The sequence below is a fragment of the Ligilactobacillus equi DSM 15833 = JCM 10991 genome (assembly GCF_001435735.1).
Taxonomy (GTDB): Bacteria; Bacillota; Bacilli; order Lactobacillales; family Lactobacillaceae; genus Ligilactobacillus; species Ligilactobacillus equi.
Genome location: NZ_AZFH01000031.1, coordinates 9,568 through 57,407, shown reverse-complemented (window position 1 = coordinate 57,407; position 47,840 = coordinate 9,568). Strand labels below are relative to the sequence as shown.

62 protein-coding genes and 5 pseudogenes are annotated in these 47,840 nt (G+C 40.4%); 7 read left to right on the top strand and 60 right to left on the bottom strand.

The window, feature by feature from the left end; all coding sequences use genetic code 11:
• Positions 1-81: 81 nt before the first annotated feature.
• The 4 genes and pseudogenes from FC36_RS04160 to FC36_RS04150 form a co-directional block, all read left to right on the top strand.
• Positions 82-619, top strand: a pseudogene (locus tag FC36_RS04160) (hypothetical protein); the annotation flags it as partial.
• 271 nt (positions 620-890) lie between these two features.
• Positions 891-1,211 (top strand): annotated as a pseudogene (locus FC36_RS11600) (cell division protein FtsK); the annotation flags it as partial.
• Positions 1,208-1,775 (top strand): annotated as a pseudogene (locus tag FC36_RS04155) (hypothetical protein). The pseudogenes FC36_RS11600 and FC36_RS04155, both read left to right, overlap by 4 nt.
• A 230-nt stretch (positions 1,776-2,005) precedes the next feature.
• Positions 2,006-2,623 (top strand): replication protein, encoded by a 618-nt coding sequence (locus tag FC36_RS04150; protein ID WP_025021113.1) that lies wholly within the window; start codon positions 2,006-2,008, stop codon positions 2,621-2,623.
• Positions 2,624-2,785: 162 nt separating this feature from the next.
• Here the strand turns inward: FC36_RS04150 and FC36_RS04145 are convergent, their stop codons facing one another.
• The 7 genes and pseudogenes from FC36_RS04145 to FC36_RS11595 all read right to left on the bottom strand — a co-directional run bounded on the left by FC36_RS04145 (position 2,786) and on the right by FC36_RS11595 (position 8,716).
• The gene (locus tag FC36_RS04145) at positions 2,786-3,826 is read right to left on the bottom strand and encodes an alcohol dehydrogenase catalytic domain-containing protein (RefSeq protein WP_025021114.1); all 1,041 of its coding nucleotides are present in this window, start codon (positions 3,824-3,826) and stop codon (positions 2,786-2,788) included.
• 638 nt (positions 3,827-4,464) lie between these two features.
• Positions 4,465-4,551, bottom strand: a complete 87-nt coding sequence (locus FC36_RS11850; RefSeq protein ID WP_155889611.1) for a putative holin-like toxin — start codon at positions 4,549-4,551, stop codon at positions 4,465-4,467.
• A 136-nt stretch (positions 4,552-4,687) separates the two neighbouring features.
• Positions 4,688-5,608: a DMT family transporter gene (locus FC36_RS04140; protein WP_025021115.1), complete on the bottom strand. Its 921-nt coding sequence runs from the start codon at positions 5,606-5,608 to the stop codon at positions 4,688-4,690.
• A gap of 205 nt (positions 5,609-5,813) precedes the next feature.
• Positions 5,814-7,721 carry a copper-translocating P-type ATPase gene (locus tag FC36_RS04135; RefSeq protein WP_035188505.1) on the bottom strand — a complete coding sequence of 636 codons (1,908 nt, stop codon included), beginning with the start codon at positions 7,719-7,721 and terminating at the stop codon, positions 5,814-5,816.
• Between the two features lies 1 nt (position 7,722).
• Positions 7,723-8,001 (bottom strand): cupredoxin domain-containing protein, encoded by a 279-nt coding sequence (locus FC36_RS04130; RefSeq protein WP_025021116.1) that lies wholly within the window; start codon positions 7,999-8,001, stop codon positions 7,723-7,725.
• 12 nt (positions 8,002-8,013) lie between these two features.
• Positions 8,014-8,391: a cupredoxin domain-containing protein gene (locus FC36_RS04125; RefSeq protein ID WP_025021117.1), complete on the bottom strand. Its 378-nt coding sequence runs from the start codon at positions 8,389-8,391 to the stop codon at positions 8,014-8,016.
• A gap of 12 nt (positions 8,392-8,403) precedes the next feature.
• Positions 8,404-8,716: pseudogene (locus FC36_RS11595) on the bottom strand (BlaI/MecI/CopY family transcriptional regulator).
• A gap of 132 nt (positions 8,717-8,848) precedes the next feature.
• On the opposite strand from FC36_RS11595, the gene FC36_RS04120 reads away from it, so the two are divergent.
• Genes FC36_RS04120 through FC36_RS04110 form a run of 3 tightly spaced genes read left to right on the top strand, consistent with a single transcriptional unit; the run spans position 8,849 to position 11,232 of the window.
• A complete protein-coding gene (locus tag FC36_RS04120) occupies positions 8,849-9,586 on the top strand; it encodes a sulfite exporter TauE/SafE family protein (RefSeq protein WP_025021118.1) in 738 nt (245 codons plus the stop codon).
• Between the two features lie 35 nt (positions 9,587-9,621).
• Positions 9,622-10,485 (top strand): NAD(P)-dependent oxidoreductase, encoded by an 864-nt coding sequence (locus tag FC36_RS04115; protein ID WP_056986728.1) that lies wholly within the window; start codon positions 9,622-9,624, stop codon positions 10,483-10,485.
• Positions 10,486-10,494: 9 nt separating this feature from the next.
• The gene (locus tag FC36_RS04110) at positions 10,495-11,232 is read left to right on the top strand and encodes a glycerol-3-phosphate acyltransferase (RefSeq protein WP_056986727.1); all 738 of its coding nucleotides are present in this window, start codon (positions 10,495-10,497) and stop codon (positions 11,230-11,232) included.
• A gap of 66 nt (positions 11,233-11,298) precedes the next feature.
• On the opposite strand, the pseudogene FC36_RS04105 reads toward FC36_RS04110, so the two are convergent.
• The 53 genes and pseudogenes from FC36_RS04105 to FC36_RS03850 all read right to left on the bottom strand — a co-directional run.
• Positions 11,299-11,925 (bottom strand): annotated as a pseudogene (locus FC36_RS04105) (ABC transporter permease); the annotation flags it as partial.
• A 422-nt stretch (positions 11,926-12,347) separates the two neighbouring features.
• Positions 12,348-13,256 (bottom strand): GH25 family lysozyme, encoded by a 909-nt coding sequence (locus tag FC36_RS04100; protein WP_025021121.1) that lies wholly within the window; start codon positions 13,254-13,256, stop codon positions 12,348-12,350.
• Between the two features lies 1 nt (position 13,257).
• Entirely contained in the window at positions 13,258-13,536 is a 279-nt protein-coding gene (locus FC36_RS04095) for a phage holin family protein (RefSeq protein WP_025021122.1), read from the bottom strand.
• Complete coding sequence (locus FC36_RS04090) at positions 13,533-13,823, bottom strand: hypothetical protein (protein WP_025021123.1); 291 nt, start codon at positions 13,821-13,823, stop codon at positions 13,533-13,535. The genes FC36_RS04095 and FC36_RS04090 overlap by 4 nt, the downstream gene beginning before the upstream one ends.
• Before the next feature lie 88 nt (positions 13,824-13,911).
• The gene (locus FC36_RS04085; protein ID WP_056986726.1) at positions 13,912-16,449 is read right to left on the bottom strand and encodes an alanine-zipper protein; all 2,538 of its coding nucleotides are present in this window, start codon (positions 16,447-16,449) and stop codon (positions 13,912-13,914) included.
• 16 nt (positions 16,450-16,465) lie between these two features.
• Positions 16,466-16,903, bottom strand: a complete 438-nt coding sequence (locus tag FC36_RS04080; RefSeq protein ID WP_225349949.1) for a hypothetical protein — start codon at positions 16,901-16,903, stop codon at positions 16,466-16,468.
• Between the two features lie 122 nt (positions 16,904-17,025).
• Positions 17,026-18,231: a baseplate J/gp47 family protein gene (locus tag FC36_RS04075; RefSeq protein ID WP_025021127.1), complete on the bottom strand. Its 1,206-nt coding sequence runs from the start codon at positions 18,229-18,231 to the stop codon at positions 17,026-17,028.
• Positions 18,231-18,578 (bottom strand): DUF2634 domain-containing protein, encoded by a 348-nt coding sequence (locus FC36_RS04070; protein ID WP_025021128.1) that lies wholly within the window; start codon positions 18,576-18,578, stop codon positions 18,231-18,233. The genes FC36_RS04075 and FC36_RS04070 overlap by 1 nt, the downstream gene beginning before the upstream one ends.
• Positions 18,575-18,925 (bottom strand): hypothetical protein, encoded by a 351-nt coding sequence (locus FC36_RS04065; RefSeq protein ID WP_025021129.1) that lies wholly within the window; start codon positions 18,923-18,925, stop codon positions 18,575-18,577. The genes FC36_RS04070 and FC36_RS04065 overlap by 4 nt, the downstream gene beginning before the upstream one ends.
• Positions 18,925-19,785 (bottom strand): phage protein, encoded by an 861-nt coding sequence (locus FC36_RS04060; protein WP_025021130.1) that lies wholly within the window; start codon positions 19,783-19,785, stop codon positions 18,925-18,927. The genes FC36_RS04065 and FC36_RS04060 overlap by 1 nt, the downstream gene beginning before the upstream one ends.
• The gene (locus FC36_RS04055) at positions 19,778-20,119 is read right to left on the bottom strand and encodes a phage baseplate plug family protein (protein ID WP_056986725.1); all 342 of its coding nucleotides are present in this window, start codon (positions 20,117-20,119) and stop codon (positions 19,778-19,780) included. The genes FC36_RS04060 and FC36_RS04055 overlap by 8 nt, the downstream gene beginning before the upstream one ends.
• A complete protein-coding gene (locus FC36_RS04050; protein ID WP_056986724.1) occupies positions 20,119-20,685 on the bottom strand; it encodes a LysM peptidoglycan-binding domain-containing protein in 567 nt (188 codons plus the stop codon). The genes FC36_RS04055 and FC36_RS04050 overlap by 1 nt, the downstream gene beginning before the upstream one ends.
• A gap of 11 nt (positions 20,686-20,696) precedes the next feature.
• Positions 20,697-25,658, bottom strand: a complete 4,962-nt coding sequence (locus tag FC36_RS04045; RefSeq protein ID WP_056986723.1) for a hypothetical protein — start codon at positions 25,656-25,658, stop codon at positions 20,697-20,699.
• Positions 25,655-25,858: a hypothetical protein gene (locus FC36_RS11590; RefSeq protein WP_025021005.1), complete on the bottom strand. Its 204-nt coding sequence runs from the start codon at positions 25,856-25,858 to the stop codon at positions 25,655-25,657. Before FC36_RS11590 ends, FC36_RS04045 begins: the two co-directional genes overlap by 4 nt.
• Complete coding sequence (locus tag FC36_RS04040; RefSeq protein ID WP_025021006.1) at positions 25,836-26,192, bottom strand: hypothetical protein; 357 nt, start codon at positions 26,190-26,192, stop codon at positions 25,836-25,838. The genes FC36_RS11590 and FC36_RS04040 overlap by 23 nt, the downstream gene beginning before the upstream one ends.
• A gap of 87 nt (positions 26,193-26,279) precedes the next feature.
• Complete coding sequence (locus FC36_RS04035; protein WP_025021007.1) at positions 26,280-26,678, bottom strand: phage structural protein; 399 nt, start codon at positions 26,676-26,678, stop codon at positions 26,280-26,282.
• A gap of 14 nt (positions 26,679-26,692) precedes the next feature.
• Positions 26,693-27,730, bottom strand: coding sequence for a DUF3383 family protein (locus FC36_RS04030; RefSeq protein WP_025021008.1), 1,038 nt, complete (start codon positions 27,728-27,730; stop codon positions 26,693-26,695).
• 1 nt (position 27,731) lies between these two features.
• The gene (locus tag FC36_RS04025; protein ID WP_025021009.1) at positions 27,732-28,187 is read right to left on the bottom strand and encodes a phage neck terminator protein; all 456 of its coding nucleotides are present in this window, start codon (positions 28,185-28,187) and stop codon (positions 27,732-27,734) included.
• Positions 28,174-28,545 carry a hypothetical protein gene (locus FC36_RS04020; RefSeq protein WP_025021010.1) on the bottom strand — a complete coding sequence of 124 codons (372 nt, stop codon included), beginning with the start codon at positions 28,543-28,545 and terminating at the stop codon, positions 28,174-28,176. Before FC36_RS04020 ends, FC36_RS04025 begins: the two co-directional genes overlap by 14 nt.
• Positions 28,545-28,979 carry a hypothetical protein gene (locus tag FC36_RS04015; RefSeq protein WP_025021011.1) on the bottom strand — a complete coding sequence of 145 codons (435 nt, stop codon included), beginning with the start codon at positions 28,977-28,979 and terminating at the stop codon, positions 28,545-28,547. Before FC36_RS04015 ends, FC36_RS04020 begins: the two co-directional genes overlap by 1 nt.
• Positions 28,980-28,992: 13 nt before the next feature.
• Positions 28,993-29,355, bottom strand: coding sequence for a hypothetical protein (locus FC36_RS04010; RefSeq protein WP_025021012.1), 363 nt, complete (start codon positions 29,353-29,355; stop codon positions 28,993-28,995).
• Positions 29,336-29,902, bottom strand: coding sequence for a LysM peptidoglycan-binding domain-containing protein (locus tag FC36_RS04005; RefSeq protein WP_056986722.1), 567 nt, complete (start codon positions 29,900-29,902; stop codon positions 29,336-29,338). Before FC36_RS04005 ends, FC36_RS04010 begins: the two co-directional genes overlap by 20 nt.
• Positions 29,903-29,925: 23 nt before the next feature.
• Entirely contained in the window at positions 29,926-30,861 is a 936-nt protein-coding gene (locus FC36_RS04000; protein ID WP_025021014.1) for a N4-gp56 family major capsid protein, read from the bottom strand.
• Positions 30,862-30,881: 20 nt separating this feature from the next.
• Entirely contained in the window at positions 30,882-31,535 is a 654-nt protein-coding gene (locus FC36_RS03995) for a DUF4355 domain-containing protein (RefSeq protein ID WP_025021015.1), read from the bottom strand.
• A gap of 107 nt (positions 31,536-31,642) precedes the next feature.
• Positions 31,643-31,867, bottom strand: a complete 225-nt coding sequence (locus tag FC36_RS12680; RefSeq protein WP_263640299.1) for a YjcQ family protein — start codon at positions 31,865-31,867, stop codon at positions 31,643-31,645.
• 9 nt (positions 31,868-31,876) lie between these two features.
• Positions 31,877-32,146, bottom strand: coding sequence for a hypothetical protein (locus tag FC36_RS03990; RefSeq protein ID WP_025021016.1), 270 nt, complete (start codon positions 32,144-32,146; stop codon positions 31,877-31,879).
• Positions 32,147-32,169: 23 nt separating this feature from the next.
• A complete protein-coding gene (locus FC36_RS03985; RefSeq protein ID WP_035188372.1) occupies positions 32,170-32,373 on the bottom strand; it encodes a CPCC family cysteine-rich protein in 204 nt (67 codons plus the stop codon).
• The gene (locus tag FC36_RS03980) at positions 32,342-33,724 is read right to left on the bottom strand and encodes a structural protein (RefSeq protein ID WP_025021018.1); all 1,383 of its coding nucleotides are present in this window, start codon (positions 33,722-33,724) and stop codon (positions 32,342-32,344) included. Before FC36_RS03980 ends, FC36_RS03985 begins: the two co-directional genes overlap by 32 nt.
• Complete coding sequence (locus FC36_RS03975) at positions 33,690-35,111, bottom strand: phage portal protein (RefSeq protein ID WP_025021019.1); 1,422 nt, start codon at positions 35,109-35,111, stop codon at positions 33,690-33,692. Before FC36_RS03975 ends, FC36_RS03980 begins: the two co-directional genes overlap by 35 nt.
• Complete coding sequence (locus tag FC36_RS03970; RefSeq protein ID WP_025021020.1) at positions 35,112-36,416, bottom strand: PBSX family phage terminase large subunit; 1,305 nt, start codon at positions 36,414-36,416, stop codon at positions 35,112-35,114.
• On the bottom strand, positions 36,394-36,936 hold the full coding sequence (locus tag FC36_RS03965; protein WP_025021021.1) for a phBC6A51 family helix-turn-helix protein: 543 nt from the start codon (positions 36,934-36,936) through the stop codon (positions 36,394-36,396). Before FC36_RS03965 ends, FC36_RS03970 begins: the two co-directional genes overlap by 23 nt.
• 262 nt (positions 36,937-37,198) lie before the next feature.
• Entirely contained in the window at positions 37,199-37,633 is a 435-nt protein-coding gene (locus FC36_RS03960) for an ArpU family phage packaging/lysis transcriptional regulator (protein ID WP_025021022.1), read from the bottom strand.
• A gap of 139 nt (positions 37,634-37,772) precedes the next feature.
• The gene (locus tag FC36_RS03955) at positions 37,773-37,967 is read right to left on the bottom strand and encodes a hypothetical protein (protein ID WP_025021023.1); all 195 of its coding nucleotides are present in this window, start codon (positions 37,965-37,967) and stop codon (positions 37,773-37,775) included.
• A gap of 109 nt (positions 37,968-38,076) precedes the next feature.
• Complete coding sequence (locus FC36_RS03950) at positions 38,077-38,265, bottom strand: hypothetical protein (protein ID WP_025021024.1); 189 nt, start codon at positions 38,263-38,265, stop codon at positions 38,077-38,079.
• Positions 38,266-38,459: 194 nt separating this feature from the next.
• Entirely contained in the window at positions 38,460-38,687 is a 228-nt protein-coding gene (locus tag FC36_RS03945; protein WP_056986721.1) for a hypothetical protein, read from the bottom strand.
• A gap of 242 nt (positions 38,688-38,929) precedes the next feature.
• Entirely contained in the window at positions 38,930-39,205 is a 276-nt protein-coding gene (locus tag FC36_RS03935) for a hypothetical protein (protein WP_025021027.1), read from the bottom strand.
• Positions 39,206-39,332: 127 nt separating this feature from the next.
• Positions 39,333-39,854 carry a hypothetical protein gene (locus FC36_RS12425; protein ID WP_025021028.1) on the bottom strand — a complete coding sequence of 174 codons (522 nt, stop codon included), beginning with the start codon at positions 39,852-39,854 and terminating at the stop codon, positions 39,333-39,335.
• On the bottom strand, positions 39,854-40,084 hold the full coding sequence (locus FC36_RS03925) for a hypothetical protein (RefSeq protein WP_025021029.1): 231 nt from the start codon (positions 40,082-40,084) through the stop codon (positions 39,854-39,856). Before FC36_RS03925 ends, FC36_RS12425 begins: the two co-directional genes overlap by 1 nt.
• 2 nt (positions 40,085-40,086) lie before the next feature.
• A complete protein-coding gene (locus tag FC36_RS03920; RefSeq protein ID WP_025021030.1) occupies positions 40,087-40,335 on the bottom strand; it encodes a hypothetical protein in 249 nt (82 codons plus the stop codon).
• Positions 40,336-40,337: 2 nt separating this feature from the next.
• The gene (locus FC36_RS03915; RefSeq protein ID WP_025021031.1) at positions 40,338-40,622 is read right to left on the bottom strand and encodes a hypothetical protein; all 285 of its coding nucleotides are present in this window, start codon (positions 40,620-40,622) and stop codon (positions 40,338-40,340) included.
• Positions 40,623-40,634: 12 nt separating this feature from the next.
• Positions 40,635-40,877: a hypothetical protein gene (locus FC36_RS03910; RefSeq protein WP_025021032.1), complete on the bottom strand. Its 243-nt coding sequence runs from the start codon at positions 40,875-40,877 to the stop codon at positions 40,635-40,637.
• Positions 40,878-40,889: 12 nt separating this feature from the next.
• Positions 40,890-41,291: a beta-sandwich lipoprotein gene (locus FC36_RS03905; RefSeq protein ID WP_025021033.1), complete on the bottom strand. Its 402-nt coding sequence runs from the start codon at positions 41,289-41,291 to the stop codon at positions 40,890-40,892.
• A gap of 687 nt (positions 41,292-41,978) precedes the next feature.
• Positions 41,979-42,164 (bottom strand): helix-turn-helix domain-containing protein, encoded by a 186-nt coding sequence (locus FC36_RS03900; protein ID WP_338086175.1) that lies wholly within the window; start codon positions 42,162-42,164, stop codon positions 41,979-41,981.
• A 4-nt stretch (positions 42,165-42,168) separates the two neighbouring features.
• Complete coding sequence (locus tag FC36_RS03895; RefSeq protein ID WP_025021035.1) at positions 42,169-42,645, bottom strand: DUF1064 domain-containing protein; 477 nt, start codon at positions 42,643-42,645, stop codon at positions 42,169-42,171.
• A complete protein-coding gene (locus tag FC36_RS03890) occupies positions 42,629-42,844 on the bottom strand; it encodes a hypothetical protein (RefSeq protein WP_056986720.1) in 216 nt (71 codons plus the stop codon). The genes FC36_RS03895 and FC36_RS03890 overlap by 17 nt, the downstream gene beginning before the upstream one ends.
• A 24-nt stretch (positions 42,845-42,868) precedes the next feature.
• Positions 42,869-43,105, bottom strand: a complete 237-nt coding sequence (locus FC36_RS03885; RefSeq protein ID WP_056986719.1) for a hypothetical protein — start codon at positions 43,103-43,105, stop codon at positions 42,869-42,871.
• A gap of 119 nt (positions 43,106-43,224) precedes the next feature.
• Entirely contained in the window at positions 43,225-44,049 is an 825-nt protein-coding gene (locus tag FC36_RS03880; protein WP_162257647.1) for an ATP-binding protein, read from the bottom strand.
• Complete coding sequence (locus FC36_RS03875) at positions 44,009-44,761, bottom strand: LvrA C-terminal domain-related protein (protein ID WP_056986718.1); 753 nt, start codon at positions 44,759-44,761, stop codon at positions 44,009-44,011. Before FC36_RS03875 ends, FC36_RS03880 begins: the two co-directional genes overlap by 41 nt.
• Before the next feature lie 68 nt (positions 44,762-44,829).
• Entirely contained in the window at positions 44,830-45,483 is a 654-nt protein-coding gene (locus FC36_RS03870; RefSeq protein WP_025021322.1) for a DUF669 domain-containing protein, read from the bottom strand.
• Between the two features lie 10 nt (positions 45,484-45,493).
• A complete protein-coding gene (locus FC36_RS03865) occupies positions 45,494-46,204 on the bottom strand; it encodes an AAA family ATPase (RefSeq protein WP_025021323.1) in 711 nt (236 codons plus the stop codon).
• The gene (locus FC36_RS03860) at positions 46,201-47,097 is read right to left on the bottom strand and encodes a DUF1351 domain-containing protein (protein ID WP_025021324.1); all 897 of its coding nucleotides are present in this window, start codon (positions 47,095-47,097) and stop codon (positions 46,201-46,203) included. Before FC36_RS03860 ends, FC36_RS03865 begins: the two co-directional genes overlap by 4 nt.
• Positions 47,098-47,118: 21 nt before the next feature.
• Positions 47,119-47,571 (bottom strand): hypothetical protein, encoded by a 453-nt coding sequence (locus FC36_RS03855; protein ID WP_025021325.1) that lies wholly within the window; start codon positions 47,569-47,571, stop codon positions 47,119-47,121.
• Positions 47,572-47,581: 10 nt separating this feature from the next.
• Positions 47,582-47,770 carry a hypothetical protein gene (locus FC36_RS03850; RefSeq protein WP_023860325.1) on the bottom strand — a complete coding sequence of 63 codons (189 nt, stop codon included), beginning with the start codon at positions 47,768-47,770 and terminating at the stop codon, positions 47,582-47,584.
• Positions 47,771-47,840: the final 70 nt, after the last annotated feature.

The following is a 47,840-nucleotide window of genomic DNA, read 5'->3' as shown; positions in this document are numbered from 1 at the left end:
TGATTAGTCGTTAAAAATCTCATTTTAACTTGTCCGTTTTCTTGACGCAAGACCAAGGTCAACTTTTCGTTGAATGTGATTGGAAGTCAAAAAATAGATGAATTAAAATCTTTACAGATAAATAATGACTTTATGAAGTTAGTAAGTCAAGGTAAAGACATCACAGACTTGTACCAAAAATATTCTGAAGAAGAGCTAACAAATATAGGTATTCGCATTCATAAATCCAGTGATAGAAAGGATTGAGGAAAGAACTTTTGATGAAATAATCGGTTGGGTCTCTAACCCTTATGCAACAAGACCAATTCAGGAAAGATCTGCTATTCAAATAGAGCCAACAAGATTTTCACTAGAGGATAGGATAAAAAAAGAATAGAAGAAACTGCATCTCAGGGAATAAATGACATCGAACTTATTTATTTAGTTGACCTCTATGACATTAATTTAGACAATACAAGTGTCTCTCGCCATATTGAAGGTTTATTAACGAACAATACACAAGTAACACACTATTTCCAAGAGAAATTAAACGAAGAATTACTTGAAACGGCTTACTCTCTGGATAAGGTTCAGCAAGCCTTTATTAAATGAGGACGAGATAAGAAAATTTGCACTCTAATGACTAGGCTTTAATGCTTAGTCTTTTTTTTACACTCATTTATACAAATTTGGATTTCATAGAAAAACGGAGAGTAAAAAATTTCGATAGTTTTTGCACTATACTGAACGTATCAAGAAAACATCTTGATAACTAAAATTTAATTACAGTCCAAATTGATACGCATCAAAAGGACGGAACTAAACAGATATGAAGATATGACAGTAGTGGTCATATTCTGCACTGTATTGTTCCGCCATATTTTTGGTGTGCCTTTTGTCATACTTGGCGTATCAAAGAAGCCTTTTTCTCATTACTCTCACAGATTGCTTTATTGGGACGTGCTACGAATCTCCATCTCTTTTTGGTAAGCCAGCGTTTTGACCACAATACCATTCCCATTTCAGTAAGGGAACAGCTAAACGTATTATTACAAATCGGAAATATCAATCAGAAGACCACTCAATCCTTGTTTCCAGACCTAGACCCAGAGGGGATTGTGATTCCAACAGGACATGGGACAGGAATCATTCAGGTTATTGACAATGAACACCCGTATCAAGTCCTACCCTTACTATGTCCAACCTATTACACCAAGCGAGGTATCCTATGACCACTAAAACCTACTTCATGAGAAGTTTCAATCTCATATTATACTTACTACTTATTGCCCCAATCTGTTCTATGTTCGGTTGGTTGTTCAATTTTCTTTCCGTTCAATTAACCAATATCTCATTTGTCAATCTGGATACGGTTAAAAACGTTACCGATACCATTAGTTCTGCTTGTCACGGATTTGCTCTTGTTTCTCTACTACTAGCCTTATTATTGGCTGGGATAGAGATGATACAACGATTAAAAACAGACAGTCTTTGGAATTACTGCCAATCTGTCTATCGTACCTTTTTATTAAGACACTTCCTTTTCCAGCATGAACGAGTACAGAAGATAAGTAACCTTGAACACCAGACCGTTACCACTATCAATCCAATCCATAACGGATTTAACCGTGCTGTCCGTAAATGTATCGTAGATATACGAAAAGATACCATCGTTATATTTCTAAAAGTCCCTAGAGACCAAAATCCTAAAAGAGATGGACGCACAACTGAAAGAAGAGATTGTTAGCCAACACGGCGAATATTATTTCTCTTCTCCTATTCGAGTTCGTAACTAATTATGCTTCACTGGGCAAAAACGTTAATCCCTTGGGGCTGTGGCTTGCGTTAAGCAAAAGCCAAACAGTCCCCTTTTCCTTTTCTATACTCTATTCTATCATGACCTATTGGGGTTACTACGACCCCCAATAGGTTAATAATCAATAATCACAAAATTTTCAAAAAAGCTTTACATTTGACCTGTCATTTCTCCTTAGTAATAGAACCAAAAGAAATGAGGTAACTGCCTATGGTAAAAGAACAACGCTCAACCAAATGGACATTTCTCTTCTATGAGGAAAGCGCACCAGAAGACTACTTGAATATCTTAGAGGAACTTCATATCCCCTTTATTCTTGGTCCGTGGCACGATAAGGATATCAATAGACAAACAGGAGAGTTCAAAAAATCACACAAACATGGTGCATTCTTCTTTGATTCATTAAAAAGTTATTCCCAAGTATCAAATATCATCAGCGATAAACTAAACGGTCCAGCACATGTCGAGGTTGTTATGTCTCCAACAGGTTTATTTGACTATTTTACACATACAGAAAGCCCTGACAAGACCCCTTACAATATCGAAGATATTGAAGTTGGTTGTGGCTTTGATTTGAATAAATTCTTAATGGAAGTGAAAACCTCAGATTTTATTCATGAAGTGGTTGATATTATCGAAGAGAACGACTTTACAGAATTTGAAGAACTGGTCTGGTATGCACGAGCAAACAATATCAATCTACTAGGTCTCATTATTGAACGTACCTATTTCTTTGCTAAGTATTTAGATTCACGACGGCATAATCCAAATCGAAAGCTAGAAGCGGTTGATATTTATTTAGATAAGCTTGCTGAATTAACTCAATAACTACTCTACCCTTTTTAGCGTGAAAGTCCCTAAACGTTGATATATAAACGTTTCTAACAGCTAAAATAGATAATACTTAACCTTTACTGATACCACGTTAATTTTCGATATCTTATCTTCAAGAATAGCTAGGGAGGAACTTTTAATTACCCAAATATTACATTAGTCACTAACTTTTATATATGACTTAATAGTCTTACGAGTAGCCATATCCTGATATGCATCGTTAATTTCATCCAAGCTATATTCTTTGGTAAACACCTTACCAGGGTTGATTACACCATCAAGGACTGCCTTAAGCAGGATTTCTTTATCATAAGTAGTTACTGATGCTGGACCGCCAGCTAAAATTTTATTTTGATAGAAAGTTGCAGCAGGGTTAATCTTACTACCGTGAGGAAGACCAACTCTCCCAATGATTGAACCGGGACGACCAACCTTCATTGCTTCATCACTAGACATCTCTGTACCAACGCATTCAAGAACAGCATCAGCACCACCATTCGTTATTTCAAGTAATTTTTTAATACCTTCTTCGCCACGTTCAGCAACATTTTCAGTCGCACCAAACTCTTTAGCTAAAGTTGCACGGTCCGCATGACGTGAAGTTGAGATAATTCTCTTTGCTCCACGCATTTTTGCAGCGATAATTGCACATTGACCCACAGCACCATCACCTAAAACAATAACAGTATCACCTTTTTTCACATTAGCTACACGAGCTGCGTGATAGCCGGTTGCCATAACATCGGCTAAAGTAAGGAATGACTTAAGCATACCTTCGCTATAATCACTTGGCTTACCAGGAATTTTCACCAATGCCCATTGACCATGTTGAAAACGAATATATTCGGCTTGATTACCATCACTAAAGTTATCAGTATGATTCATACAGACGCCATCAAAGCCAGCTAAACATGCTGCACAGTGTCCACAACCATGAGTAAACGGTGCGATTACAAAATCACCAGGCTTAACAGTGGTAATATCCTTACCTACTTCTTCAACAATGCCAATTGCTTCATGACCTGAGTTTTCTGAGTTAGGTGTCCCGTGATCAAAATCACGATATGCCCATAAATCTGAGCCACAAACGCACGCTCTAACAGTCCGGATAATTACATCATCATTATTTTGGATAGTTGGCTTAGGAATATCCTCAATTACCATTTGACCAGCTTTTTCAAATCTTGCATCCTTCATAAAATTTTCTTCCTTTCATTTTCTACATCTTACCTTAATTATAAGATGAAAAAGAATATAACTGAAATACTTATTATTAAGCTAGTTCCATTCCTTTTAGTTATGATATCAGCAGATACGCTTTAAAATATCATCACAAGTGAGATGTAAAGTAACATTTCCTACTATCATAAATTACTAAATAGATATTTGATTGGAAGCAACGTAGGTTAAGAGAAATATTTTCTGAAAAGACAATCCGGTCTAAAAATGGATCAGAAGCTTTACTTTCGGTTACTGGGAAAACAGGAGTTGTTTTAACAGATTCATTAGGCAGAAAAGATAATTCTAGTTCCGATAAATCTAGGTACAAACTTGTAGATGTCGGGGACATTGCATATAATTCTATGCGTATGTGGCAAGGAGCTTTAGGTGTATCATCATATGAAGATATTGTTCGCCCTGCTTATACAGTATTATCCGTTAAAAATATGTTCATTTAAGTTTCTTTTATTTATTGGTTATGTTAGAATGCAGGTAAATAAAAAAGCACTTGTTGGCGCAAGTGCTTTCGGACCGTTTCAAAGACGGTGGTCAAATTACTTAAACAAATTAAAAAACCTGTCCATTCACTCTTCCAAAAGTTTGGGACGGGCTTTTTATTTGTGTTTATCAATATATTCGAGCAATATTAATAAGAATGTACCGAACGCAAACATCAAAGTGAGTGTTTCAAAAACACTCATATGTCGTCTAGTTCCTTTCTGTTTCTTCCAGTATACAGAGGGATTGCCCGAGAAGCAAAGACGCTATGTTGTGCTTGCACACTAGTGAGCTGCTCTCACTTTTTTTAAACTTAATTATTTAAATACGGCTTTTCATTTACAGTTTCTCAGCTTCCTTAGTTTTCCGCCGACCCCATTGTAGGATATAGATGGCGGCAATTACCACCAAAATACCTGCAATTTCAAAAACATTTAATTTTAAGTGGAAGAAAAATACACTTAAAACACTTGTTACAATGGGCTGTAAGGCGTCCATAATACTAATCACATCTGACGGAGCTAAGCGAGATGCATAAAGTAACATCGCGAAAGGAATGATTGTCCCAAATAAAATTACCGTCGATACAGATAAAACTAATGTCGTTGAGATTTCAGGAGTGTTCGTCCAAAAAGGATGAATCAAATTAAAGCAAATCCCAGCAATCATCGTTCCCCAACCAAGTACCACTAACGGTGGATTTTTAGCCGCTGCTTTCTTTGGTAACACCACATACAAAGCAGCGGTAATTCCTGAACCTAACCCCCAAAGTAGTGATACTGTGGGAACCGCTAAGTGAGCAATATCACCACGGGTAATACATAACATCACCCCAATTAAAGCGACGACAAAGGCGATAATATCTGTACGCATTGGCCATTTATGTTGGAAAACAACCGCACCTAAAACGATAAAGAGTGGCGAAAGGTACTGTAAAATTGTTGCCGTAGATGCGTTTCCTGTTTGTACAGCATAGTAAAAGGTTAAGAGATTAAGACCCAAACCAAAGATGGCATAAGTTAAAACAGAAAAGAGGCTTTCCTTAGTTTTAAAAACATCAAAAATTTGTCCCCGATAAATACCGGCACAAACCAATAATAAGATTGCTCCAGTGAAGAAAGTCCGCGTTGACAACATCCAAGTCGCTGGAATAGCTAAATTTTGTGAAATCAACTGTAGGACTGTCCCTGAAATCCCCCAACTAAGTGAAGCAAAGCCTGCTACAATAATCCCCTTAGTAACATTTGAATGTGATTCCATTCTAAAATTGTCTCCTTAAAAAAATCAATATAAGTCTATTCTATCATACTATGTTACTAAAGTTGACATTAATTTAGTTGATTTTTAAAAATTCCAAAATTTAAGAAAGCACACTTATAAATAATAATTCTGAGCTAACAACAAAAAGCCGATAGCATACCAAAAAGGACTAACATTTACGCTAGTCCTAATGTATTCATTATAATTAAGCAATTTTAGCACGATTTAGTAACAATGAAGAACCAACCACACTAATCGAGGACAGCGCCATTGCCAAACCAGCAAATTCAGGACTTAAAACTAGCCCTAAAGTACTGAAAAGCCCCGCCGCTAACGGTATACCTATCACATTGTAAATCAATGCCCAAAATAAATTAAGCTTAATACGTTTAAAAGTTTTTTGGCTCAAATCTAAGGCCCGCACAACACCCATTAGTTGGTTATTAGTCAGAATAATTCCCCCTGCTTCCAAGGCAATATCAGTTCCAGATCCCATAGCAATCCCAACCTCGGCCGTCGACAATGACGGCGCATCATTGATGCCATCACCTACAAACGCTACCGGGCCTTCGTGTTGTAATTCTCGAATCTTCTCTGCTTTTTGCGCAGGTAAAACGGAGGAAATTACTTGGTCAATCCCAACTTCTTGGGCGATTGCTTGGGCAGCAGCTTGATTATCCCCAGTTAACATCACAGTCTTTAAACCGCGTTTTTTTAGGGCCTTAATTGCCTGGCGGGCATCCGGTTTAACTTGGTCTTTAATGGCAATTAAACCTAAAACTTTTTGATTTGCAACTAAAGTTACCACGGTTTTTCCTTCCGCCTGTAATCGCGCTAGACTTTGTGCTTGGTTTGCATCAAGCGGATAGGCTGCATTTAATTTTTCGTTACCAAGGTAAACTTCTTGCCCCCCAATTTTACCAGTTATTCCTTGACCTTCAAGAACCTGGAAATCAGTCACATTTTGAGGCTGGATTTTCTCAGCTTTAGCCTTGGCTAAAATGGCATTAGCTAAAGGGTGTTCAGAGGACGCTTCTAGACTAGCAGCAAGACGTAAAATTTCCGGTTGGTTTCCAATGATTTCTGTTACCACTGGTTGCCCTTGTGTAATGGTTCCCGTCTTATCCATGACAACAGTTTGCACTTGGTCGACCGCTTCAAGAATTTCGCCATTTTTGATAAGCACGCCAAGTCGCGCCGCCCGGCCAGTCCCAACCATAATGGCCGTTGGGGTAGCCAAACCTAAAGCACATGGACAGGCAATCACTATGACTGCCACTGCGTATAACATCGCTTGCACCGCCGTCGCACCAAAGAAGACATACCAAGCCGCATAGGTTAAAAGTGCCACAATCAAAACTGCTGGAACAAAAATATTCGAAATTCGGTCAGTCAGCTTTTGAATTGGAGCACGACTCGTTTGCGCCATTTTAACTAAGTCCACAATTTGCGCCAGCATCGTTGCTTGTCCTGTCTTTTCTACTCGAAAGACAAAGGTTCCATTTTGATTTAAGGTTGCACCGATTACTTTTTGCCCCACGGTTTTGCTGACGGGAAGACTTTCTCCGGTCAACATGGCTTCATCAATGTTGCTTGCTCCAGCCACGATTTCACCATCGAGGGGAATCTTTTGACCAGGCAGAACTTTAACTAAATCACCGACTCGAATTTGATCTACTGGCAAGGTTACAAAGTCCCCAGCCCGCTTTACTAGAGCTTCCTTAGCTTGAAGTTTTTGGAGCTTTTCAACGGCAGCTGAAGCGTTATGCCGCATTCTTTCTTCTAAAACCTGCCCTAAAAGGACAAACACCGTTACAAAAGCTGCACTTTCAAAGTAGACTTCTCGGCCAGTCGCCATCGCATACACGCTATAAAAATAAGCCACTGCTGTTCCAATAGCCACTAAGGTGTCCATATTGGCATGATGATTTTTAAAAGCTGCATAGGCACTACGCCAAAAAGGCCAAGCTGACAAAGCCATAATTAGTGTCGTGGTAATTAAAGCCACCCAGTTGTAATAAGGTAACATCCAACCAAATAACATCCCCACCATATCTACCAGCATAGGAAGTGAGAGGATAAAAGCGTAGATAAAACGCTTCGTGTATGACATATTATTTCACGACAACCTTTCCTTTAAACATATCCATCCCACAAGCAAATTCAAATTCCCCCACTTGACTGGTATCAATGTCAACGGTTACCTTTTCATTTAAGGGTAAGACTTTATCGAAGTTTAAACTATCAGAGTGTACTCTCTCTAAACATGATGAAGGAGTTGTACGATTAAAGATGATTTGAGCGGGTTTACCTTGTTTGAAAGTTACCGTACTTGGTTGGTAACCTTTATCAACTTTAATTTTATTAGTTTGTGTTTTTGAAAATAATCCCATGAGAAATTCCTCCTATTTAATAATGACTTGGCCGTGGAACATATCCATCCCACAGGCGTAGGTGTATTGACCTGGCTTACTGGTATCGAGGTCAATTTTGGTAATCGCTTTTTCGGTTAAAAATTGGTTGATCCCAAAATCAGGGAAAACCACTTGTTCTAAGCATGACGAAGGATCACGTCGGTCAAATTGAATTTGTGCCGGAATCCCTTGTTTGAGTACAACAGTTTCTGGTTGGTAACCACCATCGACTGTTACTTGTACGACCTGTTTTCCTCCTTGGATTGTCGCTTGTACTTGTCCGCGATCGTGAGGTAAGAAAAACCACCAAACAATCAAGACAATCAAAACAGCAACTATCACTAAGGTAAGCCCTTGACTAACTAACATTTTCTTCACTTCCTAACATTGGTGTGGTAAGCAATTGCAAGGCACCTTAAGTGGCGCTTTTTTTTGCTTTTTATTTAAAATTTCTTGTAACGCAGAAATATCTGTTTGGCTTAAAGGAGCCTCGGCTACTAACTGGGTTAAAATTTGGCCTTTATGACTATCGCAAACTTTTTTCGGTTAAGCGCCGTAATAAGGTCTTGACAGTTGACGGACTCCAGTTCATCTTAGTTTGAAGCTGGTCGATAATTTGGCGCGATGAGGCCGAGTTCAAAGTCCAAATTACTCGCATTACTTCCCACTCCGCACTCGAAATATTTTCTGGCATGTTATCCCCCCTTTTTGTTTACGTTTGTAAACTTTATTTTTAGTTTAACACCTCTGTCTACATTTGTAAACTTTAAAAAAACTTTTCTTCTCATATTTTTTATGTATACTAAATAAAAGAAAGGTTGATTTTATGTTATTTTTTCTTGTATTAATTATCGTTGGTATCCTTGCTGGCATTACTTCAACGGCAGCGGGATTAGCCTCGCTTGTCTCTTATCCCGCCTTAACAGCGTTAGGATTAAGCCCCATCATGGCCAACGTAACCAACACATTTGGTTCAATTACTAGTTCTTTTTCCTCTTTAGCGGTTTCTTTACCTGAATTAAAGGGACACTCCCCTAAACTTAAAGCCATTTTACCGATAACTTTTATTGGGGCTGTTCTAGGTTCATTTTTGCTTTTTATGATTCCGAGCGAAATTTTTCAAAAACTGGTTCCTTTCTTTATGCTACTGGCTGCCTATATGATGTTACATCCTACTAAAAAGACTCAGAAAACAGCTTCTAAAAGCAAAATTTCTTCATTTATCGGTCTCTTTTTAATTAGTATTTATATGGGCTACTTTGGTGCTGGCTCAGGGATTCTCATTTTAGCTTGCCTGCTTAACCTTTATCCTCAAAGCTCTTTCGCTGAAAATAATGCTTTAAAAAACGCGGCTGGGGGCTTAACCAATTTGATTTCAATGGTTATTTATGCTTACAAGGTTACCATCCCCTGGAACTATGTAATCCCCATGGCTCTAGGATTTTTTGTAGGAGGATTGCTCGGCCCCATCATCGCCCGCCAGATTCCTGCTCTCATCATGAAGCGGATTGTGGCCCTCGGAGCGGTTATTTTAGCCATCGTACTCTTTGTTCGCTATTATTAAAGGTGTATAATTAGAAAATACGAGGAGGAATTTTTATGGCAAAAATTGGTTTTATTGGCACCGGCCTTATGGGCCAAGGGATGGTAACTAATCTCTTAAAAGCCGGCCATCAAGTCCAAGTTTGGAATCGGACCAAGGAAAAGGCCTTGAGCTTAGTAGAAAAAGGCGCCATCTGGACCACTTCTGCACAAGCTTGTAGTCAGGATGTTGACTATGTTATCACCATTGTTGGCTATCCTAAGGATGTTGAAGAAGTTTACTTTGGCACGCAAGGTATCTTTGCTGGTGTGAGTGCCAACACGGTACTCATCGACATGACAACCACCAGCCCAGCCTTAGCTACCAAAATCTATTCAACGGCTAAAGACCGCGGATTACAAGCTTTAGATGCACCAGTTTCCGGCGGACAGGCCGGCGCGCAAAGTGGACAATTAGCAATTATGGTCGGTGGTGAGGAAGAGGTTTTCCAAAAGGCGCTCCCAATTTTGGAAGCACTGGGTACCAATATTGTCTATGAAGGTCCCGCGGGTAGTGGTCAACACACTAAGATGGCTAACCAAATTGCTATCGCGGGAGCTTTAGCTGGCGTCTGCGAAGCCCTTTACTATGCTAAACAAACTGGGCTTGATCCAGAAAAAACCTATCAAACCATTCGCACTGGTGCCGCCGGAAGTTTCCAAATGGAGGCTTTCATGCCTAAAATAATTGCGCAAGATTTTGACGCTACTTTCTACATGAAGCACTTCATTAAGGATTTAACAATCGCCAGTGAAGAAAGCCAACAGCGCAATTTCAAGCTTGAAATCATGGAAGCCATTCGCCAGGAATGTCAACAGGTCCAAGCGATGGGCTATGGTGATCAAGGAACACAAGCCCTTTATCACTACTATCAAGCATAAGGAGAAAGAATGATTCTTAGTTTTAATTTTTGGGAACCGCGACTTATTATCTTAAGTCTCGCTTACCTTTGTGGCATGTTTTTAACTGCGGAAGTTGTTACCCGTAAATTAACAGGAAAACCTTGCAGTCAACTCGGAACTACTGGTAATCCCGGGATGGCTAATGTGATGGCTCATTTAGGCTTTAAAGCCGGGATAACTGTACTTATCGGAGACATTGTTAAAAGTTTAATAGCTGTTGTTTTAGCCGTTTATTTCTTTTATGGTCAGGCTAACGGCCATCCTTTTTGGTCTTATCTTGGCCATTTTCAAGGCCAACATTCTTACTCATTAGGCCAAATTTCCCTCTACTATGCTATTTTAGGTGTAACTTTGGGGCACAACTACCCACTTTGGCTTAAATTTAAGGGAGGAAAAGGTGTTGTTACCTCTTGTGTGGGATACTTTATCCTTAGCCCTTTTTACGGTCTAATAGCCATGCTAATCGGAATGGTGACAGTCTTTATCAGCCAATATCTTGCTTTAGGGGCCGTCGTTATTACCTTAGTTTTTACTGGCTACGCCTTTGTAGCTTTAGGTAGTGAAGCCGGAGTGATTGCGTTGCTTCTAGCTTTAATTATGGTCAGCCGTAATCTTAAAGCGCTCAAGCAAATTCCTCAAGGTACAGCGGAAAAAAATGATGTTCTAGGCGCAATCCGGCAAAAATTGATAGCCCTAACCGCGACAAACCGGACCAAGAAATCTTAAAATTCAAAAAAGTGCTAGAAATTAACGCTTTCAGAACGTGATTTCTAGCACTTTTTACTATTTCATTTAAACTTTACGGTACCGTTTGAGACCCAAAATATTAGCAATTAAAAGAACTATTAGGAAAATCAGTAAGGCCATAATATCGCCCGAAACATCCGCCAAATTATAACCTTGCATAATGATTCCTGAAACGGCATTCCCGGCATATGTCAGTGGTAAAATTTTACCGATGATTTGAACCCAGGTTGCCATCGAGTCTAGTGGGATAATCCCCGAAAAGAAGGTCTGAGGAACAATAACCAATGGTAACATCTGCATCATCTGAAATTCCGATGATGCAAATGTTGACATCAGTAGTCCAAATGCTAAGGCCACAAAACCAAAGAGGACGCTGATAACCATAACATCAAATAAGTTACCCACAACATCTAAATGTAGAATCCAGATTCCGACCGTAGAAATTAAAGTAGACTGTAACAAAGCTAAAACTCCATAGCCTAACATATAACCAAAAACAATGTCGCTTCGCTTAACTGGCGTTGCCAATAAACGATCCAACGTGCCAGAGGTTCTTTCCTTTAATAGTGCCATTCCAGAAATTAGGAAAACAAAGAAAAAAGTAAAGAAACTCATCAGAATGGGAGCAATTTTATCGAAAAATCCCGTATCGCTATCCCCATAATAACTTTCCCAATTCTCATACAAAATCATAGCGCCTCATACGCTCTGAAACAAGCGGGTTTTAACTACCCAAATCTTCATAAAACCTCACTAATCTTCATTTATCCGTTGTCAGTTTTGAGTGAAAATAAAAAAACTCGGAAAATCCGAGACCTTATTTTTAGAAGTTTTCTGTAACTAGGTGTTCTGATTTAGCGAACGATTTTTCATCAAAAAATTTTCTAAGAAGATAGACTAACTTTGATATATCAAGGCTTATCCGCTCTTTGTATTTTTCTCGGAAGATAAAAGTATCGCTTGAAATTATCTTTTCACACAAAAAAGCCCACCTCCCAAACGGGAAGTGAGCTAAAAACGTATATTTTTTTGTGCCACTTTTAAAGGTTAGTGATTTTTACTAACTATCGAAAGTGGCCAACTTTTTTTGTTCGCTATTTGAACGTACCGAAAGCTTGGCCGTTGCCGTCACGGCATACGAGATAACCAAACTGACCGTTGCCTCGTGGCTGTCTAATCCAGATATAACCTCCCGATTTGGCCCAAGCATCGTATTCAACTTCAGAGCCAGCGGGTAAGGTTGCGATCAAAGCAGACTTAGTTGTTGCCCCCCACCGTAGATTAATGGCGGTGTTAAGCGTGAAAGTGGCCTTTTCTTCGTGCCAAACAACGCCTAAATCATCCGTCCAAGTTTTAGGTGCTGATACCGGCTTAGATTGTGGCTTAGGTTGCACTTGAGGCGCCGGGTTAACGGTGTTAGCCTTAGCAAACTTATCCCACCCGGTTTCATCGATATACCAGATTGACCGGTCCATGTCGCCACCGGTATACTGCCAGCCGGTGATTGCAGCAAACGCACCAGAGGAAACCGGCATGTTGGGCACTGTCCAAGAATTCCAGTTCATGCTTGCATACTTGGCCACCCACAAACCGCAATCCTTAGCGCAGTTTGCGACTTGCCAAATTGCAGACTCTTGCACATAAATAACCGGCCATACGCCGGTTTTATCGTGCACACGGTCAACAAACCGCCGAACCCACGTTGTGTCACCCCAAGCTGAATTTTGGTAGCTCTCCCAGTCAACAACTAGCATGCCGGTGCCGATGTAATTCTTGATGTTTACCAAGAAGTAATCAGCTTCCGCTACCGGGTCGCCTCCGCCCGCATAGTGATAATAGCCCAATTTCTTACCAAGCGACTTAGCCAAATCTACTTGATGATTGCACTTAGGATTGACATAGCCAGTCCCTTGTGTAGCTTTGACGATAACACCTTGAGCATGACTATCTCTAATAATCGAGTCGTCTGAACCGCTATAAACGTCTACTGTGTACATTGTCATATTATTTCACATCCTTTTTTGGTTGAACATATTCAAGTGCTTGCTTGCTATCCGATAATCCATGTGTAGTCGGGTCGTTAAGAGCATTCCATAAGCTTACAGCGACTAGCGATAAAACATAAGGGTTGCCGATTGCTTCCATCAGGACCGTCCCTAACGTTTGCCAGCTAGTGAGTTCTTGTGCGCTAATCCCAGCATATCCTAGGATTGGCGTTAAAATTGATAGAATTAATTGCACAACAAAAACCGGATTCTTCATCCGGACCTTTAAATTCATCATTTGATGTGTTCCTCCAGTCTAATCACCCGTTCAACCAAATCAGAGTGGCTTTCTTCAAGCTTCCCAAGTCGTGTGGTCACTCTCTTAAGCTGATTAATCGAGTTTTGTAAATCTTTAATATCGTAAGTGAACTGTACTAATCTTTGCGACAATTCCTTAATTTCATCGTCTGTAGCTTTTCGTGCTGAGTCTTTAATTACTCCTCTTAGCCAGGCAAAACCTATGCCAAATAGGGTAAAAATCGCCACCCAATCCGAAAATCCAAGACCTAAAATGCTGTGTGGCATTGCATCACCTCCCTAATACCATTTTTAAAATTATTGCACGAATTTAATAGTACTATTGAATTGAGTGAAATTTATAGAATCCTCCTTGTTAGTCTTTCCATTGTACAGAGTATACAAGACTGGCTAGTCGATCGGATATCACTTTATAGTCACCTACTCTATTTGGAGCTGAAATAAATCCCCGATGATACTCTGTTACCCTCTCCCGATTTTCGCGCCAGTCTTTTCCATATTCTTTTTGTAAATCTATCCAGTGGTCTTGCCCATCAAAGTCGCAAATGACATTTTCGTTAATTTCTGCAAAATCTATAGTAATTTTGTCAAGATTGTCCTCTTTAATTTCATAAAAGATATCATAATCAGTTTGAAAAGCTTTATATTGTTCATTAAAGGAAACCGCTGGAACACTGACCTTTTTAATATTTTCCAAATTTACCTTTTTAATTTTTGGTTGATTATTCTCATCCTCATAATATAAAGTCATACTCCTCAATTCTTCAGATTCAGTACGATATGCTGAAACATATGCATGAAGCGTGCTTTCTTCACGTATTTCGTTAATCAATGATGAAAGTTTATCCTCTAAAGACTTAAGTCGATCGTTGAGTGTATTGATTGGCACCGCATGCCCAGCTTGACTAGTATCTGTAACCGTCTTAATTAACTGTTGTGGTGTGGTCTTGTTTTGTAGGTCGGTAATCTGTTCTGATTGGTCACTTGGATTAGGTAGATATTTAGTGGCAACTGTTCCCTCTTCAAGTTGTGGAAGAATAAACCACACATTTTTAGTCGTATTCAATACACCAAAATATACTGAATTATTTACACCACCCCAACGTGTAGTCCAACTTATTCTTGTCCAATCACTACTTGCCTTCACAGTAAAATCTTTTCGATTATTAATACCTAATCTCATTGTAATAGTTACATCTTCACTAGGCATTACATAGATACTCAATGTGTAGTCTTTATTAGGAACTAAAGGCACATTATCTTGCACAAATAAATGTCCATCAGCGCCTATTGTAGGGTTGTTTGCTATTTCAATCTTTTTGGAAGCTACAAAACCATTAACACTAACCGATGTGTCTTGCAATGTTATATTGGTGATAGACCCTTGTCCGCCAGTCCGCCACTCACCTTGGTCCCATGAACCGCCTTTTTGATATTCTTTAAGGCTCCCGCCAAAATTTAAAGTGTTTCGTAAAATATTTTTACCCGAAACAGATAAATTATCTATTTTACTATTAGCAGTATTGGCAGTATTCTGTGCGTTGTTAGCTTTACTTACCGCACCATCAGCCGTACTTTGGGCAGTATTAGCTTTATTAACCCCAGTGTTGGCGGTGTTTTGTACAATATTAATCTTTTTATCAATCTCACTTTTTTCTCTTGAGATTTCACTTGACATCTCAGATATTGAACCAGATAAATCCTCTACAACTTGCCTAAGTTCACTATAGGTTACATTCTCAACCCACTCAGACCAACCGTTATTACCAAAATATTGTCGGATGTAAATTTTCTTTGTATCGGTATTAATTACTACCTGACACGATACTACGTCACTGGTTTTAATGCTTAACATTAATCCGTTAGTTAAACCTTGAGGATTATGTCTTATCTCATTTATCGACTCGTTCCCATAAATGATTCTGGTACCATTTTCTCTAAAATTGTTTAGGTCTCCACTGTAAACAGGATAATTGACTAACGGGTTTAGAGTAGTTTGAATTTTTCCTATTAATGTGCTCAACTCGTTTTCTTTATTAGTTGCACGCGTTTTTTCGGAATCGATATCAGTTTTATTTGATTGTTCGGCTTGTTTAGCTCTATTGATTTCACCGGTTAGTGATTGTTGTAAGCTAGAGTGACTACTTTCTGCATCAGCTTTAATTTTATTAATGGCATCATTCGTGTCGTTATCTGTTTTTGTAGACCTAGCAATTTCGCTGTCAAGTTTTTGTTGTAAAGCACCCTCTTTTTCCTTAGCACGAGTAATTTCGGTGCTAATAGCAGATTTGTTGTCTTGTTCGGATTGTTTCGCTCTTGAAATTTCACCAGTTAAAGCTGTTTGTAACTTCTTTTCTACATTATCTGCTCGAGCAATTTCTTTATCTAATTTGTCCGTTAAATCTGTAACGTCTTGCTGTGTGGCTAAAGCAGCATGGTCAACTACGATTTCGATTTCATTATCGTTAATGTTAGCCAGCTTAACTCCGACATTAATTTGCAAATTGGTCAACCCGGATTCGCTATAAGCATTAATATATTGAGGCTGATTAGCCTTGATTACAGCAAATAAAAAAGGCTCGTTTTCTTCAACTTGCCCATAAATAAAAATTGTATTTAAAGTATAGTCATTTTTTACATTTCGACCATCAAATAATAGTTCTAGGCTCATTGCTTGCCCATTAATTTTCTTGCTGGTAAGTTTTCCAGTTTGAATTTGACTAGCTTGACTAATGACTTCTGTATAAGTTAATCTTTCTAATTGCGCGTCTGAATACGCCGTGTTAGATGCGATAGGATCTAGTAAGGAAATTTTAGGTTTATCATCCGATTTTACTAACTCGGTATAGCGAAAGCCTTCATTTGTGATAACCGTTTTAAATTTTTCACTCATTAACAATTTACCTCCTTTATTTTGGACCATTAACCGAAATAATAGCACTGCGTGTACCATAGACGACTTTAACAGTATTCCACGATGTATCCACGAACCGAATTTGGTCTACCCTAATTCCTGCCGCAGATGTTTCTTCAACCCGTTTTAGCAAATACTTTTGTTGCCATGGAGTCTTTGCTAACTCAATTGGAATATCAACAATTCTGATTGCTAGTGGTTCGTTTTCTAAAGGTTCAACGCGAATATTTTTAGGTTCAATATTAAATGCATTTTGAATCGTTCTAATAATTCCGTTCACAGTTGCATCTCCACGACGCGAAGCAATTTTGGACTTAAGCATAATACGATAAAAATCATCATCGGCTTGTCCTCGACTTTGCCCATACTTTTCGCCTAATCGGTCTAAAACCTCACCTTTTGCGTTGTTGATGTCTCTGTAAGACTCAATCAAATTAAAAATTCCTTGTATATTTGCAAGCTCCGTTGCCAAAAACTGGATAAGTTTATTTACATTTCTTCCATAGTCAGCATTAATCGAGGCCGGTATTCGCGTTTTTATTTCATCAAAGAAATTCACGATATTGTAAGCCCCCCGTCTGCAAGCGCAGCTGTTTCTAAAGTAGATAGGACGATGTCTTGAGCCTTAACCTCTTCTTTGGATAAGCCAATTTTGATATCAGCTACATCAACGCCTTTAACATTACTATAAATTAACTGGTAAAATTTAGTGTATCTAACCACTTCACCCATATCCACCGAGTTTAAATACTGCTTAACTATATTTAAAATTTGATTATCTCCATCGCTAGGATACATGCTATTTTTTTCCAAATGAATATCAACATAAATACCTTTATTGGTCGGGAAATCAAATTTAATCACATGGTTAATCCCAGCAATGTCCGTTACTTTCGTTACCTGTTGACCAGCGGTATTAATTCCGGCTGCTACAGATTTGAAAATAGCTTCAGCAATATCGTCTTTGTATCCTCCGTTTACATAGATGTGGATTGCTTTAGCGGGTGTGTTAGTTTTAGGGTCATTTTCCATAGTATCATTACTAATAATTTTTACTGTTTTAACACCATTAACTTTTCTAATGGCTGTAATTACCCCGTTATACGGACTAGAGCTGTCCATATTATTAGCTAGAGTAATTCGATTCCTTAAATTATCGTCTGTTTCAATACCTGTACCACCTATAACATCAGTCAACGTCGCATACAATATCTGTTCTACGGGTGTTACTTGTTCAGCAGTGTATTCCCCGGATTTGTTGTAATCAGCACCTAATTTATCTGCATATAACAAGTGGCTAACTCCCGTTCCTAAGTTACCTTCATTTGCACTGATAGTCCCATATCCAGGGATACTCATAGATTTTTCTCCACTATCCTCTAGAGTAATATCTTCGGTAGTGACGTACATTAAATCATCTTTTGTCTTGAAAAGCGTACCAGAAGAAACAGTGTACCCCGCTTTTCCGTAGATAGTGATAGTTCCTATGCCGACCTGTGCAGGCAGTCTGTGCAATCCTACGTTAGCTGCTAACTGATCTAGAGTGGCTCCACTAGCGCTATCAACGAATTGTGAGTTATAGACCTTTTCAGCCAACATGTAAATTTGATTTAGACAAAAGGCTAAAATCCTAATGATAATTCCGCCTACAGACCTTGTATGCGTCTGGGCAGTTTCACCAAAAAGTTCTCGCCATTTCAAACATAAATCGTCAACGATTTCGTCATAATTTGGTCGTGTAAATCCTTTTTCATCAAGCATTAAACGCTAACCTCGCTTTCTATCATCTGACCATCATTTAGATTCACCGTAAAAGCAATTGTTAAATCACGATTATTGCGCTCAATTTTAGTGACATTCGCATTGATAACCCGTTCTTCCTGACTTAGCGCGTCAGTAATGCAACTAGCTATATACGTATCTGTTGCACCTTTTTCGGTTAAAAATGATTGGTCCATTCCTAGGTTTTCATCGGCAAAAAATTCACCTTTTCGGGTCTTTACCACCAAACTTACAGTTTGTTCAATTTCTTCTAGGTCAGAAACGACTTGAATGTCATTATCAGCAAATGTGAAATCCCCGTCACTATTCAACTTAATATCTTTCATGGTAAAACCTCCGTAATCACTGCATCGTTCAAGTCGTGCATTCTTTTGCTATCTAACTTAAAATCCTTATTCGTTCCATCCCAATTACTGATTGAGCGGTCTAAAAAAGTAACTAGCACTACTGAATTAATGCCTATGAAGTTCTGGCAAGTTTTGCCAACCGGAACATTAATTAAAAGGCTTCGTTTGCTATCATCTTTGTAATTAAGCGCCATCGGTTGAACATTTGCCTGCGTTTTATTTTCGTTCAGATATGTTACTCGCGCTAATTGAGCCACGTTGACGGACCATTGTATGCGTTCAATTAATTCTTTGACAAATCTCGTGTCATTATTTCTTATTGCCATTAATTTTCTATCCCTTCAAACTTTGTACGAGCTTCTTCTCCATCAAAGCTGTGCTCACCATTAATCACATACATGCCATGATTAAGGTATTTACTTTTAAGTTCAACTCTGGTAAAAGTTGTCAAACGATAGTTAAGAATGCTTTCAACCTCAAAACTCCAGTTACCTAAACCGTCGTTGTCGTCATAATCTTGCCAGTCATCATCCCGACTAGCTGAGGTCGGGCTGCCAATCAAACCAGTTCCTGTATTAAGATTGAAAACCTCTGTATTTCTTCCGTTAAAAATAAAGGCGAAAGTCAGTTGGCCACGCAAGTAAAACAAGCTGGTTTTAGTTTCTTCTGCAACGGTTTCTAAGACTTCTAAAGGGTGACCGTCAGCCGTGTAGCCGTCGTTATAAGCTTTATCATGATTGATATTCATATAATTCAAGCTAATGTTAGCGCGACGGGCGACATCTTTAATGATCGTAGAAGCCATTGTACCTTTGGCGTAAGTTACATTAATTTTTGGTAACTTAGTGTAATCTGTCCCTTCAAGAACCCGCAAAGTATAAGCAGTATCTACATCATCCAAGACAGGATTAGTAGTCCTAAAGACAGTTCCTTTCATCAGCAAACCAACATCACCGTTATATCCAGCATAAAGCTCAACTTTATCTCCTTGTTTGATAGAGTTGAAGTGGCCGGGATTGATGTTATATAACGTGATTTCGGTAATCTGCTTTTCTGTATCCGTAGAAAATGGGACCGTGAAATGTATCTCAATAGCTTTGCTACCTTTGTTGTATTCGTAAGTTAACCTTGAATTCTTGGTAGTAACGACCACCTTGCATTCAAAACCATATTGCGCTTTAGCCATCGTTTTCCACCCCCACCAAAGTATCGATATACAGAAATACTGTTTCCCCAAACGTTGCTTTGTTGCATACATTGGTTAGTCCACTTTCATCGAGAGGGATTAAATCCACGGCTGGAAGCTCAAACATGACATATCCTGACCACAGCCGTTTTCCGTAAACAAGTTTCTCACCTAAAATTAAAGGTTCGTTGTTCGCATTATATAAATCGGCAGTGTAAAAATCACCAACCGAATTATAGTTTAGCTGGATAGTGAACGTTTCGTTACCAAAGGTCGTTTCAAACTTTAGTGGTACTTGACTGATGTCTAGTTCATATTTCCTTCGATTACTCATTACTTAACCCTCGCTCTCGCACCCACCGGGATAAACCTATCTGGCCAGTGGTTCCAGTTTCTAAGTGTTTGGATAGGTGTTCCATACTTTCTCCACCAGCCCCAATAAGTGTTACCTGGAACAACCGTCACATAAACAGCTGGATTGGCCTTAGGTTTCGGTGGATTAACTGGCCCAACATGTTTAACTGCTGCATATGATGCAGAGACGGTCTTAACCTCTCTTAGTTCTAAATCAACCTTAAGAGCGTTTTTAAACCCGCCATCCTCATACGTCTTAGTAATGTTAGTTAACATCAAGTTCCCATGAATAATAGCCCCATGCCAAGTCAAACTGGCCCCAGCATACTGCCAATTCATAAGCTGAGACCATTTATCATTAATTTCATTATGATCCTTACCTTTAATCCACCCGCTGAAAGTCTCAGTAAAACTTTCGCGTTGTGTGTGGTCGGTAATCGGATTTCCAGATTGCACGGGGTATTGAGAAACTTTATTTTCTATGCTTTCTTCTTCGCTTAAAGCAAAGATTTCAACGGTTTTCTTTCCGTCTGTTAATTTGGCCATGCTTCCACCTCCTAAATTTCAACCTGCGGGAATTGTTGACGGAACTTTTCACCAATAGCATTCGAGATTTTGTCTATGACTGATTGCCAATCTGTTTGACCGTTTCCTTGAGCATTGATGGTGAAATTGTTTGTCATATTAACAACAACGTTCCGAGATTTGCTTGAGCTCTTGGCACTTCGAGATACATTATTAACCGTCTTATTTGAAGTCTTGAAGTTATTTTCAATCGTTCCCATGTCAAAGGTAGGTGTACCCGTTTCTAAACGCTCTAAGCGCAATTCTGGCGTGTTATATGCCATAGCCTTTGGTTGTGGCAATACCTTACCAAATTTAGGTGTCCCTTCGGCTAAGCGAGGGAACAATCTTTTGGTTTCCTTACCATTAAGCACCTGGGTTCCTTCGGGCAACGGAACTACGATGTTTCTTTGCTTAGGGAATAGACCGATAAGGCCATTTTTAAGCTTGAAAGCTTCAACGTAATTAGGCCCCGGAGCGTCATTCACTAGGTAGGTACCGGCTTTGGCGCCACCGTTAGAACTCCATTTAGTAGTTGTTGAAGCCGGTGTACCACTTGCTAAAGCACCTCTGAAAGCTGATGTGGCTCCAGGTGTACCAGTTGCCAAACCACCAGATTTAACCATGTGCGCTGAAATCGTCACACTCTTAGAGTGCACGGAAGCAATCGCAGACACCAAAGACCGAACTTGGCCAAGTCCATTAACATTAGCAGTAACATTGACAGATTTTCCTTTCAAAGCGTTAATTGCTGCGGTTAATGCCTTGACTTTGGCCGTTCCTGTAACACTAGCGGTCACTTGAACGGTTTTACTCTTAACCGCATTAATTGCACTTGATAGTGATTTAACCTTACCTGTACCCGATACGTTAGCACCCGCCTTAACGGTTTTGCCTCTTAACGAACGAATCGCAGAGTTTAAGCTCTTAATTTTCCCAGTTGATCCTGATACGTGGGCAGTCACTTTAACAGACTTTGACTTTAGTTTCTTGATTGCGCTAGCTAATGATTTAGCCTTGCTTTGGCCACTAACACCAGCTCTAACCTTAACGTTCTTATTTTTGAGCTTTTTAGTTTCTTTTGACAGACTCTTAACTTTCTTGTCGCCTGAAACTCTAGCTTTAACCTTGACGTTCTTGTTTTTAAGCTTCTTGGTGTTTTTGGAAAGTGTTTTGACTTTCTTGTCACCAGAGACTTTAGCTTTAACTTTGAGATTTTTGTTCTTAAGTTTCTTGGTTTCTTTTGATAATTTTTTGACTTTCTTATCTCCGGAAACCTTAGCCTTAACCTTAACGTTTTTATTCTTAAGTTTCTTGGCACTCTTAGATAAGTTCTTGACCTTCTTGTCGCCCGAAACTTTAGCTTTAACTTTAACGTTGTTTTTGCCTTTAGAAGCCTTCTTTACATTATCAGATAACTTCTTGACCTTTTTTCCACCAGACGTCTTGGCTTTAACCTTGACATTATTCTTACCTTTTGAGGCTTTCTTAACGCTGTCAGATAGTTTCTTAACTTTCTTTTCACCGGAAGTTTTAGCCTTAAGTTTCGCAGTAGCCTTTTTGGAGCTTGAACTGCCTCTTGTTTTTGACTTACTCTTGGATCCGGTTGACTTTGTGCCATACTTCTTGCCGGTATCCTTTTCGTAATTCTTAAGAGCTTTTTCACGCTTCTTAATCGCTTCAGCTTCCTTTTTAGAAGCTTGCTTATAAGCTTTGTCATTCTTAGCGTTAGCCTTGGCCAAGCTCCTTGCTTGCTTATTGGTTAAGTTAGGATTATTTCGCTTAACTGCTTCCAGATTGGCTTTGTATGCGTCCTTGTAAGCTTTATTCTTAGCGGATGTCGCCTTAGAAACTTTTCTCTGTGCCTTGGATACATCACTAGCATCTTCTTTGGTGATGCGCTTTTGCATTTGCGCTTGGTACTTTTTCGCTGCACCATAATCACCGTTCTGCACTGCTTGCTGATAATTTAAAGCTGCTTCTTGTGTTTTGGCAGAGGTTGACTTAGAAGCGCGGTTGGATAAGTTGTAACCACGCTTAGCCTCAGCCTTAAGACTCTTAATTTCAGCTGAGCTTTTTTGAGTGCCATCGGAATTAACACCGAATCTTGTCGCATAATCGTTAGCGTAATTCTTTCGGTCAAAATTTTCTTGAGCTTTAGCTTGCGCTGTGGCCACTTGTTGACCGTGACTTGGCCGTTTTTGCGTTGGTGTTTTAGATCCACCAAACAACCCGCCGGCCCAATTACCGATTACGTTACCAAGCATTCCGCCTGCAGTGGCACCAATCATTGTCCCGGCAGGACCTAGTAAGGTTCCTAAAGCACCACCGGCAATGGAACCAGATGTTGCACCTATGGAACCACCGACAGCTTTGTGTCTTGCTAGCGTTCCAGATTTGGTAGTTGCGAATGAATTAGCAAGGTCGATAGCACCAAAAGCAAGGTTTAGTCCGGCACCACTTTTACCAAGTGCGCCAAGTCCATTCTTGATTCCGATAGCCCCACGAGCGATAAAGTTTCCACCGTGGCTAGCAACGAATTGTCCAGCGTTACCTAACTTAATCAAGGTGTTACCTTTGAGCTTGGTTAGTGCTAAACTTGCACGTCCTCCAATTCCCGTGGTAACTCTTCTAGCAACTCTAGAACTTTCGGAAGCCATTTGCGCAGCCGTTGCACTTTCAAGTAGCTCCTCACCTTTAGCGATAAGGGCCGTTGACCTAGGTGCTGGGGCTACAACTCGACCGTTGTGGTAACGACCCATACGTGTTCCCAACTTCGTTCCAGGAACGTAATCCATACCTAAGTACGGATTGAAAGTTCCGCTGAAATTGCCGTTACCTTTAAAGGTGCGTTTGATAGTTCCATTTGCGGTGCGGTAGAAACTACCGCCCATGCCATCAGCTATATCAATTACTCGCCCGTTTGAGTCTACGAGAGACATTCCGGCTCGATTTCCCTTTGGACCGTTAATCTCGTTTCCTAAACGATTATTACCATTACCACCGTTCATTCGGTTAGCGGCACTCATCATGGTATCTGCGGCACTTTGCATCTTGCCGGCTGCACTTAATTCTTGCGTTGGCTTAATGCCAGTAATTTTGCTAATAACCCCACTTAAGGTTTTCCCGACTACTGGAATTTTCCCAATCAAATTCATGACTGGTGTCACCATTTTAGAAACTAACCCACTCATGCCAGGTAATTTATTAAGGAATCTCAATCCTACTAAACCACCCGTAATCTTACCAAGCGCATTAGACAAGCCTTGTAAATTGTTTGTAGCGTCCTTTGGCAATAAGTTAGACAGCTTACTTGCATAACCTTTAAGCGTGCCGTATGCGCTTTTTACACCACTTGCAATGGACTTAATTTCGCTAACGAATCCTTGACCAAAGCTTTTTGCGTAAGGTTGAACCGCTTTGAAAATATCCGAGCCAACATTCCAAGCTTCACGACCAATTTTCCCAGTAGTGGTTATTACCCCACTAGTTGTCTCTGCCGCTTTGTTGACAAAAGCGCTAGTTTTCTTAGGATCATTCATCCATCCGGTAATTTTAGAGAAAAGCTTTCCATCACCACCAAAGGCCTTGTTTAGGCTAGTAGCAAGTTTCTTTTCAAATTCTCCCGCCATAGCGATTGAACCATATTTAATGGAACGTTGGACCCCTGCTAGACTTTGGTTCATACGCCTTGAAGCGTCGGCAACCCCTGGAGCTGTACCAGCGGCATGAATGGCATTTACCAGGTCATCCCCCGTGTAATCGTTGGCACTTTTGGCATCGTGACCCGTACGCTTTTTATAAGCTTTGTTAAGGTATTCGTCGATGTTTGGGTTAAACTGTTTTAACTGTTGGAGACGTTTGCCGTCAATCTTATCTTGGTCTAACGACTTAGCTACGGATTGAATGAAGCGTCCCATTTCTTCATCGTTAAGACCGCCGGCGTCTTGCAAGTTAAGCATGTCATTCGTTAACTGCAAGGTTTTCTTTTTGTTCCCAGCGGTGGAAACACCAGCACCAGTTGCGTAGAATGCAAGAGCGGCATCAGAAACTTGTTTGTAATCATTCCCTGCGGAACGTGCTAAATTACCAACATCGGTAACCATTCCGCTAGCGAAATTATTTGCTTGCTTATTAGAGATGTTACGGCCTAAAAGCTGATTAACTGATCGTGCATTAGAAGCCCAAGAAACTTGTGAGGCTTGTTGCGTGCTGATGTAATCCAACCCGCCTTTGAATACATTTTTAATACCTTCAACTCCGCCCATAACAGCGTTTGCTCCAAGTTGGCCAAGCGTAAACATCCCAACCGACTCTTTAAGGGCTGACATAAATTTCCCAGGCTCTTTTTTGCCACCATTACCGCCACCGGCATAGGCTGACATCATGGAAGCTTGAGCTTGTTGGGCTTGCTTTTCTTCTCTTAGCGCTTGATTATTGGCATTTACCGATTGCTTACGAGCATTAGCCCCCTTTTCCGCTGCGGAAGTCGCTTCTTTTTCGGCGGAAGCCACTTGTTTAGCCGCGTTGGCTAACTCTCTTTCGGCAGATTGCGACGCTTTGATGGAACTTTCATATTTTCCAAAAGTTGTGTTTGCTTTTGAAATTCCTTCACTAAGTCTGGTGCCGGCCGTTTGAGTATTGACTGCTCCAATTTCTTTAAGACTTGTCTTGGTTTTGTTGATAGCCTCGTTAGCTTTAGTCATACCTTCAGCTAAATTGTTTCCCACCTTACTTTGATTTCCGGCGGTATTCAATTCTTTAAGGTCTGTCGTTATCCGTTTGATATGGTTTTCCATAGCTCGCAAGCTATTATTCAAACCAGAAAAGCTAGCACCTCCTCCATTAAGACTGGATAAGGTTGCTTTTAACTTTTCCGCAGCTTCATTGGCTTGTACTAAACTTGATAAACCGGTGACCTTTATGTTTGCCGTAATTGTTGCTTCGTTACTCATTCGCCGTCACCTCCTCTTGGCTGTTGCATTTGTTGCTTGAGTTCTGCTACTTTATTGAAGATTTGTACTTCTTCGCTAGTGGCTTTTTCCATTTCTTCTTTTGTAGCCACTCCGGCTACAATTGGAAACCAAAACCACCAGTTATCTTCTACTTGTTTTTTAACATCGTACGGCGATTTAGTCGCTAATCCGTGCGCCAAGAAACAAGTCTAAGGCTGTGTAAAGTTCGTCTAAACCTGGACGGTCGTCAAAATCATCTAAAGTTAAGCCGGCAGGTTCAACAATTACATTTTGAATCATTTCGTCAAAATAGATTGACCGCGCAATTTGACCATTTGCCATTGTTGCGTTATCTAAAATTTCGTAAGCCTTGCGTACTCCTGGGAATTGGAAAGTGTATTTCCATTCCGCTCCATTTTTGTCAGTGTATACATAATCTTCGTTTTCACCTAAACGGTCTACTTCTACTGGCATAATTTTCTTAACTGCCTTGGTTGTTTTCTTAGTTTCTGTTTGTTCTGCTTTGTTACTCATGGGAATAACCTCCTATAAAAAATAAAATCTAAAAGTTGTCCTAATGGACTAAAACAACTAAGGGAGTTGCACCCTTAGTCGCTGAAATTACAAGACTTCTACATGAAGATCTAAAGCTTCAATGGTGTAAGTCCGTTTTGGTGTTTGTTTACCAAAAGCTGCTTCTGCTGGACGAGCAATAATACATTGGTCGCAAGTAATCTTTTCGTAAGGTGTGGTAATAACCAAAGGGAATACCTTGCTTGTATTCGCCAATTTATTAAGACGCTTGTGGTCTGCAGAGTTACCAGACAAGTTAACGGTAACTTGGCCTAAACGGTTGTTGTTGATAGCTACGGAAGGTTCCCCTTGAGCATCAACTTCGGTTTGTACTCGGTCTTCTTTAACTTGCGCGGTAAACATATCGCCGTCTTGGAAACCTTGTACTACTCGACCATCTACTGAAATGTGAACATCTTTGGCATTGTAAATGTATTCTAAACTCATTATTCAATAACCTCCTATAAGTTGATTTGTCCGTGTACTTTCACAGAGTGGATAGCACTGGAACGAGTGTATTCGAACGATAAACCATTGTAACGACGAGCGCTAATATCACCCGCAGGACTGTCTGCACGAGAAACGGTAGTCACCGTAAAGGTACCTGCACCAGTTTCTGCATTAGGTTCGATAATGCCGTTAGTGGTTGCATTTGCTAAAACCGTAGTTACAGTAGCGTCGATTTGAGCGATACCAACCGCGTCGTAAGTAACCTTATTAGAGTTGGATAAAAGTTGTTGTAATTGCGTTTCGATAGAAGCTTTAATCCAGTCGTCACCGTGTAAGGCGTCAATGAATTCTCCTGCTAAAGTGAAACCTTCTGATGTTTGGTTAATATTAGCCTTAGTTACGTATGTGAATACGTGCGCTTCATGTAACTTCTTGATTTGAGTCACGTTCAAGTTAACAGGTTTCACACCACCAACGGTGCGGAACTTCCATGTCACAGACCCAACAGTCTTGTTACCCACAGCACCTACTAAAGCGGCAGCACCATAAGTAGCTTCGGTAGCATCCTTACCTGATGCAAATACAATCGCACGTTTGCCACCGCCGAGAGTGTTGACAGTAGTTTCTACATTATCAACGCTATCGCTAGTTGCTGGTAAACCGTAAACGATAAAGCGTTCTGCCTTACCTTCTGTGTATGCAGCAAGTGCTGATAAATCAGTCATGTAAGAACTGTTATCCGTTCCTGGGACTAACATAGCGAATTCCCAACCTTCAGTGTAGAACATGTCTGCCGCCAAAGTTAATTTGTCAGCGTAGGTTACTACAATGAATTTTTCTCCGTGTTCTCCTTGGGCAAAGAAACCTTCTGCAGCTTTTTGCAAAGCGACATTGTCGTTGTAGTCTGATACAACGTCGTCCAAGGAATAATACGATTTCGCGCCATCTTTGTTACCTTTGACAAAGACGGCTAAGTTCCCCATGTTTACGGGAACGCTAGGATTTTCAATATTAAGTACAACTTGTACGTCTGATAATGTTTCAGCCATTTTAATTCTCCTTTAAATTAATTTCTTCAATTACTGATGTGTCTTCTTGGTAGGTCTCGACAAGTCTTAACCGCATGTCAAACCCAAACATATAGGCGTAATTTGTTGTTTCGTCCACATATCGTGTTTGAGTCTGCATTTTTTCAACAACGCTTATATTTTCTTTTGCGTAAATATCCTGGGATGTTTGGTTGTCAATCACTACCCGCAACTTATTAACCGTGTTTAAAGCTTCTAATTTATCTTTGGCGTAAACCGTAAATGAAACTACCGCCTCAAAAACTCGGTCATCTTCCAAATAGTTATTCGGAATACGTGGACTAATGATATCGAACGCGATATAAGGTGGCTCTGGTGCCTTACCGTTGCCGTAAAGTTCAATTAGCCTTAATCCCATTTGTTCCTTGGTAACACGGCTAAAAACACGATACAGCGCCAAATAATCATACGTTTCCATCTGTTTTTTCCTCGCTTTCCAAGTAGTAAATAGTCACGTTGCTGTAATCTGTAAGGTCCTTTACGTCTGAAACGCGATAAAACTTCCCTTTGTGTTCGACTCTGGTATTTGGTTCTACCGTTTCTGCAGATATCCAAACCGCGTTGTATTGGGATGTTTTACCCGTTTCTCTAAGTGCGGTAACAATGCTATACAGTCCTTGCCGATTATTAGGCACAAAAGGTTCATAAACGGTTTTCTTGGTTTCCTCCTCGGTTTGCCAGCGACCGAAATCATCGTAACCACTTTTTTCTTGATAAAAGGTAACCTCAGTCTTGAATGCGTTCAAAACCCCGGTCATATCAATGTAAAAAGGCATTATTCTTGCCTCCATTCAATAGAACCATACATGCTACCACTATCAATAAGCGGTTTGCCATGACCCTTTTTAGCTACCGTTGCCGGTGCGTTAGGGGCGAAACCTCCGCTAGCAATCGTCCTTTGGATACTCATAACCATAAATGGACCTAACTTAGCTCCCACATTTGCGACGGACCCTCCGTTTAAGATACCTGCGATAAATGGACTAATAAATGCAGCGAAACGTCCCTCATTTTCATAAAGCGCAGTACGTAAAAAAGGACGCGCCGGAATACCTCTCGACGTGCCATATTCGTTCCATATAGCTTTATTTCGGTTCATCCCACCAAAGAGCCCTGCTTCCACTTTGGTCCCGTCTAATTGTTCCAACTTTTGGACCATTTCGGTAATTCCCAAGTCTCCGGAAACCGACGTTGTGAGTTGAATTTCCAAGTAATCACCGCCTTTACAAAAATCTAATCACGCCGCGCGATATCGATTTTTTCAAACGCTTGTACTCGACTAAAAAATTATCCGACCCGTTACGATCAAAAAATTTCTGTGTCAAAACGTCGGCGGTTTGTTCTTGGATGTTTCCGCTTGTATCAGCGGATAAAGCGCAATAATGCGCCACTAAAAGAGCGGCCGGCATAATCACATTATCATCGTTAAAACCGTCCATTCCAGCTTGTTTAAGCGCCTCTGTGCTTAAAAATTGCAAAGAGTCTGTGTCAAACTTGGTTAACGTGTCTGTGATAGCCGGAAACATGCTAATCTTTTTTTGCACGTCCGCAACCGCTTCGTCAAATTTAAAGTCGCTTGATAACATAATCGACATCATGCGGCGTATATGCAAACTTCAAAACTTTCCCCGGTTTGATTTTGAACATTGCCTCGTACTCCATTCGGTTACAACGACGGATCCATTGCAAGGAAACACCATAGTCTTCGGCAATGCCATAAATCGTATCATCTTCTGTCCAAACATGGGGTGTGATGGACAAAGGTGTAGGATAAGGCGGTTGAAAGCGTGCCTTTTTAAGTTGGCCATAAGCGTTTTTGTACATCACAGGGCCAGGAACATCCCCGATTAAGTCAACCGGGTTTTGGAATTCCTTTTTGGGTGTAGGTTTGCTTTCAGATGTTACATTTTCTGATTGCTTCTTAACGGAATTTGATTCCGATTGTGATTCGCTCTTAGAAACACTTTCTGATTGTGATTCACTTGAGCTTTTTGATTCAAAAGCGCTCAATGATTTACTTTCGCTAGCGGAAGGGTTAGTGGAAGTAGACTCGGCGATAGATTGACTCTTGTTTTCAACTTTAGAAGTTACTTCACTTTCAGAAACCTCTGTACTTTTTGTTGATTGGTCCATTAAGATCCCTCCTTTATTTCATGCTACTTGCTAGACGAACCAGTTGCAGCTTTAGCAGTAGTCTTCTTAACATTCTTTGCTACCGTATCACGTGTTTTAGGTTCTGGTGCACCGTCTGTACCCTTACCGCCAGATGTAATGTCAGACCAAGTAATCTTGATTACTTTTGAAGGGTCAAACAAGTAAGGTGCTTCGTGAGCTGTGGCGTAGTATTCGGTAGTACGTGTTGAAGCATGACGTTCTGGTTCAATTTTCACACCGCGTTTCATCATAAGCTTAACTGCAGGTTTGTCGTCTGCGGAACTAGGCATTTTGATTAAAATAGCCGTGTTATCGTCTAACTTACGCGAACGTACGATTTGCACACCGTTTACCTCTCCCATGGTACCAGTTGCAACGATTTTGGAACCCATTTCGGAACCGCGTAACCAGTCCTTTGCAGCGTTTAAACGTAATTTACCGGCGGCTTTGGGACTAGCAACTAATACCAATGTTACGTTGTCTTCCAAAGCATAGTTGTCTACCGCTTCTTGCAAACCGTCAACCGTTGCAGTCGTTGTTTGCGTTTGTGTAGCAGATAGGAACGCGTCCTTAATATCGTTATCAGTCTTGTTGGCTAACGATAAACCTAACTGTTTTGAAATTTCTCCACCGATGTCGCCGTAGCCAGTTAACATAGCCTTGTCAGTTACACCGATACCCTTACCAATTTCTTTGATAGTTGCAGCAGTTGACCCGAAAGTTAGCTTTTCTGGTTCGATTGCTACTCCTTCTTCTACGTCTTCGGCATCTCCAACGTAGTTAAAGCTAGGGAATTCTACTGTGCTACCAGGGCGACCTTCTAAAGTGCGGTCAATGTCGACTAAATCGGCAAAAACCAAATTTGCTACTAATTGTGCGCTTACCATTGGCGCTAATACTTGTGGATCTAACACATCATCGCTTAAAGTTGTTGGCATTTTATACCCTCCTCGTATTTTTACATAAAGTTCTTAATTAATTCGTTGTAGCGTTCAGGGTTGGCGTTTTTGAATTGAACTCGTTCTTTGTAGTTCATACTTCCAAATTCCTTTTCGCTCACTTCTTCGCCGGCCGGTTTATCGGTTGGCGTTTGTTTCTTGAAACGGTCCTTGTTAGCGGCAAGCGCGCGTTCCGTTAACAAGTTATCAAACTTTTCAATTCTAGCCTTAGTTTCTTCCGCGGTATCGGCTACGACCATGTTAAGAGTCTCGCTATCTGCATTGATACCTTTTTCAGATAACATATCCATAGCTTGACGTTCCATTTCCTGGCGGTTAAGCTTTGCTTCCAACTCTGCCAATCTGTCATCCCGTTTTTTAATTTCGTATGCTTGCCGTTCTTTGGCATTCATATCTTTAAGGCGGATAGCTTCACTTTGTTGGTTTTGCATTTCTTCACGTGCTTTGTTCATGGCTTCTTCTTGCATTTTTGCACGTTCCCGTTCGAGCCGGGACTTAACCATTTCGTTTACTTGGTCTTGCGTGAAAGTTCTGGTTTGATTGTTTGAATCTTCGTTACCATTCGTTTCGTTAGTCCGATCTGTTTGGCCTTCTTGACCGTTTTGCGTCACGATAGTTTCTTGCGATTCGTTCCCGTTTGCTTCATTAGGCATGATTTGCCCCTCCTTTTTATAGTCTTGTATGACTGTTTATTCCTTGCAGCTTTTAACGCCGTCAGCATGTTTTGGGCATAAAAAAAGCACCTACAAATCTGTAAGTGCTAAGTTAAAGGTAACCAATCTTTGATTTCCTTTAGTTGTTTATACGTTTTTCTGATTAAGCTGTTTTCCTTGAAATATTCAATGCCTAAACGAGTTATCCGCCAATTACTTGGGTCGTTTACCAAGCTATAATCAGGTGGTATGGCGTCAAAAAATTCAATACCAGCTATAAATTTATCTTCAGACAACATCTTCAAAGTGTCATAATACTGTTTATCTGTAATTCGTATTGTTCAATAAATTTTCATATCTAATTTTTTCCATTGAGAAAGGATACTCTGTCCATTTTCCAATAATGCCAACTGTAACACCTCTTTAGGATTTGTGCTGGCAATCTTTTGTCTACTAAAACTTTTATTGTCATTGAGAATCCAACCTTTTATGTTTAAATCATCTATATAGTCCGGCTCTAAGAAATAAGGAACATTATCACAATTAAATGTAATCTCCATTTGAGTCTCCATTGACTCGATTAAATCGCTTAATTTATCTAACTTATTCATCTTGTTTCATCGTCCTTGACACGTTAGTTTATTTCACGTCCCTCGGCATAAGCTTTTTTAGCTTCTTCTAAAGTCATACAGTTAGGTCCGCCATCATGGTTTATAATCCCTGTATTTTGCCATCCGCAGTTGTCACAAATATCGTAATCCATAACTTCTTTACCGCAAACGGGACAATGTAACCAAGTATATCCATCAATTTTCCATGTCTTTTTTGAATTCTCCATAATAATACTCAACTCCTTCATCCGGCTTAAACATAGTAATTACCGTGTATGTTTCTGGATTACCTAAAACATAAGTTCCATTATTTAAATCAAATCTCACGCGTCTGTCTTTTGTTTGATACCCCAACACATCACTGCTAGTGTCTAACTTTAAAAGGTTTGTAGCTATTTGTAAAAACTCTTCTTTCGTAGAAACGTTAAACTGAAAGCCGTGTTTTTTATAGTGACCTTTAAAAGATTTTTGACTAGGGAATGTTGCTTGTTCCCATTCTAAATCCTCATCACCATTATAACCGTTTTTTTCTTTGCTGTCATTAGCGCTACCTTCATCTTCTGATTTATTCGAGCTAGCAGATACTGCCCCCGCAAGAAAAGCTTTCCTTTTGGTGCTGTCGCTCTTTTCATCATCTTCCGACTCAATGTGCGGAATTCTTCGACAACGGCAGTTAGGGTGGGAGTCGTCTGGTATTCGTGGACTGTCTGGCGCCCCTACCTCATAGGGACCGTCATAAAACAGATTAATACACTTTTTGCACGCTCCAGGTTCGGTTACCCAATCAAACCACTTGACCTTTTCAGTTTTAAACCGGCTTTCCGTAACTTCATCCTCTAATCGTGCAGCTTCCGTCCTGGCAATCCGTTTTAACTTGTAGTCAATCGCGGTAATCTCGTTTCTTAGGTTAGTGTTTACGGATTGGGTCGGACTGCTAGGGAATAGTTTCCCGTTGACGTCCTGACCGGTCATTCCTTGGTTAATTACCTTGTTAACCTTGGTGTTAATCCGATTAACCGCCTGATCCGAATTGGCTAGTAATCTGTCTTGCCACGGAATGTAAGAAACATCTCCGTTAGGTTTGTAATTTGGCTCTGATAGGGCCTTATTTTCACGCTTGAAGCGTCTTTTTTTATTTTTGGATAGATTACCCATGTTTTGCGATTGATAGCTTATTTCCTCGCGTACGGCTGTTTTACGGTTGCGTTGAACAATCTTCTTTGAACGTAAAGCAGCGGCTAACATAACTAAACCAATCGCACCGGCTAACAGACCACTTAGATTGATGTTACCTTGTGCGACGTAAACATCTGCTCTTTTACTTTCTGGAATTTCCATATCATCTGGAAGTTTAGCGTACTGTCGCCGTAGTAATTCTAGGTCTTTCCTGGTTACCTTGCGTGATAAATCAACGCCGTTTAGCGTCCCATCAACGGAATAGTTAAGGTAAAAGTCACCGATAACCTCTTGAAGTCCTGCTAGCGCTTCTTGATAAACGGCGTCTAACTGTTTGTCGGTTACGTTGTCCCGTTCTAAAAGGTAATCAATCCGCTTCTTTTCTTCCTTGACCGATACCATCAGTTAGCCCCCTATTATCAGCGATAACTTGCATGTTAGTCGCTAATTGGTCTTGTTGCTCCTTGTCAATCGCATCAGATTCCGCTTGAACATCATTAACGATAGATAAAGCTTTAAGCCATGTCTTACGCGATACAAGCCCCGATAAGGTTTGTGCGGTTTGCGCTTCGTCTTTGATGTCGTGCGGTAAATCATAGTGGAATAAGATATCCAGGTCACTCCATGCTTCCGTGTCGACTCCAGCGATTAAACCAGTGCTAAACAAAATACGGTAAACTTCGCGTAATGATTTCGTAAATTGACGTGCTTTGCCCGTTGCTAGGTTTAGCATTGGTTTGAACTTCATTTCTAAAGCGACACCGCTAGAATTTCCGAAGTCTTTATCGTTTAAATTGACGATCATGCTTGTTTGATATAACGCGTCTAGCAATCTGTTAATGAGATTTTCCTGTGTTGCGTCTGCATCCGGCTTTGATAAGAAGTCGACGTCCAAGTTTTCTGCAGGTTCATCTTCATCCATTGAGGATTTGAGGTTAATAATGCGAGTGTCTCTTAGTGCGTTTAAGTCTTCTTGTTCTAAGAGTGCACCTAGGACTTTCATATAGGCATCACCAAAATAATCAACGTCATTAGACTTTTCACTGATAGCCTTGTTTAGCTCGTCGACGATACTTAACACATTTCCGATTACGCTGATTCTCTCGGAGTTTTCCGAAGCTTCAATAATTGGAATTGACTTAAATTCGTTGACTTGCCCTTCACCTAAGCCACCGTTGGCATTTGAAGTGTTTACGTTCCATGTTTTTTCTGTTGAAAAAAGTTCTACGTTGTAACCGACACCGAAATTTCCCTGACTGCTGTATCTTACGCCATAAAGCGGGCGATGTAAGACGGTATCATCGTAAATCACAAAAGTTTCATCTGGGGTAGCTGCGGTTAGGTAAATTTCTCCCTTTTCGTCTGAAAAGATAAAAAAGTGTGACTTGCCATAAATGTCAGCTTGCTTGGAAACTTCAGCGACTACTTCCGGAATATTTTTCCGGCGGTTAAATTCAGCAAGTTCCTTATTGGCAATTTCTTCCTCCAGAGTAATTTTAACCGGGTTACCTGTGAGGAAACCATTGAAGGTGTCCACTAGCTTCTTAGCGAAATTGAGGATTACTCGATTATCCGGCTTGCCATTAGGTTTGGCGGGTGCTTGGATAATAGCGACGTGTTTCCCTTTGTAGTAGTCTTTGTATTTCTTGTAGTCAGGAACGAAACGACTTTCGTTATAATCGATAAATTTGCGTAAATCGTCTATGCTTAGATTTTCGCCCTGCTTTTGACTGTAATAAAAAACGCCGTCGTCTGAAACGATAGCGCGCTTAGATAAGTATTCCGCCAATTATAGTCCCTCCTTGTATAACCGGATGTTTCTTGTTTTCTTCGGTTTTCTCAAAACTTTCATAGCAAAGTAACGGTCGGCGTCCATTACGTGGTCGTGTTCTTTGACCGGCTTATCTTCTCCGCGTTCAGCCGCCTTTTCATCCCATACGTAAGAATTAAATTCTTTTAGCGCATGTTTACTGCTAGAAGTCCATTTCATCTTGCCAGCGTTCATCTGCGACATCATGAAACGGATACCGTCAACAACATTATTGTTTGCGTTTTTCACAGTAAATCCTCGGTTCTTAAGTGACCGTTTAAAAGAAGCTGCCGACGGGTCGACAATTAAATTGGTGTCAGTTTTCGATAACTCGTTAGCGCTAAAAAAGGTTTCCATATCATCAACGAACTGTTCGTCTGTCTTTTGGTGACCTTTCTCACGTCCGGAATAGTAATACTCGGCTCGGTTGTACCACACACCGTCATGCAAGCTCCATAAGTGATATACAGTTGGGTTCTGCGTACCATAATCGACCGATACCCAATTTTTGGTATAAACGGTATCTGCCGGTGGATCCACAACCATTGTGTCTTGGTTGAAATTGTCATAAACAATCCCGTCGGCAACCGACCATTGACCTAGAATGTATCGCTTATAAAACACACCCGAATACATGCTTTCGTAACGGTCTATTGTGTCTTGAGATAAACTAGGATTATCTTTCATCAGAAAATGGACCCGAATGGCTTTCTTTTCTGCAAGGCGATCAATCCAGTTTAACTTAAACCAGTGATACGGACTTCCGGGGTTACAGTTAAACCATACTTTAGAACCTTCCACAGATAGCCGTGATGTTGCTTGATTGACGAAACTTTCCGGCATAAGGGCCACTTCGTCAAAAAAGAAACCTCCAGCAGTGATACCTTGCACCAAGTCTTGACTAGCTTCATTGGTCCCTCCGAATAGAAAAAAGTAATTCGTGTTACCGTTCTTGGACACTGTTAGCATATTTTCACTTTGATTATCCTTGACGCGGTAGTGTTCCGAAATCAATATCTTTTTCAGCGTTCTAATCACGTTTCGCCGTAAGGAACCAATCGTCTTCCCAGCCATCCCAAAATTAACTCCGTTGAAGTTCATCATGGCCCAACGGACGTAACTGGTTGACATCACAACTGTTTTACCCGCCCGGACGGAGCCGTCTGCGATAATTGCGAACTTATCTTCGTATTCCGGAGATTGCCACCAAAACATGACTTGGAGTTGTCGTTTGGAAAATGGAGTAAAGCTAAATCTAATGCTAAGTTTCGATTTCGTCACCATTACCGAATAGCCCCTCCATTCCTTGTCCGACTGCGGATTGTAAGTCGTCGTCTCTTTCCTCGTCGTCGTTTTCACCAAATTCTTCTTGCTTAATTTGAACTTCGTATTCCGCCAAAATTGCTTTGGCTTCTGCCGTACGTGCTTCTGCTTCGCCCTTCTTAATCTTAACTTTATCAAGCTCTGGGTTGCTATTGTCGGATAGGCGGTTAGCAAGCTTAAGTATTGTAGTTGCGGCTTGCAGTTGGACCATTTCCGACTTAGCGTTAAGAAGTTGGTAAAGCTTTCTTAGTGCAGCACTTTCGTACTTTTCAGATACGACGAGTGTTTTATACTGTTCTTGTGCTGCGATAAAGGTAGGCTCTTTTTTCCACTTAGATAACGTCTGCCGTGAACGGTTTACACTTTTGGCAATTTCTTCATCCGTTAATTCATCATCAAATAATAGCGCGACTGCTTTTTGACGTCGTTTATCTAATTTACCAAAAGCCCCCTCTTGTAACTTTTTGTAATCAATACTCACTTCATTTCACCCACCTCCGATTAATGTTTTAGGTTGTCTTTGTATACAAAAAAACCGGCGTGGTTTGCCGGTCAAAATCAAATCATTTAAAGACTAATAAACAAGTTCCCTTGCTTATCTTTTTTATCACACTACCATAATATAGCTTTTTAACCTCTCACGAACCACACTCTTTCCATCTTTTTTCCGCACGTTTACCTTACTTTTTTGCGTATTAATTCGGATATTACACAAAAAGCAAGGAACTCCCGTATTCCTTGCTTTATTTTTCATATACATGCAGGTCACTTTTTTCTTCTAGCAAAGGTTCCGCTAAAGCTTCGAAAGCGTCCGCAAATTGATTACATGCAATTACCCTTAACTTGTTATACCCACTTTCCGAATATCCTAATCTTTGATAAATTTGCCAGATTCTATAATGCTTTTTGTACTTCAATTCCAAAATTAATTTGCTTTTCTCATCACAGGCCATAATGGAATCTTCTACAGCTTCTAGAACATTTCTGGCCCACACGGCCTTGTTGTACTTGTCCGCTAGTTCTTCTCTTTTTCCGCTGCTAACCTTTTCACCAAAGCTAGTAGCTTTAATCGTCGTGATTGAAGCCATTCTTTTCAACCGTCCATAATCGGAAGTAAAAAAATCATCAACTTTTTGCGCGGTAGCTTTCAGATTAACTTTTTCATCAAACAAAAGCATTTTTAGCTCTCCCTTGCTATAATATAGTTGTCCTATTGATTGATTACTTTTTTCCGAAAGGTATATAAGTTAAAAGCCGGCTTTGTGCCGGTTTTTATTTTATGCTAATTTTTTCAACGTCTATATCCTCTTAGCGATTTTAACCAATCACTTCCACCCCTTCGTTATACTCAATTCCGGCACAGCGTCCGTTATCTCTGAATGTAATTTGGATATTTCCGTGTCGGTCATCTAACGGGTAATGGCTAATTACCCACCCAACATAAATACGTTCGTCTGGTGTGTTTTTATCTGTAATCACCTTGACTTTCGTTCCTGGCTCGATAAAATTCATTTTTTCCTCCGTTCTTCCTCATCAACTTTCATGACATAAATTAAAGATGCAGTTAGCAAAGTAAAAACTATGCCACCCAAGAATGCTACTAATTGCTCTACGATTTCCATTAGCACCCTCCCTCATATTTATCAATAAATTTTTCAATTTTCGCCTGCCACACTTTACGTTCTTGATCCTCTCCGGCATGAAATACGCCCTCTAAGGCTTCAATTTTCTTCTTGGTGTCTGCTGGACCATACAGTCCATTAATCACGTCCAAAGCATGTTTTACGGACTTATTTTTGATTTCTAACATTACTTTCCCTCTTCGTTATAAATGGTTAATCCTCTATCTTGAATACTCGGTACTTTTGTTTTTTCGACCGTTTGTGTGCTAGTGGTGTACTTTTCCACTTGATCGTATTTTCATCGACACAAAAGTATTCCGACATTTGCTTTGCGGTTCCTAAATAAATAGGCCAATCCTGTAAGTCGTATGCTATATACCAGCTAACATTCTTTGTTTTTCGTTTTGCGATACAATCGCCTTCTTTCTAGCAAGGTCCCGCGTCTAATTCCTTCCGCTAGCGCCTTAGTTTGATAACGTTTGAGTTCTTCTAAGATATCCGTTGGTTGAATTAGCGGAATCTTCCAGTCAGTTCCCAATTCTTTGTTGACTGCTCGCAAGGCCCGCTTTTGTTCGGCATAATATCTATCCTTCTTCATTAATTCACCCACAGTCTTTCCCTCAATCTTTCCAAAACAACTCAACCATAACCCCTGACAGCAAAAGAAATATGTCTGAATTTTTTGGTCTAAACTTTGCAAGTTCTGTTATCGGTTCCGACTCACCAAATAGCAATAAAATCAACGCCGTTAATAAGGCTATTAGATATAACGTAGCGATAGTTCCCGGAATAAAAGTTAGTATTTTCCGCATGATTACACCTCTACCTTGTGTTCTACTTCTTCACTCATGGTTATTTTTCCTCCTCGCTTGTAACCATTTCTAGGAACTTACGGGCATCACTTTCATACGATTTAGGAATCCGCTCGGTGTACTCCTCTAGCACTCCGTCTAAATAGCTGGCAAAAGGATACTTGCTCACTGCGTCTCTCCTACCGATGTGAAATTCAAAATCCCCACTCATGTAATATTTGCGGATTTCAATTTCTGTTTTTATTGTTTTGAAATTGTACTCGATAGCTTTATCTCTCAATTTCGATTCGCTCAACTCGACAAATCTTGTAATCATCATTTTTCCTCCATTTCAGCCCATATACAAATCAACATCACTAGAATACCTCGTAAGACATCATTGAGGCTCATATCTCCCGTTACAACCACAAAAATCGATATGATTGCCATTATAAGTTTGAACATCACTTTTCCTCAGTTTTAGGTAGGTCTGGTATCGGAGCCCACCATAAGTTGTCATAACCAGTATCGTAACAATTAAAGTCAAGCAACCCGACGACACCGGCGAAATCATCCCATTCATCAACGCCTACCCACTGACCATCAGTGACCAAAACTTTTTGGCCAAGTTCGGGCGTGGGTTGGTCAAATCTGTACTCTTCATCAACCCAAGGCCGTTCTTCTCTCTCTTCTTCCGTTATCGGACGGGTTTTGAATTTATTCCATTTTGTCTTCGCCTCTGCATATGTTTCACGAAAAATATCATCTTTAATTGCCCAGTGTTCGCCTTTTATACCCGTAGCAATCCAATCACCAATATTAACTTCTAAGCTACCTTCGAGAGTGCAAAAGTGGTATATGGGCCTTTTAACCATCGGACTACTCATAGGACCAATGTCTAAAATTTTATATTTTTTCATCATTTCTTGACTACCGTCAAACTGTTCGGCTTGAATAGTTGCAATTTTTCTATAAGTTTTTTTCATTATTTTTCCTCCTCAATCACATAATCTTCACTTAGCTTAATCAATCTTCTCTGCACCTTGTTTGGCAACTCGTTCCACTTCGGATAATCACTTTCGACTACCCTGCTGAAATCCGTCCACACGCTCATCACTACAAAGCCAGATTTATCGAAAATCACGGTACGTGCCGGGAACTGTCTTGTCGTCAATCCTAACTTTGCAACTTCCTGCTTTAGCTCTTCAAACTTCATAGCTAATCCTCCGCGGTGAAAGTAGCATTCACTACCCTGTCGCCATCCTCATAGTAGCACTCGGCTAGTTCTTTCAAAGTTCCAAATCTGGTTGCGATGAGTCTACCCTTGGATAAGGTTACTAATCTGTACTCATCTGTTCCATTATCTCGCACGACTAAATAGTACTCTCCACGAGAATCTTCAATAATGTTACCTAGTTGGTAGATGTCTTCAGGCTTAATCTCTGCGTTTGTTCTGTTAATTTTCATGTTTAATTACCTCCTAACTTTTCTATGCCACTCTCTAACCGCTCTAACACTTCGTCTACGGCTTTGTTTAAATTTTCGACATAATCACCCGCAGTTTCGATTTCGGCGCTATTTTCGGCCTCTAACTCGCTTAGATACCCCTTGCAAGCTCCGCTGATGGATTGCCAGTACCCTAGCACCTTCCAATCAACTTTTTTCTTACCTTTCACGCATTTCTGTAACTGCCAGTTATATCTATCGTTCTTGTATAAGCGGTAATCATCCGATAACTTAATTTCTGTTGCCATTTTCACATCTCCCTATCGCTCTTCAATCGGTGTCGTTGACAATTTGCTTGCTAGTTGATTTACACTTTTAACGATGTCGTCATTTAACGTTCTGATACCAGAAAGGGCCTCCATATCTCCTAGATGTTTTTTAGAAATAGCCATAACAAACCTACCAGGTCCGTTCCCTCCTTTAGTTACCACTACATCTTCGTCATCTTCTACAATGTCAAGTCCCATAAACTTCACAGCCCATTTAAATTCCTCGTATTTCATGTATTTCCCTCCTTAATCGATATTCTTGAAAGTCGCCGGCTTCCACATTTTCGGATTGTAGTTAATCTCATAGTTGTACTTAGAAACATTCTTCTTGGTAACATCGGAAACGACGTAGGTTACGTTATCTGATAATCCGATGATGTGCTTTTGGTAGCTCCCGTTGCTATTTTCGACGGTAATCACCAATTTCTTACTTGACTCCGTATTAATCGACAAGCGCCCTGTCATCTGAAACATGACGTCGTTAGTGATCGCATCAATCACTGTCACCTTTCTGACGACGTTAAAATTATCTGATTCTTGCGCTAAATTGTGAGACGCCCTTTCAGCTTGCGTACATCCGGTTAGCAGCATCCCTGATAATCCTAGTGCTGTTACAATTCCAACCAATTTTTTGTTAATTTTTTTCATTTTTCTTCCTCCTACTTATTTTTCCCGGCCAGGATATGCTAGAGGGATGAAATCGAATCATCCTAGGCGTTGCTAGACCTACCACCACGGCAATAGCTGAATTGAATTTTCTGTCACAATAAAAACTTCCAAATAGGAGGATGTTCACTTCCTTTCAAATTTTTGATTGCAACTCGGACTTACGTGTCCTTAACGTTGGTCCGCTCAAGTGATCAGTGGAGTAGAAATTATAATTTGCCACGGACCAAAGACATCCCCCAGACTCGCACTGGGCCCGCTCGAATTAAGTAGAAAAAAAGTTGTTAGTTACGCGGTCAATTTGTGATGTCTGGCAAGAAATGAATAAGTATAGAAAAGGAGAAACCTCCTTTCCGTTTTGAGCGCCTGCCACGCTCTGTAGCGGTGTGAATTGAAAGACTATATATAAATTTTTTGGTCGACCGCTTGCGACCGACGGAAACCGACGGAATTGCACCGCCCACTGGGCTTGTGCAGTAGTTTTTTCACTGAATATCTAAAGGAGAAAGTTTTAATGTATATTTTCGCCCTCGTGCTAATTTGGCTTCCAAATGAGGGGGAAAGCCCCCTTTTCATGCTAGCGATTAAGTCGCCACTCTTTACGATGTGATGCGGGCTAACTCCCATCAGCCCTATACTTGCTAGTCCTTTGACAGACTAGCAAGCTGATTAATCTCGGAAGTAATCCAAATTAACGTTTAACGCATCTGCAATTTTGCAGATATTTTTAAAAGACGGTTCGGTCCCGGTTTTGTAATTGCGTAAAGTTTGGTCTCGTATCCCCGTGATTTTCGATAATTTGTACACTGTCAAATTGTATTCGTCTAACCTCTTTTGAATTTTGTCCCACAACATATTGTCACCTTCCTGTGTAGTCCCAAACTTCGTAGTCTTCAATGGAGTTAAATTCATGTAATCCGATAGTTTTGGTTAGCCCTATAATTGTCATGCGAAATCCATTCGCCATTGGGACCACTATTTCTACAGGAATACCATATCGCGCTTGATATAGTTTGATACGCATTTTAGAACTATCGCTTGCATAAACCTTAGGCGACTTAGTCCAACCCTTTTCGTTTGGAGTAATCGAATTTTTAACATCGAATACGTGTAAAATCTCACCTTGTTTGTTCATAACTACAAAGTCAGGGGTATAAACCATCTTTCGCCCAAACATCCCTCCAACTGCGTGTCTGTCTAGCACGTCAAATTGGGGATGCTTACGAATGATGTAAGAGCCCTCAAAAGCTTCTAGGTAGCGTTGGTAAAACTTCGCTTCTTTCTGAGAGTCGTACTTTTCGCCTTTATAATCATTTCTTTTATTGAAGTGGACCATCAGTGTCTACCTCTTCCTCTTCGAGTTCTAAGGTTTGTTGCGCCGACGTTAGGTCAACGTAAACTTTATCTTGCTTTAGCATTTTAAGCTTTTCCAAGTCGACTTTAGAGCCGCTTAAAACAATCGTGAGTTGAACGTCACCTTTGTTGTTTAAGGTAAATTTTTCGATTTCTGCTGATAATTGGTTAAGATTAAACATATTTTTCTCCTGTTTTTTTAAATTCTAGTTTTCGCCGTACAATTCTTGATACTTATCTTCCATTTCCAAAACTCTTTCGGTAAAAGCTTCTAAGTGGTCTTCCAGGCTTTCGCCACATTCGCACTCTCTGAGCAACCTCCAGATGTAAAGGATTCCCATTTCCTGGGCGTCTGCTAAACTGCCGTTGCCGGTAATTCTACTTGCCTTCACTTTCATCTTTAAGCTTTGGTCTAACTTCACGTGTAATTCTGCTGTTTTCATTGTTTTTACTCCTTTGCCTTTTTTTAATCCATGGATAACAATCCCGAATTATAGCTTTTTTGAATTCCATTACTTCCGGACTTTCGTCTCTTAGAAAAGCCATAAAACCAACTTTCGCTTTATCCGTAGGGTCGTAAGTCTTCGCTTTTGTCCGTGTAAACGATAATTCTGTCGTCATCAATAGACCCGTCCTTTTTCTTAATTCCTTTCAGCATTCGGGATAGAGCCCGACTACTTTGGTAACCATTTCTCAATTCCTTAGTCTTAAGATTCGTGGTGATAATTGTTCTATCGCGATTTTCTAAGATGTATTCTAAGGCGTCAGTTAAGTTGTCCTTTTGACCGCTATCAGCACCGAACTCGGCACCAATATCATCTAAAACCACTAAATCCGCAGATATAATCCGTTTAAGTGTGGTTTTGAGTTCCAAACGCCCTTGCCGAGCGTCGTTATAATCCCTTGTCCAATTAATCCACGAAATGAATAGGCATTCTTGATCTGTGTGTTCTGCCACATAGCGTAAAGCTGCTGCAGCTACCCATGACTTCCCATGTCCTGCTTTGCCAGTTAGGATTGTATTACCCCGAACTTTTTTATCCAGATAGCGGTTAGCCATGTTTAGCATTTTATTAACATTGTTTCGAGCTTCCTCGGTAGTAACTTCGGAATTTTCAAATCGTGCTTGCTTAATGTCACCAGCATAGGGCCAGTAACTGCGAAAGTTTAGGACGCGCATCCCTGGTTTGTTTTGGTTAATGTCGTGCTCTAACTTAGCTCTGAGAGTTTCTTGTGAGCATGATTGACAAAACGGATTGCCATTGAAATCTAAAATCATGAACTCGTTATGTTTATCACACGTAATCTCTGTCTTTTTTGTAGGTGGCAGGAATGCACTCACCGGTTTAAAAGATGTCGTCGTACTCTGTGGTTCGGTTGTATTCAAGATTCCCTACCGCTCCTTCCTGCACATTGTAATCATCATCCCAACTTCTTTGATTAAAGAAGGTTGACCCGTGCTTGATATATCTTTCGCGAACTTGGCTGTTTGCAATGTAGTTGTTGTAGTTAGCAATTCCTTGTTTAATGGTTTCATCGGTTACCCCATCTTTAACAGCTTTTTGATAGGCCTTATAAGCCGTCTGCTTTCCCTTCTTGTTGGGGTAGTCCTTCCATATTTTTTTAAATCGTTCTTCTAAGGAAGGCTCACGGTCAAACTCGTTTGACCTATTATTTTTTGTATTATCAGTATTGGTATTATTAGTATTGGTATTATCAGTATTTAGTAGTTGTACATTTTGCGCTTGCACGTTTTGCGCTTGCACGTTTTGCGCTTGCACATTTTGTGCTTGCGGTGAAAACGTTGGTTTATCAACCAAAAGCCAATTAACTTTGTCAAAAGACCCGTCACTTTTATGCTTTTGTTCTTTTTTTAGATAACCCGCATCTTGAATTTCCTTTAAAGCTGACTCAATCGAACGGCGGCCGTCTTTTTCACTATGTTTCTGTAATTCACTAGTGTAGAATTGCCAATCATCAGGTTTGCTAAGCATATAGACTAGTAGTCCGCGAGCTTTGAAAGACAATCTTTCATCATTTAAGACGTCGTTGTTTATGATTGAAAAATTATCTTTTCTTTTGTTGCGAATTATCGCCATCGTTCCCCCTCCTCTCTGGCGGGCCTTCCACCCGCCCGGTAGTCTACGCTTACTGGCAAATAAACTTCCTAGAATGGTAGGTCGTCATCTTGAATATCAACTTGTTCTCCCTTACCCATTCTTGTTGCCGAATTTGTTGGCGATTGATTAAATGATTGGTTTGTTGGTGCTCCTTGGTTAGGTGAACCCCATCCATTTTGTGTTGGTGCTTGTTGTTGTCGTGATTGATTAAAGCCGTTGACCATTGCTGTTGCCGAATTTGTTGGAGCTTGATTAGGTTCGCGCTTACCATTTGGTTTGCTTCCGCTAGCCATCTTTGCGAAACGGGCTTTAACTCGCAAGTTGTAACGGCCCTTATTGTTCGGCTCTGTGTCCCAATCAACAGTAATCCCTAATTCACGTCCGACCAAGCCACGCGCTACTGCATCTAAGGAGTTGATTTCTGTCCCATCGTTTACCCCAGTCGCAACTAATAGCGTGTTAAACCGCTTGATAGATAAGTTTAATGCTTCTTCGTTGTAATCAGACCAAACAATGTGATCAAAACGAATTGTTCCGCCTTGATATTTCCCGTCTGTAACTTCGTAATCAACGACAAGCATAGAATTGCCAGCGTGCGATGTCTTAAGCTCTGCGTTTGAAATGCGGACGTTATAACTTCCCGCTTCTTCCACTGCCACAAATTCGCCGAATGTATTTGTGCTATCAACTTTGAATAACATGTTTAATCACCTATTCCTTTTCTTCTTTGTTTTCTGCTTCTTCTACTTCTTGTAACTTAGGTTCTTCTAGCGGTTTTGGATTAACCAACTCCGCAGCCTTAAACTTCGTACGGTCATCAATCCGATTCTTGCCGTGGTCGCCAGTTTCAGGGTCGCAATCAATCCATCTTTCGCCTTTAACCTTAAAAATCCGACCAACGAAATCAAAGGTGGCTGTGAAAGCATTGAACGTCTTGTCGTTCATATCCGCCTTAAAACGGCCTTTGCCGTCCATGCTTTGGCTTTCTGTATCAACTTGGTGTGCTGTGGCCACTACCGTAACGTTAGAGTTCCGGAGATTTTCTCCGAGAACGCGAAACCAAACTTGTAATTTTTGGTAGTTTTGGCGACCATCCTTGCTTTTGCCGTCGATGTTTTCCAGGACGTAATTTTGAAGGCTGGTCACGTTGTCTAGCATGACTGTCTTGTACCTCCCGGAGCCAATCGCTCTTCCTAGCACGCTGTTTACCGTTTCTTGAATAACCGGAATATCGGCTTGTTCCAAAAGCAAAACGTCAATATCCTTTTCGCCTCGAATAGCATTGACGGAGTGGTCAAAACTCATTAGTAGTTTAGGCCCTTCAAATTGCTTTAACAGCGTTGTCTTGCCGGTCCCGCCGTCTCCATAGATGAAATACATATTCGGGACCTCTGGAAGTTCTGCTGCGTTTATATACTTCATTTCTCGTACACTTCCTTTCGCTTGCTAGCCGAAACCACTTCTAAACCTTGCGCAGTTTTAATAAAATTCGCTAAGTTGTCGACTTGTTCCGGATTGCCTTTCACAGTGAATGTGACTTCGTGTTTAAGGTGCTTAATCTGTCCGTCATGGTCCACAAATTCGTTAGGCCCTACCTGCTTAAGCTGAATTTTTTCAAGTGCTTCTTGCGCCTCTAAGCGTTGTTTTTCTTCCTCTTCGATTTCTTGCTTAATGCTTGCGTCATTTCGCATGGTTTCGATTAGGTCTTCCGGTTTGGCACCCATATAGTAGCGGTCCTCGAAGTCCCTAAGGTAAGGAAGTGGGTTAACTCCTAATCGGCTTGCTTCGACTTCAATAAGATTGCAACCGGCTTGAATAAGCTGCAACGCTTGTACTTCTACCATGATTTCGGGAATTGCTTTTTTGCGGTTGAAACCTTTGTTTAACCAATTAGGCTTAATTTCAACCTTTTCTGGATCAACCCCGGAAGCTTCCGCAACCTCGGCAACCCATCCTTTGACTTCCTCTAATTTGGAAGCCTTACGTTTTTCTTCAAATAAGTCTAACTGTTCTTTAAGTTCGGCTTCCGGAACTTTCAAAACCGCCATAAGCTCTTTGGCTTGGTTTTCGAAAGGCGTGTAATAGGCTTTTTTAACTTCCAGCTTTGCGCTGTTGATAGCCTTAATCCATTTAGTGATTTCTGCCTTGGTACTTTTTCCGTCCTTGACGGTATCTTCCGTAATCACCAAGTTTTCGTACTTCTTAGCAAACTTTTTAGTGCTTGCCAAGAGTTGGTCGTAATTTTCGAAACTAAGCGGTTTAGTTTCGTCAATCTGTACCTTGCCGCCTGGTAGGGTTAATTCAATTTTTTCCATCTCGTTTTATTCTCCTATTGATTAATCATTCATATTTGCTCCAAAAGGAACGGCGTCTAGCTTCAGAGTCACTTCAGGACGATTAGAACTCTTTCTACTATCCATTGACAGGTAATTAATAATCAGCTCTTTCCCGTTTAAAAGAACTTTTCGATTGCTAATTACTTTGATAGTATTTCTGCCTGCTCGCCTAAACTTTTCCGGAGTCTTGGGAGTCATACTTTCGAGGTCAGCATATTTGTGCTGGCTTTCTTCTTTGTGAATAGGGAACTGGTTCTGCAAGCTTTTCGAAATGCCTTTAGTAATTTTTTGGGCAGTATCTTCGTATGACTTTTCTGCTTTCGGTTCGGTAATCTTTTCGCCGACCTTTTCTATTTCTTTCATCGTCGCTAAAAGCTTGTCTGCTTTTGCTTGTGCTATATCTAATTCGCTTGTGTCTACTTTGAAATTGACTTTGTATGTTTGTTCTGCCATATTAGCCTCCTTATCTTTCTAAGAAGTCAATCATGCGATTAACTTCCGCTTCTGGGTACTTGTCACGCCCAGGAACTCCCGGTTTATTGATTGAACCCGCGCCCTTTTTGCTGCGGATCATAATGAAGTTGTTACCATCTTCATAAAAAAGAACTCGAATCCAATAGTTTGGTGTGCTGTTAAAGATAATTTTTTTCATTTTCCTTACCTCTTTTTTGTGTTAAAATTACTCTGTGATAAAATTTACTTTGTGATTGTTAACCCGGCGT

Bases quoted from the DNA above. Each gene is read 5' to 3' on its own strand.
- FC36_RS03905 (WP_025021033.1), bottom strand. From the start codon at position 41,291: ATGAAAAAAATTAACAAAAAATTGGTTGGAATTGTAACAGCACTAGGA.
- FC36_RS04065 (WP_025021129.1), bottom strand. From the start codon at position 18,925: ATGGCAATAAGAAATAATGACACGAGATTTGTCAAAGAATTAATTGAA.
- FC36_RS04020 (WP_025021010.1), bottom strand. From the start codon at position 28,545: ATGCCTTTTTACATTGATATGACCGGGGTTTTGAACGCATTCAAGACT.
- FC36_RS11850 (WP_155889611.1), bottom strand. From the start codon at position 4,551: ATGAGTGTTTTTGAAACACTCACTTTGATGTTTGCGTTCGGTACATTC.
- FC36_RS03980 (WP_025021018.1), bottom strand. From the start codon at position 33,724: ATGGTATCGGTCAAGGAAGAAAAGAAGCGGATTGATTACCTTTTAGAA.
- FC36_RS03970 (WP_025021020.1), bottom strand. From the start codon at position 36,416: ATGGTGACGAAATCGAAACTTAGCATTAGATTTAGCTTTACTCCATTT.
- FC36_RS03925 (WP_025021029.1), bottom strand. From the start codon at position 40,084: ATGAAGTTTGAAGAGCTAAAGCAGGAAGTTGCAAAGTTAGGATTGACG.
- FC36_RS04095 (WP_025021122.1), bottom strand. From the start codon at position 13,536: ATGATGAATTTAAAGGTCCGGATGAAGAATCCGGTTTTTGTTGTGCAA.
- FC36_RS03850 (WP_023860325.1), bottom strand. From the start codon at position 47,770: ATGAAAAAAATTATCTTTAACAGCACACCAAACTATTGGATTCGAGTT.
- FC36_RS04115 (WP_056986728.1), top strand. From the start codon at position 9,622: ATGGCAAAAATTGGTTTTATTGGCACCGGCCTTATGGGCCAAGGGATG.
- FC36_RS04025 (WP_025021009.1), bottom strand. From the start codon at position 28,187: ATGGAAACGTATGATTATTTGGCGCTGTATCGTGTTTTTAGCCGTGTT.
- FC36_RS03950 (WP_025021024.1), bottom strand. From the start codon at position 38,265: ATGTTAGAAATCAAAAATAAGTCCGTAAAACATGCTTTGGACGTGATT.
- FC36_RS04010 (WP_025021012.1), bottom strand. From the start codon at position 29,355: ATGTTATCAAGCGACTTTAAATTTGACGAAGCGGTTGCGGACGTGCAA.
- FC36_RS04140 (WP_025021115.1), bottom strand. From the start codon at position 5,608: ATGGAATCACATTCAAATGTTACTAAGGGGATTATTGTAGCAGGCTTT.
- FC36_RS04150 (WP_025021113.1), top strand. From the start codon at position 2,006: ATGGTAAAAGAACAACGCTCAACCAAATGGACATTTCTCTTCTATGAG.
- FC36_RS04110 (WP_056986727.1), top strand. From the start codon at position 10,495: ATGATTCTTAGTTTTAATTTTTGGGAACCGCGACTTATTATCTTAAGT.
- FC36_RS04050 (WP_056986724.1), bottom strand. From the start codon at position 20,685: ATGGCCAAATTAACAGACGGAAAGAAAACCGTTGAAATCTTTGCTTTA.
- FC36_RS03985 (WP_035188372.1), bottom strand. From the start codon at position 32,373: ATGGAGAATTCAAAAAAGACATGGAAAATTGATGGATATACTTGGTTA.
- FC36_RS04045 (WP_056986723.1), bottom strand. From the start codon at position 25,658: ATGAGTAACGAAGCAACAATTACGGCAAACATAAAGGTCACCGGTTTA.
- FC36_RS03960 (WP_025021022.1), bottom strand. From the start codon at position 37,633: ATGCTTTTGTTTGATGAAAAAGTTAATCTGAAAGCTACCGCGCAAAAA.
- FC36_RS04090 (WP_025021123.1), bottom strand. From the start codon at position 13,823: ATGCCACACAGCATTTTAGGTCTTGGATTTTCGGATTGGGTGGCGATT.
- FC36_RS03900 (WP_338086175.1), bottom strand. From the start codon at position 42,164: ATGTTGTGGGACAAAATTCAAAAGAGGTTAGACGAATACAATTTGACA.
- FC36_RS03865 (WP_025021323.1), bottom strand. From the start codon at position 46,204: ATGAAGTATATAAACGCAGCAGAACTTCCAGAGGTCCCGAATATGTAT.
- FC36_RS03990 (WP_025021016.1), bottom strand. From the start codon at position 32,146: ATGAATAAGTTAGATAAATTAAGCGATTTAATCGAGTCAATGGAGACT.
- FC36_RS03955 (WP_025021023.1), bottom strand. From the start codon at position 37,967: ATGAATTTTATCGAGCCAGGAACGAAAGTCAAGGTGATTACAGATAAA.
- FC36_RS04060 (WP_025021130.1), bottom strand. From the start codon at position 19,785: ATGGCTAAAGCGCAATATGGTTTTGAATGCAAGGTGGTCGTTACTACC.
- FC36_RS04085 (WP_056986726.1), bottom strand. From the start codon at position 16,449: ATGAGTGAAAAATTTAAAACGGTTATCACAAATGAAGGCTTTCGCTAT.
- FC36_RS03870 (WP_025021322.1), bottom strand. From the start codon at position 45,483: ATGTTATTCAAAGTTGATAGCACAAATACATTCGGCGAATTTGTGGCA.
- FC36_RS04000 (WP_025021014.1), bottom strand. From the start codon at position 30,861: ATGCCAACAACTTTAAGCGATGATGTGTTAGATCCACAAGTATTAGCG.
- FC36_RS03935 (WP_025021027.1), bottom strand. From the start codon at position 39,205: ATGATTACAAGATTTGTCGAGTTGAGCGAATCGAAATTGAGAGATAAA.
- FC36_RS03895 (WP_025021035.1), bottom strand. From the start codon at position 42,645: ATGGTCCACTTCAATAAAAGAAATGATTATAAAGGCGAAAAGTACGAC.
- FC36_RS03855 (WP_025021325.1), bottom strand. From the start codon at position 47,571: ATGGCAGAACAAACATACAAAGTCAATTTCAAAGTAGACACAAGCGAA.
- FC36_RS04100 (WP_025021121.1), bottom strand. From the start codon at position 13,256: ATGACAATGTACACAGTAGACGTTTATAGCGGTTCAGACGACTCGATT.
- FC36_RS03920 (WP_025021030.1), bottom strand. From the start codon at position 40,335: ATGAAAATTAACAGAACAAACGCAGAGATTAAGCCTGAAGACATCTAC.
- FC36_RS04030 (WP_025021008.1), bottom strand. From the start codon at position 27,730: ATGGCTGAAACATTATCAGACGTACAAGTTGTACTTAATATTGAAAAT.
- FC36_RS04125 (WP_025021117.1), bottom strand. From the start codon at position 8,391: ATGTTAGTTAGTCAAGGGCTTACCTTAGTGATAGTTGCTGTTTTGATT.
- FC36_RS03885 (WP_056986719.1), bottom strand. From the start codon at position 43,105: ATGAAAACAGCAGAATTACACGTGAAGTTAGACCAAAGCTTAAAGATG.
- FC36_RS04130 (WP_025021116.1), bottom strand. From the start codon at position 8,001: ATGGGATTATTTTCAAAAACACAAACTAATAAAATTAAAGTTGATAAA.
- FC36_RS04120 (WP_025021118.1), top strand. From the start codon at position 8,849: ATGTTATTTTTTCTTGTATTAATTATCGTTGGTATCCTTGCTGGCATT.
- FC36_RS12425 (WP_025021028.1), bottom strand. From the start codon at position 39,854: ATGAAAAAAACTTATAGAAAAATTGCAACTATTCAAGCCGAACAGTTT.
- FC36_RS03860 (WP_025021324.1), bottom strand. From the start codon at position 47,097: ATGGAAAAAATTGAATTAACCCTACCAGGCGGCAAGGTACAGATTGAC.
- FC36_RS04035 (WP_025021007.1), bottom strand. From the start codon at position 26,678: ATGAGTTTAGAATACATTTACAATGCCAAAGATGTTCACATTTCAGTA.
- FC36_RS03875 (WP_056986718.1), bottom strand. From the start codon at position 44,761: ATGGCGATAATTCGCAACAAAAGAAAAGATAATTTTTCAATCATAAAC.
- FC36_RS04005 (WP_056986722.1), bottom strand. From the start codon at position 29,902: ATGGACCAATCAACAAAAAGTACAGAGGTTTCTGAAAGTGAAGTAACT.
- FC36_RS04135 (WP_035188505.1), bottom strand. From the start codon at position 7,721: ATGTCATACACGAAGCGTTTTATCTACGCTTTTATCCTCTCACTTCCT.
- FC36_RS04070 (WP_025021128.1), bottom strand. From the start codon at position 18,578: ATGAAAGATATTAAGTTGAATAGTGACGGGGATTTCACATTTGCTGAT.
- FC36_RS04040 (WP_025021006.1), bottom strand. From the start codon at position 26,192: ATGAGTAACAAAGCAGAACAAACAGAAACTAAGAAAACAACCAAGGCA.
- FC36_RS03915 (WP_025021031.1), bottom strand. From the start codon at position 40,622: ATGGCAACAGAAATTAAGTTATCGGATGATTACCGCTTATACAAGAAC.
- FC36_RS03890 (WP_056986720.1), bottom strand. From the start codon at position 42,844: ATGTTTAATCTTAACCAATTATCAGCAGAAATCGAAAAATTTACCTTA.
- FC36_RS03910 (WP_025021032.1), bottom strand. From the start codon at position 40,877: ATGAAATACGAGGAATTTAAATGGGCTGTGAAGTTTATGGGACTTGAC.
- FC36_RS04055 (WP_056986725.1), bottom strand. From the start codon at position 20,119: ATGAGTAATCGAAGGAAATATGAACTAGACATCAGTCAAGTACCACTA.
- FC36_RS03995 (WP_025021015.1), bottom strand. From the start codon at position 31,535: ATGCCTAATGAAGCAAACGGGAACGAATCGCAAGAAACTATCGTGACG.
- FC36_RS04145 (WP_025021114.1), bottom strand. From the start codon at position 3,826: ATGAAGGATGCAAGATTTGAAAAAGCTGGTCAAATGGTAATTGAGGAT.
- FC36_RS04075 (WP_025021127.1), bottom strand. From the start codon at position 18,231: ATGCTTGATGAAAAAGGATTTACACGACCAAATTATGACGAAATCGTT.